The sequence below is a fragment of the Lysobacter panacisoli genome (genome assembly GCF_009765165.1).
Classification (GTDB): Bacteria; Pseudomonadota; Gammaproteobacteria; order Xanthomonadales; family Xanthomonadaceae; genus Lysobacter_J; species Lysobacter_J panacisoli.
Map to the genome: position 1 here is coordinate 2,206,472 of NZ_VLNU01000001.1, position 56,212 is coordinate 2,262,683.

Genomic DNA, 56,212 nt, shown 5'->3' on the forward strand with positions numbered 1-56,212 from the left:
CAGGCGCGCATCTTCGATCCGTTCTACACGACCAAGCCGATCGGTCGCGGCACCGGACTCGGTCTCGCCATCGCATACCGCATCGTCGCCAAGCACCACGGTCGCATCGATGTGAGCAGTCGTCCCGGCGCGGGCAGCACGTTCCGCGTGGTGCTGCCGATCGCGCAGCCGGTGTTGTCGCGACCGCGGAAGTAGTTCTTGTTCCCTTCTCCCATTGCGGGAGGTGGCCCTGTGTTCTTCCCTTCTCCCCTTGCGGGAGAAGGTGGCGCGAAGCGCCGGAAGAGGGGTAGGCGCGAAGCGCTCTGCACCCCTCTCCCCGGCTCGCTTTGCGAGCCTGTCCCTCTCAGCCCTGCACTCCCTGCGATCGCCGCAAGGGGAGAGGGAGGAGCCATAGGGGGAGCGGAACTCCATCGGCTAGAATGCGCGCCGCATGCTCCTGCCTCCCGCCCTCCAGCGCACCATGAACCAGCTGGCGCTCGTCGCCATGCTGCTCCTGCTGGCGTTGCCGACGGTCGGGCGCGTGCTGGATGCCGCGTCTCCCGACGCGAGTGGCGTGTGGGCGCAGATGTGCACGATGGCCGGCCTGAAGCTGGTGAAGATCGCGCCGGGCGACGCGACTCCAATCGATCCGCCTGCACCGAAGTCGCCAGCCGGCAGCATGCTGGCCGGCGAGGATTGCGCCTACTGTCCGATCCTCGGCGGCATGGCCGTGCTGGTGCTGTACGTGCTGTTCGGCGTGCCGGTCGCCTCGCACCTCGCGCCGATACCGTGGCGGCTGTTCGCGCCGCGCACGTTCGCGTATCCCTCCGGACTGGGTTCGCGCGGCCCGCCGATCGCGCTCTGAAAGCCTGATTCCCGATCCTGCGTGCGACGCATCGTCGCGCGCATCCACTGCTTTCGGAGTTCTCCAATGTCGATCCTCCCGATCGCGATGCCGCGTGCGTCGCGACTGGCCGTGGCCGTTGCCACGGTCCTCGTTTCCTCGTGCCCGGCGTTCGCCGCGCCGGCGCTGCCCGCCACCACGCTCGACGCAGTCGAAGTGCGCGGCGTGCGTCCCGACCTCACCACCGCGCCGCGCATCGAACAGGCACGCGAACGCCTCGACGAACGCGCCGGTGGCACCGCGCTCATCGATGGCGATGCGTATCGCGCCGGCCGCGTTTCCACGCTGACCGATGCGCTCGGCTTCGCGCCCGGCGTGTTCGTGCAATCGCGCTTCGGCGCGGAAGAGGCGCGCGTGTCGATCCGCGGCTCGGGTCTGCAGCGCACCTTCCACGGACGCGGCCTGGAAGTGCTGCAGGACGGCAGCCCGCTCAATCTCGCCGATGGCGCATTCGACATGCAGGCGATCGAACCGCTCGCCGCGCGCTACATCGAAGTGTGGCGCGGCGCGAACGCGCTCGAATACGGCGCGGCGACGCTCGGCGGCGCGATCAACTTCGTTTCGCCCAACGGTCATGACGCCGCGCCGATCGACGCACGCGTGGAAGGCGGCAGCTTCGGCTACCGCCGCGAACAGGTCGCGTTGGCCGGCGCCACGAACGATGCGGACGGCTTCCTGAGCGTCACCGGCTTCCAGCAGGACGGCTATCGCGAGCATGCGAAGCAGGAGACGTACCGGCTCTCCGGCAACGCCGGATACCGTTTCGGCGACACGCTCGACGGGCGCGTGTACCTCACGCACGTCGAAACGAATTCAGAACTGCCGGGCAACCTGACGCTGGCGCAGTCGCGCACCGATCCACGCGCCGCCAGCGCGGGCAACGTCGCGCTCGACCAGCGCCGCGATTTCCGCCTCGACCGCATCGGCGCGAAACTGGGCTGGGCACCGGACGAAGCGCAGACGCTCACGCTGTCGGCGTACTACGCCGACAAGTCGCTGCATCATCCGATCTACCAGGTGCTCGAACAGGATTCGCGCGATACCGGCGTCGATCTGCGCTGGCGTGGAGAAACGGAAATCGCCGGTCATCGTAACGTGCTCATCGCGGGCGTCGCCTACGCGCGTGGCGAGATCGACGACGACCGTTTCGTCAACGTGGCCGGTCGCGCGGGTGCGCGCACCAACGCGTTCGAACAGCGCGCCACCAATGCGAAGGCCTACATCGAGAACCAGACCTGGCTCGATCCGCAGTGGGCGTTGTCGCTGGGCGGGCAGGGCGTGCGTTCCACGCGACGCTCACGCGACCTGTTCGTCACCGGCGGTCGCGACGAGAGCTTCGACGTCGATTACACCGGCTTCAGCCCGAAGCTCGGCGTGCGCTATCTCATCGATCCGACATCGCAGCTGTTCGCCAACATCAGTCGCAGCCTTGAACCGCCGAGCTTCGGCGAACTCACTGGAGGCCCCGGCGTCACCCAGGTCGACGAACAGAAGGCGACCACCGCGGAGATCGGCCTGCGCGTGCAGCGCGACGCGCTGTCGCTGGATGTCGCGCTGTATCGCGCGCGTGTCGATGGCGAGCTGCTCGCGCTGACCGATGGAAACGGCAATCCGCTCGGCACGGTGAACGCGGATCGCACGATCCACCAGGGGCTCGAACTTGGGCTGGCGTGGCACTTCGCGCCGGCGTGGACACTGTCGGCGAACTACCTGTGGAACGACTTTCGCTTCGACCACGACGCGGTCTACGGCGACAACGAACTCGCCGGCGTTCCACCGCAGCAGCTGCGTGCATCGCTGCGCTGGTCGCCGGGCGATGCACTGTATGTCGCGCCGAACATCGAGTGGGTGCCGCAGGACTACTACATCGACCACGCCAACACGTTCAGTGCACCGGGCTACACGCTGGCGGGCCTGCGCGTCGGTGGCGCGATCGCATCGAACTGGTCGTGGTTCGTGGACGCGCGCAATCTTGCCGATCGCAGGTGGATCTCGAGCACCAACGTCGTTGCCAACGCGATGGGCCGCGACCAGGCCAGCTTCCTTCCCGGCGACGGGCGCTCGTTCTACGTCGGCGTGGAGTGGAAGATGTGATTCGGCAGCGATGCAGGCGCTTGCACATGGCGCCTGCATCGCGCCACGCGGTCACCAGTCAGCACGCAGTCCGATCTTGCCTTCCCACGACCGGCGATCGTCGTCGAAGCCCTGCGAGTAGCCGACGTTGCCGTAGAAGAGCACGTTGCGGTCGATCTCGCGGGTCAGCGCCAGCTCGGCTTCCCACCACGTGCCGCCAAGATCGGCGGCGAACGGGATGTAGCCCCGGTCCGAGGAAATCTCGGTGACGGGCTCGCCCTTGAACTCGTGCCAGATGCCAAGGCGCAGCCAGCCGGTGCTCTGCAGCGGGAAGTCGGGATCGTCGTGGTGGATCCAGTCGCGCGACAGACGCGCGCTGAGGCGACCGACGAGTGAATCGGTGTCGTCGAAGCGCACCGTCGCGGCGAGGTCGGAGGTGTCGTCGAAATCGAACCACTGGTAGATCAGCTGGCCCTGCGGTTCCAGCAGCCAGCCCTTGTCCAGCGCGAAGGGATAGCCGCCTTCGAGCGAAGCGGCGAAGCCCCAGCCTTCGGTCTTCATGCGCGGCAGGTCCACGGCGGGATTGGCGCGGACCTCGTACCAGGTCGCCTGCAGCACGGCATCGACGTACGGCTCCTCGCGATCTTCCGGATCGTCCTTGGCGTCGTAGCGGGTCCAGTACCCGCCGATGGTGTAGGCATCGACGCGATCGTCGCCCGCGCGCGTTCCGGTGTAGTGATCCACTTCTGTTTCCGCGTAGCCGACCGCGAGATAGAGACCTGCGTGATCGCGATGCTCGTCGGCCTCTTCATGGCGATACAGGTCGTGGCCGAGCTGCACCGCACCCAGTGTGTAGTCGTAGCTCGGGCCATCGCGGTAGATGCCGCGCGAGCTGTCGCGTTCGCCGTCGACGTAGATCAATCGACCCCACATGCCATCGAGGCGTCCGTCTTCATCGAGATCGCGACGGCCGCGCAGCTGCTCCTGTTCGCCAACGCGTTCGTGCAGCGTGTCGAGCAGCGAACGGCCGTAGTGGATCGCGGTCGGTATCGCCGCCGTGTACAGCGACACTTCGGCGCGGTAGTTCGGGACAGGTGGCGTCGGTGGTACGGGCGGCGTCGGTGGTTCCGGCGGTGGCGGAGTGGGCGGAGGCGGCGGGCACGGTGGGACGGGGGCGCTGGCTCCTGAACAGTCGATGGTCGAACGTAGGAACCAGCTTTCCGGCGCAGTGGCATCGACGCTCGCGCGGTGCAGCGTGTACTCGTACGGCCCGCCGACGACGCGGCCGCTGAGTGAGAACGCATTCGGCGTGGTGGTCGCGCCATTGATCGCGTCGACCACGAGGATGCCATTGGCGAGCGTCACCGCACCGGCGCCGCCTGCGGGCTTGATTGCGAGGAAGCCCGGCCCTGATGCGTTGCCTCCATCCACCACGAGCATGTCCGAAGGTGAGCTGTCGTCGCCGAGCACGGTGTTGAGCGCGATGGTGCCGTCGCCGCTGTAATTCACCACGGTAAGCGTCTTGAACACGCCTGCGGTCGGCGGCGAGAAATCGATCAGGCTGGGATCGTTGACCAGGGTGGTGAGGTTGGAGTTGCCGGTGAGATTCCACCGCGCATCCACCATCGTCACGTTGGACACGCTGCCGACGGCGGTGATCGCCGAACCCGTCACGGTGGAACGCGTCAGGGTGATGTCCGCCAGTCCGGGAACGATCGGCGGTGCGGACGGTGCAGGTGGCTGGCCGGACGGTGGCGGCGGATTGCCATCGTCGTCGGTGGGGTCGCCGGGCCCCAGGATCGGCGGACTTCCAAGCAGCGTCGGGAAGTCGGCTTGCGTGCCGACCAGCAGCCACTGGCCCGATCCACCAGCGGTGGAGTCGGTCATTGCGACGCTGCCGTTTCCGGCGACGCCGATGGTCGGGCCGCTGACGTTGGCGATGTCGCTGGAGGTGAAACTCGCGCTCGACACCGCGTCGGGATTTCCGCTGACGAACAACCCCGTGGCAGTCGTCCCACTGGCGCGCACGCTGGTACTGGCGCCGACGATGCGACCGCCGATCTCCGCGACCGCACCGTGCGCGCTCTGCCCAGTGGCAAGCACCGATCCGCCGTTGATCGTCACCGACGTCGGTGCATCGCGCGACAGTGCACCGTGCGCAAGTGTGCCTTCAGTACGGACCGTCGTGTTGTTGGCGACCACCCGCGCTTCGCCGCGTCCGCTCGGCGTGCTGCCGTAGTTGGCGAGCGTGGCGCGCAAGCCGGTCGCGCCGGTGCCGTGCGTGGTGATGCGCGCATCGGTGACGGTGAGGCTCGCGAGCGGGCCGGGAAGGTCGTTGCGCGCCTGCGCCGCCGCGCCGTGCGCGTTCAATCCGGAGGTTTCGATCGAGCCGCGCAGCGAGGTCAACGTCGCCGCGAACTGCGCGCCGTTCTGTTCGACCACCGAATAGAGCCCGAGACCGCGATCGCCCTGCGTCGTGATGGTGACGTCGGTCAGCGAGGCAGTGCCGCCGTCGTCCGCGACCGCGCCGATGGCAACGGTGCCGAACGTGTTGGCGACGGTGCCGCTCGCGCTCAGCCGACCGCCGGGATTGCGCGCGGTCATCGCATGCGGATTCGCCGCCGTGGCGATCTGGCTCCCGCGCGTGGTGATGCTGCCGCCGTTGAACGTCACCTGGCTGTTGATGTCGGCCAGGACGCCCATCGCGTTGTTGTTGCCGAGGGTGGTGATGACGACGTTGGTCGCATTGATTGTCGCGTTGCCCGCGACGATGCCGCTGCTGTAATCGCCGGCCGTGTCGATCGCGGTTCCGGTGAGGGTGGCGCTTCCGGCGATCGCCTGCAGCGCGTGGCTGCTGCCCGGCGTGGTGCTCAGTCGCCCGCCGGTCATGGTCAGCACGGATCCTGCGCCTTCGATGCGCGCCGCCGGTGCCCACGGGCCGGTCGGTGTGCCCTGCGTGACCGAGAACGTGGTGTTGGTGACGGTCGCATCGCCGCCGATTCGCAGCAGCAATCCCATCGATCGCGAACCGCTGACGCTCACGCTCGAATCGGAGACGAACGCGTGGGACCCATCGTCGTCGACGGTGATGCCGTGGCCGAACTGGCCGCTGGCAGTCAGCGTGCTGTTGGCGCTGACGCGGACGATACCGCCGCTCGTGGCGCGCGCGACGGCGGTGGGATTGAGTATGTTGCCGCTGCCGCGACTGCTGAGGATGGATCCGGAGGCCTGCACTTCACCGCCCGCATCGGCACGCAGCACGTTGGACAAGGTGCCGTTGACTTCGGCATTCACGCTGCTGGCGACCGCGAGGCTGCCCGGCCCGGACGCGACCACGCCGTGGCTGCCCTGGGTCCCGCTCGCCGCGCCGGTCGTGGTGACGAAGGCGCGGGTGATGTCGACGCGCCCACCCGCCAGCGCCACGGCCCCGAACGCACCTGGCGCACCGGTCACGATATCGCCCTGTTCGAAGACGATGCGACTGCCGCTGCCGATCGCCTGCAGGGCGTTGCCGCCGGTGCCGCCGTTGGACTGCGTGTGCGCGCCGGAATCGCGCAGCGTGATGAATCCGCCGTTCTCGGCGGACACCGCATGCAGGTTGGCCGATGTGCCGGTGATGGGATCGAGCAGCACGAACGTGTTGAATCCGGTGATCCGGCTGCCGGCACCGATCGCGCGCAGGCCGAACTGGTTCGCCGCTGCAGCGCCGATGGACGTCGTATCGACCGTGGAGTTGTCGATGGCGACCAGCGCGCCGGACTGCGACAACACGCCGGTCGCACCCGCGCCGGCGAGGTTCACCGTAAAGCTGTCGGCGGTTACCGATGTAGTCGTACCACTCGCGGATGCGCCGATACCGGACGCGGCGACGTTGACGGTCGTGCCGGACGTGACGGTGCATGTCGCATCGACGACGACGAGCGGCGCCGGACAGGTTTGCGCATGGGCGGGCAGGGCCGATGCAATGGCCAGGAACAACGTGCTGCGGATCAGTGCGCGCGACGCGCGCGAGGCTTCGTACGCCTTCATCGCACTGGCTTCCTGCGTGCGAACGAGTCGAGAGGTCTACTCCCGCATGCGTGAACTCGTTGTGTGCGGTGCCTTCACCATGCTGAACTTCGCTGGCATCGACGTGGGCGAACGTACGTCAGGCTTGGCGCGCGTAACGGGACGGCGACATGCCGACGTGCCGGCTGAAGGCCGTGCTGAAGGTGCTGGTCGAGCCGTAGCCGACGCGTTCGGCCGTGTCGGCGATGCTCGTTTCCGCATGGCGCAGCAGGTCCTTCGCCAACGCCATTCGCCAGGCGAGCAGGTATTCCATTGGCGCGATGCCGAGGGTGCGCGTGAACCTATCGAAGAATACCGATCGCGACAGTGCGGCGATGCCGGCCAGCTGCGCGACCGTCCACGCGTGCGCGGGTCGTGCGTGCATGCCGCGCAGCGCGGGTGCCAGGCGCGCATCGACGAGTCCGCGCAACAGGCCCGGCGGTGCATCGACACCGGGCGCCGCACGCAGCGTTTCCACCAGCAGCAGATCGATGAGGTGCGCGAGCACCACGTCGCGCCCGGGTCGATCGCCGCAGCATTCCTCGCGCAGCAGTTCGACGAGCAGCGACAGTCGCGGCACGCCGCGCACGTGAACGAGCGCGGGCAACAGCGAGGCGAGCAGCGTCGGATCCTGCGCGTCGAATTCGAACCAGCCGCCGAGCAGGCGCACGTCGGCCGCGCCGTCCTGGCGTCCGTGGCGCACTTCACCGGTGGGCGCTGGCATCGCCTTCGGATCGATCGTTACCGGCAACGCGCTGTGCTCGCCCGACAGAGTGAAGCCTGGCGTAGCCGGCAGCAGGACGAAATCGCCGGCTTCCAGCGCGATGGCGTCCTCGTCATCAACCGCGAGCGTGCAGTCTCCTTCCAGCACGACGCAGAAGCTGGGCTTGCCGAATTCGGAGTAGCGCACCGCCCATCGGCCAGCGCCGCTGATGCCCTTGGAAAACACCGCGCGCGGTCGGAGCAGGCGGACGACGTCGGAGAGGGGGTCGCTCATGTCAGGACGATGGCCAAATAAAACAGGACTGAGGCGCGTAGATCGTCCGGTTATGCTCGCCTATCGTCTGTTCCGGATCAACTACCCCGGAACCCCCTCATGAATACCGTCCTCATTACCGGCTGCTCCTCTGGCTACGGCCTGGAGACCGCCCGCCGCTTCCACGCGCAGGGATGGCGCGTGATCGCCACCATGCGCACGCCGCGCGCCGACCTGCTGCCCGTCGACGAGCGGATGGCGGTGGTCGCGCTCGACGTCACCCGACCCGACAGCATCACCGCTGCGCTGGAGCGCATCGGCCCACTCGACGTGCTGGTCAACAACGCCGGGATCGGATTGTTCGGCGCGTTCGAGGCCACGCCGATGACGACGGTGCGCGATGTGTTCGAGACCAACACTTTCGGCGTGATGGCGATGACGCAGGCGGTGATCCCGCAGTTCCGCGCGCGACGCGCGGGCACGATCGTCAACGTCACCTCCAGCGCGACGCTGGCGCCGATGCCGCTGGTGGCGGCGTACACCGCGAGCAAGACCGCGATTGAAGGCTTCACCGCCTCGCTCGCGCACGAGCTGGGCGCGTTCGGTGTCGCGGTCAAACTGGTCGAGCCCGGCTATGCGCCGAGCACGCGCTTCACCGCCAACGGCGAGGAGCGGATGCGCGGACTGGTGCCGCCGGCGTACGCGGATTTCGCCCAGCAGGTGTTCGGCACGCTGACGCAGCTGAAGGAAGTGACGCGCGAATCGGATGTTGCCGACACGGTATGGCGCGCGGCCAACGACACCAGCGATCGGCTGCATTACCCGGCCGGCGCGGATGCGGTGGCGTTGGCGTCGCTGGGTGCGCGCGCGATGCGGTGATCGCAATGCGCTCAGTACAGTGCTTCGCCCGCCGCGCGGCGTTCGTGCGCGCGGAATGCGTCGAGGATGTGCTGGCGCAGTTCCTCGTCGTTCCACGGCTTGGTCAGGAAGCGGTAGATCGCGCCGCGATTGATCGCTTCGGTGATCGTCGCCAGGTCGGTGTAGCCGGACAGCACCATGCGGATGGTGTCCGGGTAGAGATCGCGCACGCGGGTCAGGAACTCGGTGCCGCTCATGTCGGCCATGCGCTGGTCGGAGAGGATGACCTGCGCGGTGTTGCTGGCGAGCAGGTCGAAGGCTTCGCGCGTGCTGTTGGCGGTGAGGATCTGGTAGCCGTCGCGACGGAACAGGCGTACGAGTGAACGCAGCACGTTCTCCTCGTCGTCGAGCAGGAGCAGCGTGCGTTCCGGGCGCGTGGCGGCGAACGCGCCCGGCAGCAGGAAGCGTTTGCGCACCAGATCGCCGAGCTGGTCGGCCGGCTGCGAAGGACTGAACAGGTAGCCCTGGAAGAAATCGCAGTGGTTGCGGCGCAGGAAGCCGAGTTCGGCTTCGCTCTCCACGCCCTTGGCGATCACCTTCATGCCGAGCTGGTGGCCCATCGCGATGATGCCGCGCACGATCGCGGCGCTGCGCGGATCGCTGGCGACGTTGCGGATGAAGCTGCGATCGATCTTGATGCGATCGAGCGGGTACTGGCCGAGCGCGGCGAAGCTGAGCCCGCCGAGGCCGAAATCCTGCACGGTCAGCGTAGCGCCGAGCGCGCGCAGTCCGGTCAACGTGTCGTGCACGCGGTGGCTGTCGGTGACCAGCACGCTTTCGGGAATCTCGAACTCCAGCGCGCTGCCCGGCAGGCCGAAGCGATGGAGCAGGGCACCGATGCGGTCCAGGCAGTCGCGCTGCACCAGCAGCGGGCCCGACAAGTGCACCGACATCGACAGGTAATCGAGTCCTTCGTCTCGCCACTGCGCGAGCTGTTCCGTCGCCGATTCCACCACCCACGCACCGAGTCGCGCGGCGAGGCCGACGCGGTTGATCGGTTCGAGGAACTGGCTCGGGCGCAGCAGGCCACGGTCGGTCTGCCAGCGCAGCAGTGCGGCGAAACCGGTCACGCCGCCGTCGTGCGCGGCGACCTGCGGTTGGTAGTACAGGCGGAACTCGCCGCGATCGATCGCCTCGACGAAACGCTGCGCGAGGCCGTCGCTCGGCGCGGAGCGGTCGGACGCGGCCGAGTACAGGCCGACGTTGTTGAGGCCGTCCAGCTTGACCCGGCGCAACGCTTCCTCGGCCTTCGACAGCAACGTCGCGGCGTTCGGTGCGTGGTCGGGGAACACGGCGATGCCGATCGAGAGCGTCACCGGCAGCGTGTACGGCGGGATCGACAGCGGCGTCTCGAACGCGTCGCGCAGGCGTTCGGCCAGTCCCGCGCCGTCGAGTTCGCCTTCGCGATAACCGATGCCGACCACGAACTCATCGCTGGTCAGGCGCCAGATCCAACCGTCGCGCGGCACCGCGCGGCGGAGGCGCTGGGCGATCGCCGCCAGCGCCTGGTCGCCGGTGGCGGTGCCCATGTTGGTGTTGATCGACCGGAACATGTCCACGTCGATGTGCAGCAGCGCGATGCGACGCTTGGTCGCACCGGCGACCGCGAGGGCGGTCGCCAGGCTGGGGCCGTTGGCACCGAGACGGTGCAGGCCCGTGATGGGGTCTACCGCGGTATCGCCTGGATCGTCGTACCGCTGTGCCATGAAACCCTGGTGCTACTTGGTGCCGGTCGGGGGAGAGGCGGGCTGGCTGCCGAAATCGCCATCGGCCGACGCGGCGAGGTAGGCGAACACCGCGTAGGCCGCGACATTCTGCGCCAGCGCCTGCGGGTCGATTTTATCGAAGGTGTCGTCCGGGGTGTGGTGAAGATCGAAGTAATCGGTGCCGTCCTGGGCCAGTCGCGCCCACGCCACGCCGTTCTGGGCCGAAGGACCGACGTCCGGACCCGGGCCGCCCTGGCCCGGCGTGTAGGCGATGCCCAGCGGCTCCAGCACCTTGGCGATCTGCGCGTCGGCGGCCTTGGCGTGCTCCGGGGCGGAGCTGGAATAGGCGTAGATGCGGCCGGCGCCGAAGTCGCTCTCGGCGGCGATCTGGTGGCGGACCACCTGGTCGGCGTACTTCGCCGCGTAGGCCTTGCCGCCGTGCAGGCCCTGTTCCTCGTTGGAGAAGGCGACCACGCGGATGGTGCGCGCGGGGTGCTGCTTGAGGTCGCCGATGAGCTTGGCGGCGGCCATCGTCAGGCCAACGCCGGCGCCGTCGTCGATCGCGCCGGTGCCCAGGTCCCACGAATCGAGGTGCCCGCCGATCAGCACGACTTCCTCCGGCTTCTTCGAGCCGCGGATCTCGCCGACCACGTTCTGCGACGTGTAGGTGCCGTCCCAGCCGCAGTCCAGCGCGAGGCGCACCTTCACCGGGCCGCGTTCGAGCAGGCGGCGCAGCTGTTCGGCGTCCGGCACGGCCAGCGCGGCGGACGGAATCGGCGTCAGGCCTTCATCGAAACGGGTGATGCCGGTGTGCGGGTTGCGGTGCGAGTCCGTGCCGGCCGAGCGCATCAGGTAGGCGCTGGCGCCTGCGCGGATCGCAGCCGACGGGCCGCGGCTGCGCACGCGCGAGCCCGGGCCGTAGCCCGAACCGTCGCGGGCGCGTTCCATCTTGTAGTCGATGAAAGCGATCTTGCCGGCCAGCGAACCCGGGGCGGCCGCTTCGAGCGCGGCGAGGTCGGCGAAGCGCACGACTTCGGCTTCGACCGTACCGGCCGGGCTGCCGCCGAGTGCGGTCAGGTGCAGCGGCTGCATGTTCCTGCCGACCACCTGCGCCGACTCGCTGCGGCGTTCCCACTTCGGGAACGTGACCGGCTCGGTCCAGACCTTGTCGAAGCCCAGTTCCTTGAGCTTGGCCACGGCCCAGGCCACGGCGCGCGCATCGGCTTCGCTGCCTGCCAGGCGCGGGCCGACCTCGGTGGTCAGCGATTCGGTGATGCGATAGCCCAGGTCGCTGGCCAGCGCGGTTTCGCGCAGTTGCGCGGCGGTGGCGATGGCCTTGTCGGGAATGCGCGTCTCGCGTTGCGCGGCATCGGCAGGTGCGCCGATCGTGGCGGCGGTCAGGAGCGTGGCGATGGCCACCGACAGTGTTGCGCGCATTCCGGTGATTCCCCCAAGGACGAAACGTCGAGCGTAGCAATTCGCCCGCCATCAGCAGGGTGTCGGTAGTCACGCGACGGTATTTGCACGATCTGTCGTTTCGCGCGGCAGCGCCGGTGGCGTGCCGCGCGTGCGCTTACTTCTTCAGCAAGTCGCGGATCTCGCGCAGCAGCAGGACGTCTTCCGGCGTGGTCGGCGCGGCGGCAGGCGCGCGCACGCGGTTGTAGGCCTTGAGGAACAGGAAGATCACGAACGCGATCAGCACGAAATCGATGATCGTCTGGATGAAGATGCCGTACTTGATCGCCAGTTCCGCCGCGACTTCCTTGCCGGCCGAATCGAGCTGCGCCGACTTGATCACGTACTTCCAGTCGCTGACGCTCACGCCCTTGGTGAAGGCGCCGACCGCCGGCATGACGATGCCGTCCACCAGCGAGGTGACGATCTTGCCGAAGGCGGCGCCGATCACCACGCCGACCGCCAGGTCGACCACGTTGCCGCGCGAAACGAATTCCTTGAACTCGGTGATCAGGCCCATGTCGGCGCTCTCTCCTGCGATGACGGAAGGGTTCGGCGGATGCCGGGGCGACTATACCGCTGCGGCAACGATACGGCCCGAGTGCTCGGCGATGCCTTCCACGACGGCGTGGAAGCGGTCGCCCGGCTGCAGCGGGCCAACGCCGGCCGGCGTGCCCATGAAGATCAGGTCGCCCGCACGCAGCGCGTACAGGCGCGACAGCTCGTGCAGGATGTCCGGCACGGTCCAGATCAGGTCGGCCAGCGAACCCTGCTGCCGGGTCTCGCCATTGATCGCCAGACTGATGCGGCGATCGCCGAGTTCGCCGACCTGCGCCTTCGGCACGATCGCGCTGATCGGCGCGGCGTGGTCGAAGGATTTGCCGGTGTCCCAGGGCAATCCCTTGGCCTTGGCCGCGCCCTGCAGGTCGCGGCGGGTGAGGTCGAGTCCGACCGCGTAGCCGTAGATCAGGCGTTCGGCATCGGCCGGATCGAGCACGCCCGCGGGCGCGTCGTGGCCGAGCGCGACCACCAGCTCGACTTCGTGATGCAGGTCCTGCGTGCCCGGCGGATACGGCACGTCGGCCTGCAGCGCGATCGCATCGGCGGGCTTGAGGAAGAAGACGGGCGTGCCGCGTTCGGCGCGCGACGCGGGTGCGGTCGCGCCCATCTCGCGGGCGTGGTCGGCGAAGTTGCGGCCGACGCAGTAGATGCGGTGGACCGGGAATGTCTGGTCCGTGCCGCGGACGGGGACGCGCGGTTGCGGCGGGGCCGCGATGACGTCGCCCATGCGCTTACAGCGCGTTGGTGTGGCGTTCGCGGCGCTCGGCTTCCAGCACCGGCTGGCCGACCACGCGGAACTCGCCCTCGACCACGCGCGCATCGCGCGCGATCGGCTTGCCACGCTGCTTCCACAGCTTGTACACGATGCCCGCGGCGATCATGGCCGCACCGAGCACGACCGAGAACGCCACCAGCACCGCCAGCACGCCCAGGCCGACCACGCCGAGCGCGAACCGCAGCAGGCGATGACGCGGCTTGCGCGGCTCGAACGCCGAACGCACGCGCGAATGGAAGTGGGAAGTACCGAAGCGGAAGGTCTGGGCGAACATTGCAGTACGTCGTGACACAATGCGGCGCGAACGCCGGGGCAAGCGAGTATCGGGCCAGCCATGACCGAGGGTGTGAGAACTTCGTTAAGCAATTCGCACGCCACGGGGCCCGGAAGGACCCCGTTGCTGGGGCTGGAACGCTTGCCGGACGGGGCTTTCGCCGAGGTCGAGGTGGTCATCGACGGGGATGCGGAATCGCTGATTCTGTATCGTGACGGCGATCACGTGCGAGCGTGGCTCAACATCTGCCCGCACGCCGGCCGCCGCCTCGACTGGGCGCCGGGCCAGTTCCTCAAGAGCAAGGAAGGCCTGCTCGTCTGCGCCGCGCATGGCGCCAGTTTCGAACTCGCACAAGGCGAATGCGTCGCCGGGCCGTGCCGCGGCGAATCGCTGCGCACGGTGGTCGTGAACGTGCGCGACGGAGCGGTGTGGCTGGATTGATTCAAGCCGGCATGTGAGTCAGCGTGCCGCGGACGATCGCAACACCGCGATCAGAACATCAGATTGACCATCACCACGATCACCACCGTGTAGATCAGCGACAGCGGGCCGCCGATCTTCCATAGCTCCTTGCCGGTGTAGCCGGCGGGGCCGGTGATCATCGAGATGACCGGGTTGGATGCGGTCATGAAGTTGTTGGACGCCGACAGCGCGACGATCAGCGCGAACGAGGTCGGGTTGCCGCCCGCGGCGAGCGCGAGGTTCACCGCCAGCGGCACGGTGACGATGGTCGCGCCGACGTGGCTGATCACCAGTGAGAAGAGCGTGGTGAACAGTCCCAGCAGGATTTCCAGCAGCCACACCGGAGTGCCGGTGGGCAATCGTTCGATGGTGTGTCCGGCGACCCACGCCGCCGCGCCGCTGGAATCCATCGCCCATCCCAGCGGGATCAGGCACGCCATCAGGAAGACGGTCTTCCAGTTGATCGCCGCGTAGGCTTCGTCGATGTGGATCACGCCGGCGATGAGCATGCCGGCTACGCCGGTCATCAGCGCGATCGACACCGGCAGGCGCGAGGACAGCGCCAGCAACATGGCGACGGCGAAGATCGCCATCGCGATCTTGAACTTGTGCGGACGCTGCTCGCCCTTGGGGTAGTCGGTGACGACCACCAGGTCCTTGCTCTCCGCCGCCTCGCCAAGGTCGGTCCAGATGCTGTGGAAGACCAGCATGTCGCCGGCGCGCAGGCTCACGTCGCGCACGTTCTCGCGCAGCACGGTCTTGTCGCGGTTGATCGCCAGCAGGCTCAGGCCCATCTGCTTGCGCAGCTGCAGCGCGCGTCCGGTCTTGCCGATGAAGTTGGACGTCGCCGGCACCACTGCTTCGGAGATGCCGGCACGGCTGGGATTGAACAGGTCGCCGAAGTTGCGCAGGCGCGCGGACAGGCGCAGGAAATGATTCTGCGCGAAGTCGCTGATCTGCTGGCGCGGGCCCATCGCGCCGAGCACGCTGCCGACCCAGATACGCGTGTCGGCCGGCGGCGCCAGGCGCGATTCGTTGTCGCTCTTGAGCGCCAGGAACAGCGGCGCACCGCGCAGCGCTTCGGCTTCGCCGAGCGACATGCCGACCAGCGGGCTGTCGGCGGTGACGGTGAGTTCGTACACGTCGCCGTCGATGCCATAGGCCTTGGCGAAGTAACTCTGCGTGCGTGCAGGCGTCGCACCCTTGCCGTCGTCGGTGTCGTCCTTGCTCAGGCGTTTGTCGCCGAAGAAATGGAAGTACGCCAGCGACGCGGCCAACAGCGCCAGGCCGATCGGCAGCGGCGCGAACATCTTCAGCGGTTCCAGCGTCGCAGCGCCCGAGGGCAGGTTGCTGTTGGCCGCGAGCAGAAGGTCGTTGAGCAGGATCAGCGGCGAATTGCCGACCATCGTCAGCGCACCGCCCATGACGATGGCGGCGGCGATCGGCAACAGCAGGCGCGGCAGGCTCAGGCCGGTGCGCGAGGACAACCGCGCGGCGACGGGCATGTACAACGCCATCACCGACGGGTTCTGCATGATCGAGGAGTTGAGGCCGGCCACCGCGCTGGTGAGCAGCAGCAGTCGCTGTTCCATGCCCTTAGCGCGCCGCAGCAGCCAGCCAGCGAGGCGATTGAGTGCGCCGGTGCGATCCAGACCCGCGCCGAGGATCATCGTCGCGATGATGCTGATGACGGCGTTACCGGAGAAGCCGTTGAACAGTTCGTCGGGTTCGACCAGTCCCGACAGGCCCAGCAGGACCAGTACCACCAGGGCCACGACGTCGGCGCGGATGCGCTCGAACAGGAACATCACCATCGTGAAGCCCACCAGCCCGAGCACGAGCTTCATGTCGGTGGTGAGCGTCAGCGCAGTGTCCATGCCGGGGCGATCTGTCTCTCTCGTTCGTTCGTATCGTCAGCGACGGTCGTAGAGCAGGTCCCACACCCCGTGGCCGAGCTTCTGGCCGCGGGTTTCGAAGTGGGTCTGCGGTCGCCACGGCGGCCGCTCGACGCTTCCGCGCGGACCGGCGCGATTGACCAGGCCGGAAGTCGCGTCGAGCACGTCCCACATCTGCTCTGCATAGTCCTGCCAATCGGTGGCGAGGTGCAAGCGTCCGCCGATCGCCAGCTTGCTCGCCAGCAGGGCGGCGAACTCGGGCTGGACCAGCCGGCGCTTGTTGTGGCGCTTCTTGTGCCACGGATCGGGGAAGTAGATGCGGATCTCGTCGAGCGAGCCGTCGGCGATCTCGTTGCGCAGCACTTCGACCGCGTCGTGGTGGTAGACGCGCACGTTGCCGGCGTCGTCCTGCGCGAGCGCGTTGAGCAGCCGGCCCACGCCGGGCGCGTGGACTTCGATGCCGATGAGGTCGCGTTCGTGGTCGTTCTGCGCAGCGAAGCGCAGGGCCTCGCCGTTGCCGAAGCCGATCTCGAGCACGCGCTTCGCGCTGCGGCCGAAGGCGACGTCGAAATCACGCGGCTGGCCCGTGTAGTCGAGCCCGTAGCGCGGCCACAGCGTGTCGAACGCGCGCTGTTGTGCCTCGGTGAAACGGCCCTGGCGAAGCACGAAGCTGCGGACCTGGCGACGGCCTTCCTCGACGGTGAAGGGTTTCGGCGGGGCCTTGCTCTTCGGTGCGCTGGCGTCGCTGTCCGACATCAGCCGATCAGCCCATCGACCGGCGAGGACGCGCTGGCGAAACGCTTGCGCGGGATGCGGCCGGCCTTGAACGCGGCGCGTCCGGCCTCGACCGCGAGCTTCATCGCGTGGGCCATCAGCACCGGATCCTTCGCGCCGGCGATGGCGGTGTTCATCAGCACGCCGTCGCAACCCAGTTCCATCGCGATGGCGGCGTCGGAAGCGGTGCCCACGCCGGCGTCGACGATGATCGGCACCTTCGCGTTCTCGACGATCTCGAGCAGGTTGTACTTGTTCTGCACGCCCAGGCCCGAGCCGATCGGTGCAGCCAGCGGCATCACCGCGACGCAGCCGATCTCTTCCAGGCGCTTGGCCAGGATCGGATCGTCGGAGGTGTAGACCATCACGTCGAAACCGTCCTTCACCAGCAGCTCGGCCGCGGCCAGCGTCTGCACGACATCGGGATAGAGCGTCTTCTGGTCGCCGAGCACTTCCAGTTTCACCAGCGAATGGCCATCGAGCAGCTCGCGCGCGAGGCGGCAGGTGCGCACCGCGTCGTCGGCGGTGTAGCAGCCGGCGGTGTTGGGCAGGATCGTGTACTTGTCCGGCGGCAGCACGTCGAGCAGGTTCGGTTCGCCCGGGTTCTGGCCGATGTTGCTGCGGCGGATGGCGACGGTGACGATCTGCGCGGCGGCGGCCTCGGTGGCCAGCCGGGTCTGTTCGAGGTCGACGAACTTGCCCGTGCCGGTGAGCAGGCGCGAGCCATACGACTTGCCGGCGATGACGAGCGGATCGGTGGAGAGATGCGGGGGAAGCGGAGCGGTCATCGCGCTAGTTTAGCAGCGGTGGCGTGGGCTTCCTGGTGTGTTGGTGCGGTGCGCGCGACGCCGGAGTGTTGCTTCGAGGGTGATGTTGTTGCGATCCGTGGCTTCGGGCGACGGGCTTCGGGTTGCCCGGCTCGGCTCGTGGGCTTGGAATTCGGTGCAGGTGCCGGTTGCCATCCGTGGCGTCACGCGACTGGTTTCGGATCGCCCGGGCCGGCCATCCGTGGTCGGGCGTTCGGCAGGCCACGCGGCAGTGCCGCGTGAACTGAGGATTCGGTGTGGACTACGGTTGCCATCCGTGGCGTCGCGCGACCGGCTTCGGATCGCCCGGCCCGACCATCCTTGGTCGGGCGTTCGGCCGCGCGCGAGGCAGTGCCTCGCAAGCGCGCGGCCTCACCCGCCTCCGAGTGCATGCACGATCTCCACGCGATCGCCTTCCACGAGCGGGTGCTCGACGTGGCGGCTGCGCGGCACGATCTGGTTGTTGACCTCCACCGCGACGCGGCGCTCGCCGAGGCCTTCGGCCTGCAGCAGCTGGGCGACGGTGGTGTTCGCCGCGATCGCGCGCGGCTCGCCGTTCAGAACGATGTCCATGAGGCGTATTGTCGCCCCCTGTGCCGGTACCGGCCAGTCGGCACGGTTTTTGACGCAGTGCGGCGTGAGTGCCGCGTGACCGCATGGTTCGATTCGCCATCCGCGGGCGTATGTGCCCGGGATCCACGACAACGACGACAACGACCACCAGGAAACCCCGATGATCACACCCGTTCGATCCGTGCTGGCCGCCGCGCTGGCGCTGGCAGCCGCACCGGTCTTCGCGCAGACGTACTCGCAGACGATCTTCTTCGGCGACAGCCTGACCGACTCGGGCACGTTCCGGCCGGGGCTCATCCAGGCGGTCGGCCCGAGCGGTGCGCTGCTGGGCAAGTTCACCACCAACCCGAACCTGGTCTGGTCGGAGTACGTGGCCGACTACTACCACTCCAATGCGCGGCCCTCCAACACGGCGGGCCAAGGCGGCAACAACTACGCCGTCGGCGGCGCGCGCAACAACGTGAACGGTGCGAGCCCGTTCGGTGCGATCCCTTCGCTGTCCACGCAGATCACCACCCACCTCAACTCCCGTGGCGGCCGCGCCGATGCGGATGCGCTGTACACGGTGTGGGGCGGCGCCAACGATCTGTTCGCGATCCTGCCGACGATGACGCCGGCGCAGATCCAGACCGCGATCGGTGCGGCGGTGACCGCGCAGGTGACCAACGTCGCCACGCTCGAGAACGCCGGTGCGCGCTACGTGCTGGTGCCGACCGTGCCGGACCTGGGCCTGACGCCGCAGTACCGCGCCAACGGTGCGGCCGGCATGGCGTTCGGCACGACCCTGTCGACGGGTTACAACTCGGCGCTGTTCGGCGGCCTGGCCAGCGCGAACCTGCGCGTGATCCCGGTCGATACCTTCCACCTGCTGGGCGAGATCATCGCCAACCCGGCGCCGTATGGCATCCGCAACACGACCGGTGTGGCATGCCTCACGCAGCCGGCACCGGCGGGCGGCTCCTCGCTGTTCTGCAACCCGGGTTCGTACGCCGCGCCGGATGCGCCGGACGCTTACGTGTTCGCCGACGGTGTGCATCCCTCGGCCAAGGCGCACGCGATCCTCGCCGACTACGCGATTTCGCTTCTCGAAGCGCCGCGCCAGCTCGCCGTGCTGCCGCATTCGGCGGCGGTCGTCGGCCGCTCGCGCGCCGACCGCGTCGAAGCCCAGCTGGGTTCGCGTCCGGAAGGCGAGGGCATGCGCTGGTGGGCCGACGTGCGCGCCGACTCGCAGCGCTACGGCGACGGTGAGGACTACGACGGCATCGGTCCGACGGTCAGCGTCGGCATCGACTGGGCCAGCGGCGACCTGGTGTACGGCGGTTTCGCCGGTTACGGCCAGCAGAAGATGGACTGGGGCCTCAACCGCGGTCAGTTCGACCAGGACGACGCCACGCTCGGTGGCTACCTGGGCTGGACCAGTGGCGCGGCGTGGGTGAACGGCCAGGTCAGCTACAGCTGGCTGTCGTACGACGTGGATCGTCGCGTGAAGCTCGGCCCGACGGCCCGCGTGCACAGCGGTTCGCCGGACGGCAGCAATCTTTCCGCCGCGATCGGCGCGGGCTGGAACTTCGGCGAGGGCGCGCTCAAGCACGGCCCGCTGGTCCGCCTGCTGTCGCAGACGATCGAGGTCGACGGCTACGACGAGAACAGCACCGAGGCGACCGCACTGTCGTTCGGAAAGCAGGAATTCGACTCGATGATCGGCAGCGTCGGCTGGCAGGTGGATTACCGCCTGAACGAGCACCTGAGCCCGTACGCCCGCCTGACCTACGACCACGAGTTCGAGGACACCGAGGACGAAGTGAGCGCGTCGCTGCGCTCGATGCCGGGCACCGCCGCGTATTCGGTGCCGGGCGTCACCTACGACCAGGACTACGGCACGCTGCTGCTCGGCGCGCGCACGGAACTGTTCGGCCTGCAGACCGACATCGGCACCAGCCTCACTGTCGGCCAGCGCTACGGCAACGACGCCACGCTGTTCGTCAGCATCGGCGGCGGCTTCTGACAGGCGATGCCTGATCGACCGCTCCGTATCGGAGCGGTCGCACGATGAACCGGCACGCGGCGCCGCCTGGCGCCGCGTTGCCAAGCCTCCGACGGGAGGCATAGACTTCGCCGCACGCGGGTGTAGTTCAATGGTAGAACTGCAGCTTCCCAAGCTGCTAGCGTGGGTTCGATTCCCATCACCCGCTCCAAACATCTCCAGCGGCGGCCTGCTTTACAGTGGCCGCCGTTTTTGTCTTTCAGGTCGAATCCTGGAGGCGCGATGGCGACGAAGATCGTGCTCGGTTGGCGTGAATGGGTCGCACTGCCGGACCTCGGCATCGGCCGGTTGCGCGCCAAGATCGACAGTGGCGCCCGCAGCTCGGCGCTGCACGTGGATGCACAGTGGCACTTCCACGAAGGTGGCGCGCCTTGGGTCGGTTTCCGGCTGAGTCCGGGGCATGGCGCGGGCGTGATCGAGGGCGCCGCGCCGGTGTTCGACGTCCGCGAGGTGACCGACTCCGGCGGCCATTGCACCCGCCGGGTGTTCGTCCGCACCACGCTCTCGCTGGCCGGGTTGGACCGGGAGATTGAAATCAACCTGTCGGATCGTCGCGGCATGCTGTTCCCGATGCTGCTCGGCCGGACCGCGCTGGCCCGGCAGTTCACCGTCGATCCCGCCCGATCCTTCCTGCACGGCCGCCTGCCAACGGGCGCCGCGCGTGTCCACGCACTGAAGACGTACCGATGAAGCTGGCGATCCTCTCGCGCAACAGCAAGCTCTATTCGACCCGGCGCCTCGTCGAAGCCGCGCGCGAGCACGGCCACAGCGTGCGCGTGCTCGACCCGCTGCGCTGCTACATGCGCATCGCCAGCGACGGATTCAGCATGCGCTACAAGGGCAAGCCGATCGCGGGCTACCACGCGGTGATCCCCCGCATCGGCGCGTCCATCACGCGCTACGGCTCGGCGGTACTGCGCCAGTTCGAGCTGATGGACACCTTCACGCCGAATTCCTCCGACGCGATCCTGCGCGCGCGCGACAAGCTGCGCTGCCACCAGCTGCTGGCGGCCGAGCGCATCGGCCTGCCGACGACGGTGTTCGGCGACAACCCCGACGACACCCACGACCTGCTGTCGATGCTCGGCGCGCCGCCGCACGTGATCAAGCTCAACGAGGGCACGCAGGGCGCCGGCGTGATGCTGACCGAGAAGCTTTCGGCCTCGCAGGGCGTGATCGAGGCGCTACGCGGCCTGTACGCCAACTTCCTGGTGCAGGAGTACATCGAGGAAGCGCGCGGCGCCGACCTGCGCTGCTTCGTCGTCGGCGGTCGTGTCGTCGCGGCGATGAAGCGCCAGGCGCCGAAGGGCGACTTCCGCTCGAACCTGCATCGCGGCGGTACCGCCAAGGGCGTGCGCGCGAGCGTCGAGGAAGAAGATGTCGCAATCCGCGCAGCACGCGTGCTTGGACTCGGCGTCGCCGGTGTCGATCTGATCCGTTCGCGGCGTGGACCGCTCGTGCTCGAGGTCAACGCATCGCCGGGACTGGAAGGGATCGAGGAAGCCTCGGGCGTGGACGTGGCCGGAGAGGTCGTCGGCTACCTGGCTGAGCGGATCCGGCGCCGGGCCCAGAAACGAGCCGCCAGCCGGTAAAATCCGGTTGCATGGAATTCTTTGTTTTTCGCCGAAGATCGGCGAAGAATGCTCGGATACCCGGCGTCAGCCTGCCTGAACAACGAAAATTTAACGGTCGTTTTTAACGACGGTTTAATCGATTTCAGCGTAGCCTGTGCCTACCGCAGCACTGCCGCTTCCAAGTCAGCTTTCTGGTCGATGCAGGTTACGGTAATCGGGGCAATACCCTTTTTGGCCCAGGCACGGTGGCCCCGTGTCTGGGCCTTTGTTTGCCTGCGCAGCGCGCGTGCGCGTGCGGTGACCGTTGCACTGCGGTCTCTCTGGCAGAATCGTTAAGCTGCGACGACAAGCCGCACGATCGGCTTCATCGGCGCGCGTTCATCCTGTCAGGAACCTCGACAGCGTCCGCGGGTCGAATGCCCACCATCTAGGAAGGTCACATGCGCATTCTCGTCATCGAAGACAATCAGGACATCGCCGCCAACCTCGGCGACTTTCTCGAAGACCGCGGCCATACCGTGGACTTCGCCGCCGATGGCGTCACCGGCCTGCACCTGGCGGTGGTCCACGACTTCGATGCGATCGTCCTCGACCTCAACCTGCCGGGCCTCGATGGCCTGGAGGTGTGCCGCAAGCTGCGCAACGAAGCGCGCAAGCAGACGCCGGTGCTGATGCTGACCGCGCGCGACTCGCTGGAGAACAAGCTGGCCGGTTTCGATTCCGGCGCGGACGACTACCTGATCAAGCCGTTCGCGCTGCAGGAAGTCGAAGTGCGCCTGAACGCGCTTTCGCGTCGCGGCCGTGGCGTGCAGACGCGCGTGCTCAACGTCGCCGACCTGGAGTACAACCTGGATACGCTCGAAGTGCGTCGCCAGGGCAAGCTGCTGCAGCTCAATCCGACCGCGCTGAAGATCCTGCAGGCGCTGATGGAAGCCTCGCCGGCAGTGGTGACGCGCCAGGAACTGGAAACGCGCGTGTGGGGCGAGGAGCTGCCGGACTCCGACAGCCTGCGCGTGCACATCCACGGCCTGCGCGCCGTGGTCGACAAGCCCTTCGAGGTGCCGTTGATCCAGACCCGTCATGGCATCGGTTACCGCATCGCCGCGCCCGACAACGGCTGACCGGATGGCCGTCGCAGGGGAACCCGCGCCCGCGCCGCGCCGCACGCGCTTCCGGCGGCAGCTTCGCAGCCGCATCATCCTCGCGTTCGTCCTGCTCGGCTTCGGCCTGACGGGCCTGTTCGCATGGGCGACCAACTGGACGCGCAACCGCGTCGAGAACCAGCTGGTCGAAGACGTGATGAACCGGAACATCGAACAGGCCGCGCGCCAGTACGAGACCGATCCGGAGAATCCGGAATTCAGCGTCGACCAGATCCGCGCGTACGTCTATCCGATCGACAAGATCGACTCGGTGCGCGTCAACTGGCCCGAGTGGTATGAACTGAGCGACGGCATCTACGGCATGACCGGCGTCGCCAATGGCGAGCCGTTCGCTTACAAGCTGGCGGTGCGCAAGACGCCGAAAGCGTGGTTCTTCCTCGCTTACGACATGTCGCAGGCCACGCGCGGCGAAGCGCAGTTCCAGCGCGCCATCTGGGCGTCGGTGTTCCTGTTCACGCTGCTTTCGCTGCTGGTGGGCTGGTGGTCGGCCTCGCGCGTGATGAGCCCGGTGTCCGAACTCGCCAATCGCCTCAAGCTGTCCGGACGCAGTTCCGAGCCGGAGAACCTCGCCTCGCATTTCCCGGACGACGAAGTCGGCCAGCTCGCCGAAGCGCTGGACGATTACGCCGAACGCCTGACCGAAGTCGTGCAGCGCGACCGTGAGTTCAACGCCGACGTGAGCCACGAACTGCGCACGCCGCTGGCGGTGATCAAGGGCGCGGTCGAGCTGCTGCTGTCGCGGCCGGACGTGGACGACAAGACGCGCAACCGCCTGCTGCGCATCCAGCGCGCGGAGCAGCAGTGCACCGACCTGATCAGCGCGCTGCTGCTGCTTTCGCGCAACGAACGCGGCCACGGCGCGACCGACGTCGCCCGCGTCGGCGAGCAACTGCTCGATGTGCACCGCGCCCAGCTCGGTGGCAAGCCATTGGAGCTGCGCATGGCCGGCGAGCCGAGCCTGATCGTCGATGCGCCGGAAGCCGCCGTGTCGGTGGCGCTGGGCAACCTGGTCGGCAACGCGGTGAAGTACACGACCGAAGGCGAAGTCATCGTGCGCATCGGGAAGGGCTCGGTGGACGTGATCGACTCCGGTCCTGGCCTGAGCGAGGAGGATGCGGCGAAGCTGTTCCAGCGTGGCTATCGCGGCACGCACGCGGGGCATTCGCAGGGCGGCGGCATCGGCCTGTCGATCGTGCGCCGCCTGTGCGCGCTGTACGCGTGGGACGTGCGCGTGACGCCGGGCGGCGAGCGCGGCGTGATCGCGACGCTGACCTTCGATGCGCCGATGATCCCGGCCTCGCGGAACTGATCCGCGGTTATCCCATCGCATGAAAAAGGCGCCTCGCGGCGCCTTCTTCGTATCGCGCGATGCGATCGCTTACAGCGGTTCCAGCCAGCCGTACTTGTCGTGCGTGCGACCGTCGAACAGGCCGAAGAACAGGTCCTGGATGCGACGCGTCACCGGGCCCGGCTTGCCGGTGCCGACCTGGCGGCCGTCGACGGAGCGGATCGGTGTGATCTCGGCGGCGGTGCCGCACATGAACAGTTCGTCGCACAGGTACAGGTATTCGCGCGGCAGGTCGCGTTCGATCACGTCGATGCCGGCGTCGCGGGCGAGGGTGATGATCGTGTTGCGGGTGATGCCATTGAGCAGCGCCGCGCTGACCGGCGTGGTGTGCAGCGCGCCGTCGAACACGAGGAACAGGTTCTCGCCCGCGCCTTCGGACAGCAGGCCGGTGGACGCCAGTGCGATACCTTCGCCGAAGCCGAGGCGACGCGCCTCGCGCGCGACCAGCTGGCCGCTGAGGTAGTTGCCGCCGGCCTTGGCGCCAGCCGGGATGGTGTTCGGCGCGAAGCGCTGCCAGCTCGACACGCACGCATCGATGCCGGCCTCGAGCACGCTCGCGCCCAGGTACTGGCCCATCTTCCACGTCGCCACGGCGACGTCGGTCGGCGTGTCGGCGGAAAGACCGAAACCGCCGAGGCCGCGGTACGCGACCGGGCGCAGGTAATCGGTGGTGTTGTCGTTGGCGCGGATGACTTCGCGGCAGGCTGCGTTGAGCTGTTCCAGCGAGTACGGCATCGCCATGTCGTAGATCTTGGCCGACGCGAACAGGCGGGTGTTGTGGTCGGTCAGGCGGAAGATCGCCGGACCGTTTGGCGTCTGGTAGCAGCGGATGCCTTCGAACACCGACGAGCCGTAGTGCAGCGCGTGCGACATCACGTGGGTGGTGGCTTCGGCCCAGCGCTTGATCGCGCCGTTGTGCCAGATCCAGTCGGGGTATTGCATCGCCGGCGTCCGTCAGGGGGAAAGGCGATATTGTGCCCTGCATGACCGGTCCGGCCCACTGTCGGCTTGTGCCGGGGCGGGCTGCTCAGCCCTTGATCCACCAGCAGCCGAAGTGCTTCTGCAGCCCGAACACCGTCCGCGACGGCGTGATGCTGTTGCCCAGGGTCTGTTCGATCCGCAGCGCTACTGGTGCGCGCGGGCGCGGTGGCGGGGCGGGTTCGGCGTCGCTGTCGTCGAAGGCGGGGAAGGGCGGGGCGGGCTCGGCCGGTTCCGGCTCTTCCGGCATCACCCGGACGATGTCGAGCAGCGGGCGCTGCACCAGCGCGTCAAGGCGCGCCATCACGTCGTAGGCGCCGGTGCCGGACATGCCTGTCCAGTGGTAGACCCCGGCCAGGCGGTTGGCGTCGTGCGCGTCGAAGGCGCCGGTCATCTCGAACACCAGGTCGTCCACGCTGCGTGCGCAGCCGCCGCCGGGCTTGTTCTGCGCGGCCGCCGCCGCGCGTGGCGGCGCCCGCTCGGTGCCTCCCACTTCGGCGCAGGAACGGTCGGTGAAGATCTGCTGCCCCTCGGGCGTCACGCACTGCTTCACCTGCGCGGGCGCCGCGGGCGCCCAGCTGAGCGCACACAGCGCGAGGGCGACGAGGACGAAGCGGACGACGACGGCAGGAAGCATCGGAGCAGACTACTGCGTGGCGCGCGGCCGGACTGTGCGTGCATCGCAGTCCGCGCACGCGCGGTCTCAGAAGCGGACGAAATAGCAGCCCGCGTAGCGCTCCACACCCAGTTCCATCACCTGCTGCGGCTGCGCGAACGTGAGCTGCATCGCACCCGACGCGCCGTCGCTGCCGACCAGTCCTGGCCAGAAGCTCGCGTCGATCAGCGAGTGGCGCACCAGCTGCTGCAGGCGCTGCATTACCACGTGCGCCTGGCGATGGCGCAAGCCGGGCCAGTGCACGCTCTCGGCGATGCGGTTGACGTCGCCCATCGCAAATGCGCCGAGCAGGTCCAGCGAAAGCTGGCGCGTGCTGCGCGCACAGCCTTCCTGCGGCGCACGGCGCGTGCGGATCGCGTTGGTCATTGCCGAATCACGCAGCGAGTCCATGCCGAAGGACTCGCCGTCCATCGCCAGGCGCGTGATCAGCTCGGTCGGCATCGGCGCAGGGCGTGCGTCGAGCGCACGGCACGCGCCGTCGGTGTAGACGGACATGCCGTCCGAAGTCTCGCAGCGGTGGAGGCCACCGGCGGCCTGCGCGGGGGCGATCGCGCAGATGCAGGCCAACAGCAGGCTCCATGCCGCCGCCAGGTGCGGCGTCTTCATGTTGCGACCCGGGGGGAGCGGGAGCGGTCATCGTCTCCCCGGTCGCGTCAATGCCGCGTGTGAGTTGCCGTGTCCTCAGCGGATCCGCGACAGCACGGACAGGGTCGGTTTGGTCAGATTCAGCGTGTAGAAGTGCAGACCGGGCGCGCCGCCCTCGAGCAGCCGGCGGCACATGTCGGCGACGAAGTCCGCGGCGAACTCGCGGATCGAATCCACGTCGTCGCCGTAGGCCTGCATGCGCTTGCCGATCCAGCGCGGGATTTCCGCGCCGCAGGCGTCGGAGAAGCGGCGCAGCTGGCTGAAATTGGAGATCGGCATGATTCCCGGCACGATCGGCACGTCCACGCCCATCCGCCGTGTTTCATCGACGAAACGGAAATACGCGTCGGCGTTGTAGAAGTACTGGGTGATCGCCCCGTCGGCGCCGGCGTCGATCTTGGCCTTGAAGTGGCGCAGGTCGGCGAGCGCGTCGTCGGCCTGCGGATGGCACTCGGGATAGCAGCCCACTTCGATGTGGAAGTAGCCGTCGTGTTCGCGGCGGATGAATTCGACCAGTTCGCTTGCGTAGCGGAAGTCGCCGGTATGGCCCATGCCCGAGGGCAGGTCGCCGCGCAGCGCGACGATGCGGCGGCAGCCCATCGCCTTGTAGCGTTCGATCAATTCCGACAGCTCCGCGCGCGTGCCGCCGACGCAGGACAGATGCGGCGCGGCATCGAGGCCGTGTTCGCGGTTGAGGCGCTCAACGGTTTCGGGCGTGTAGCTCAACGTCGAGCCACCCGCACCGAACGTGCACGACACGTAGTCCGGCTTCTCCGCCTTGAGCTTCGCGGCGGTCTTGTCCAGCTGCGCGCGCTGTTCGTCGGTCTTGGGTGGGTAGAACTCGAAGCTGATCGGGGGCGTGGGCATGCCGGACGCTCGCGGAAAGGTGGCGATAGTCTATCGCTTCATCGCGATGAAGAAAAACGCCATCTGCATGCAATATCTCCGCGCAAAGAAAAACGGGCGCCGAAGCGCCCGTTTCTCGTTGCATCGCGAAACCGCCGCGGATCAGTAGCGGTAGTGGTCCGGCTTGTACGGACCTTCCACCGGCACGCCGAGGTAGCCGGCCTGGTCGGCGGTGAGCGTGGTCAGCTTCACGCCGATCTTCTCCAGGTGAAGGCGCGCGACTTCTTCGTCGAGCTTCTTCGGCAGGATGTAGACCTTCGGCTCGTACGCGTCCTTGTTCGCCCACAGGTCGATCTGCGCGAGCGTCTGGTTCGAGAACGAGTTGGACATCACGAAGCTCGGGTGGCCCGTGGCGCAGCCCAGGTTCACCAGGCGGCCTTCGGCCAGCAGGAAGATCGAGTTGCCACCCTTGAAGGTGTACTTGTCGACCTGCGGCTTGATGTTGAGGCGGACCGCGCCGGACGCGGCGAGCTTGTCGACCTGGATCTCGTTGTCGAAGTGGCCGATGTTGCAGACGATGGCCTGGTCCTTCATCTGCGACATGTGCTCGAGCGTCAGCACGTCCTTGTTGCCGGTGGTGGTGACGTAGATGTCGCCACGGCCCAGCGTCGATTCGACGGTGTTGACCTCGAAGCCTTCCATCGCCGCCTGCAGGGCGTTGATCGGATCGATCTCGGTGACGACCACGCGTGCGCCGTAGGCGCGCAGCGAGTGCGCCGAACCCTTGCCGACGTCGCCGTAACCGCACACGACAGCGACCTTGCCGGCCAGCATCACGTCCATCGCGCGCTTGAGGCCGTCGGCCAGCGACTCGCGGCAACCGTAGAGGTTGTCGAACTTGCTCTTGGTGACCGAGTCGTTGACGTTGATCGCCGGCACCAGCAGCGAGCCGGCTTCGGCCAGCTGGTACAGGCGATGCACGCCGGTGGTGGTCTCTTCCGAGACGCCCTTCCAGTCGCGCACGACGGTGTGCCAGAAGCCCGGACGCTCGGCGTGCACCTTCTTGAGCAGGTCCTTGATGACCTGTTCCTCATGGTTGCCCGACGGCGTGTTGACCCAGTCGCTGCCGTTCTCGAGCTCGTAGCCCTTGTGGATCAGCAGGGTGACGTCGCCGCCATCGTCCACGACCAGCTGCGGGCCGAGGAACTTGTCGGCGCCGCTGCCCGGGAAGGTCAGCGCGGCGAGCGTGCAGTCCCAGTACTCCTCCAGCGACTCGCCCTTCCAGGCGAAGACCGGGGTGCCGGACTTGGCGATGGCGGCGGCGGCGTGGTCCTGCGTCGAGAAGATGTTGCACGAAGCCCAGCGCACGTCGGCGCCGAGGTCGCGCAGCGTCTCGATCAGCACCGCGGTCTGGATGGTCATGTGCAGCGAACCGGTCACGCGCACGCCCTTGAGCGACTGCGCGGCGGCGTACTTCTTGCGGATGGACATCAGGCCCGGCATCTCGTGCTCGGCGATGTCGATCTCCTTGCGGCCCCAATCGGCCAGGGAGATGTCGGCGACCTTGTAGTCGCCTTCGGTGGAGAAGGTCTTGATTTGCGCGTTCATGTGCTGCTCCGTTGTTGGAAGCCGATGCGTGGGGCATGGCTTGCATTAACGGGCGCCGTTGATACGTATAGCCTCTCGCCGAGCCTGGCCGTGGTCGGGAGCGGAGTAACTCCGCGCAAGCCGCCGGTCGCAGCGCCCCTCGGCGGGGCAGACGGCAATTCTATCGTTTCTCCGGCCGGGCCGGCCAACAGAACAGATGAATGAACGGGGCATCCTGCGCGCCAGAATGCCCCGTGCTCCATGTGAAGCCGCAGCCCGATCGATACGCGATGCCGATAGCCTGCGCTCGGCGTGTCCGTCGCATGGCCGGACACACCGCAGGCCGCCTCAGCGCGGCTTGACCGCCACCTTGAGGACGCCATCGCGCTGGTTGGCGAACAGGTCGTAGGCGGCCACGATGTCGTCGAGCTTGTAGTGGTGCGTGACCAGCGGGCCCAGATCGACGCGCCCGGATTCGACGATGTTCAACAGCCGGCGCATGCGCTCCTTGCCGCCGGGACAAAGCGCGGTGTTGATCCTGTGATCGCCAAGGCCGGCGGCGAACGCCGACAGCGGAATCTTCAGGTCGCTGGAGTACACGCCCAGGCTGGACAGCGTGCCGCCGGGCTTGAGGATGCGCAGTGCCGATTCGAATGTGCCCTGGGTGCCGAGGGCTTCGATCGACGCGTCCACGCCGCGTCCTCCGGTGAGCTTCATGATCTCGTCGACCACATCGCAGTTCTTGAAGTTGAGCGTGACGTCGGCGCCCATCTTCTTCGACACCGTCAATCGCTGGTCGTTACCGTCGATGGCGATGATGGTCGACGCGCCCATCAGGCGTGCGCCGGCCGTGGCGCACAGGCCGATGGGCCCCTGCGCGAACACCGCGACGACATCGCCGATCCGGATGTTGGCGTTCTCCGCACCCTTGAAGCCGGTGGACATGATGTCGGGACACATCAACACCTGCTCGTCGGTGAGGCCATCGGGGATCGGCGCAAGGTTGGCCTGAGCGTCGGGAACCAGCACGTACTCGGCCTGGGTGCCGTCGATCATGTTGCCGAAGCGCCAGCCGGCGGTGGCCTTGTAGCCGTGGCAGCCGCAGCGACCACTCGGGATCAGGTAGCTGCCGTCCTGCGAAGGAAACCCGTCCATCGCCGCATAGGAATTGAAGTTGGGGCAGATGGCGCCGGCGATCACGCGCTGGCCTTCCGTGTAGCCCACCACCGCGCTGCCCAGCTTCTCGATCACGCCGACCGGCTCGTGTCCGATCGTGAGGCCTTTGGCGACCGGATACTCGCCTTTCAGGATGTGGATGTCTGTGCCGCAGATCGTCGTGGTGGTGATGCGGATCAGCGCATCGTTGGGGCCCACATCGGGGATCGGTTTGTCGATCAGTTCGATGCGGCCGGGTTCGACGAACACGGCGGCTTTCATCATGGCGGGCATGGTGGGTTCCTGCGAAGGGGGAACCTGATGCTACGCGCGGGTGCAGGTGGGACGGCTTGCGTCGGCGCCCGCATCTGCTTTGCAAATCCGAGTGTTCTTGCGTGCAGATGTTGCATGGAAGCGTTGCCGCAGCACAGGTGCCTGGCAATCCCTGTGATCCACGCTGCCAGCGCAGTCGCGCGGCCAAGGTCCCAAAAGAAAACGGGCCGCATCGCGGCCCGTTCTCATCTGCATCGAGCGCCCCGCAAGAGGCGTCGCGCTTTACTTCAGCTTCGCGTCGGCGCGCAGCTGCTCGGCCTTGTCGGTCTTTTCCCACGAGAAGGCGGTGGCGGTGTGCTTCTTGCCAGCGGCGTCGACGTAGGTGACTTCCTTCGGCTTGCGGCCGAAGTGACCGTAGGCAGCCGTTTCCTGGTAGACCGGGTGGATCAGGTCGAGCATCTTCACGATGCCGTACGGACGCAGGTCGAAGTGCTTGCGGATCAGCTTCTCGATCTTCTCGTCCGGGATCTTGCCGGTGCCGAAGGTGGTGACCGAGATCGAGGTCGGCTCGGCCACGCCGATGGCGTAGGAGACCTGCACTTCGCACTTGTCGGCCAGGCCGGCGGCGACGATGTTCTTGGCGACGTAGCGCGCGGCGTACGCAGCCGAACGATCGACCTTCGACGGATCCTTGCCCGAGAACGCACCACCGCCGTGGCGGGCCATGCCGCCGTAGCTGTCGACGATGATCTTGCGGCCGGTCAGGCCGCAGTCGCCCACCGGGCCGCCGATCACGAAGATGCCGGTCGGGTTGATGTGGATCTTGTTCTTCGGCAGCGACTCGAGCCACTTCTTCGGCAGCACCGGCTTGAGGACGTGCTCGTACACGCCTTCGACCAGGTCCTTCTGCTTGATGCCCGGATCGTGCTGCGTCGACAGCACGACGGCGTCGAGGCCGGCGACGTTGTGGTTGGCGTCGTAGCGCAGCGTGACCTGCGACTTCGCGTCCGGACGCAGCCACGGCAGCGGCGAGTTCTTTTTCTTGCGGATCTTGGCCTGCTGCTCGACCAGGCGGTGCGAGTAGTAGATCGGGGCCGGCATGAATTCCGGCGCCTCGTTGCAGGCGTAGCCGAACATCAGGCCCTGGTCGCCAGCGCCCTGTTCTTCCGGCTTCTTGCGATCGACGCCCGCGGCGATGTCCGGCGACTGCTTGCCGAGCATGTTGATGATCGCGCAGGTGTGGCCGTCGAAGCCGACGTCGGAATTGTTGTAACCGATCTCGTTGATGACGCGGCGCGCCAGCGACTCGATGTCGACCCAGGCGGACGTGGTCACTTCGCCGGCGACGATCGCCGCGCCGGTCTTCACCATCGTCTCGCAGGCCACGCGCGCGCGCTTGTCCTGCGCCAGGATGGCGTCGAGAACGGCGTCGGAGATCTGGTCGGCGATCTTGTCCGGATGGCCTTCGGACACGGATTCGGAGGTGAACAGGTAGCTGGACATCGAGGTCAATATCCCTTGATTCGGATGAAAGGATGGCCGCGCATGATACAGGCTCGTGGCGGTCGGCGCATTGTGCGTCATTCAGGTGTTGTCGCCGAGTTAAGTAGCCCCCTCTCCCGACGCGCTTGCGCGCGTCGACCTCTCCCACAAGGGGAGAGGTAAAGGCCCATCGCGGTAGTGCCACCGCTTGTACCCTCTCCCCTCGCGGGAGAGGGTCGGCCGCCGCAGGAGGCCGGGGAGAGGGCGCTGTCACCGTCCTGACCCGAAATCGCCATCGCGGTGTCGCGGCCCGGTCCCAGCCTTGCCCGGCGAGACGCCCCGCCGGGGTGAAGCGTCCCGCCGCATGCCACTCGAACGCCGCCTGCAAGAACGCTTCCCGCACTGGTTCCGGGGCCGCCGGGCCAGCGTGGCCCAGCCGCTGCTGCGGACCATCGGCCGATGGTCGCGCTTCGACCAGGTCGAGGCGTTCCTGCAGGCCAACGGCCACCTGCGCGATTTCGATTTCGTCGCCGCCGGGCTGGACCACCTGCAGGTGCGCTACGTCGCCGACGCCGACGAGATCACCCGGATTCCCGCGCAGGGTCGGCTGCTGATCGTCGCCAATCATCCTTCCGGCGCGATCGACGCGCTGGCGCTGCTGGACGTGGTCGGGCGCGTGCGCAGGGACGTGAAGATCGTCGCCAACGACCTGCTGTCCGCGCTGGACCCGCTGTCCGGCCTGCTGCTGCCTGTGCGCGTGCTCGGTGGCAGGCCCGGCGCGCAGAGCCTGCAGGCGATCGAGGCGGCGCTGCACGCGGAGCAGTGCGTGATCGTGTTTCCCGCTGGCGAAGTCGCGCGGCTGGGCCTGCGCGGCGTCACTGACGGACGCTGGCGGCGCGGCTTCCTGCGCTTTGCGCGCTCGTGCGATGCGCCGGTGTTGCCGGTGCGGATCGAGGCGCGCAATTCCGCGCTGTTCTACGGTGCCTCGGCGCTGTTCAAGCCGGCCGGCACCGCGCTCCTCGCGCGCGAGATGTTCGCCCGCCGCGCGCACCGCGTCGCCCTGCGCATCGGCCGCCCGCTCGCGCTGCCGGCCGATGGCGATCCGCAACAGTTGCTGCGTGAAGTGCGCCGCGAACTGTTCTCGCTCGGCCGTCGCCGCAACGATGCCCCCACGGTGGCCGCGCCGACCGGGCCCGCGCCGCTGATCGACGCGCTCGACACCGGCGCCGTGCGCGAGGGCGTCGAAGCGATGGCGCTGCTCGGCCGGACCTTCGACGGCAAGGAAATCCGCGCCGGACGCCTCGCGGCAGGCGCGCCGCTGCTGCAGGAAATCGGCCGTCTGCGCGAGCTGACGTTCCGCGCGGTGGGCGAGGGCACCGGCCAGCGCCTCGATGTCGATCTCTACGACAGCTGGTACGAACACATCGTGCTGTGGGACGCGCAGGTGGCGAAGATCGCCGGCGCGTACCGGCTCGCGCGCGGTGCAGCCATGCTCGCCGAGCGCGGACTCGCGGGGCTCTACACCGCCTCGCTGTTCCGTTACGCGGACGACGCGGTCGTGCGCCTGGCGCAGGGCATGGAACTGGGACGCAGTTTCGTCGCGCCGGACTACTGGGGCAGCCGCAGCATCGATTACCTGTGGCAAGGCATCGGCGCGTACCTCGCGCGGCATCCGTCGGTGCGCTACCTGTTCGGGCCGGTTTCGATCAGCGCCGTGCTGCCGGAACCCGCGCGCGAGCAGATCGTCGCCTACTACGCGCGCTACTACGGTACCGAACAGACCTGCGCGGTATCGCGCCAGCCGTTCGTCTACCGCGAAGCGCCGCCGCAGTTCGGTGAGGTCGATGCCGTCACCGCGTTCGGCGTGCTGCGCAACAACCTCGATGCGCTCGGCGCCACGCTGCCGATGCTCTACAAGCAGTACACGGAACTGTGCGAACCCGGCGGCGCGCGTTTCCTCGCCTTCGGCGTGGACCCGGCCTTCAGCGATGCGGTCGACGGGCTCATCGAAGTCGACCTGCACCGATTGCGTCCGAAGAAGCGCGACCGCTACCTCGGCGCGTCGGTCGCCGCGGCGGGTTCCGCATGACGTCGCTGCCGGCACCGCTGCCGCGCCATCGTGCGGTATTCGTGTCCGACGTCCATCTGGGTTCCAAGCATTGCCACGCGGCGGAGTTCGCCGATTTCCTGGGCGGGCTGCGCTGCGATCGCCTGTACCTGGTCGGCGACATCGTCGACCTGTGGTGGATGGCACAACGTCGCGCGCGATGGAACGCCGCGCACAACCGCGTGATCGAAGCGCTGCACACTCTGCGCCGCGCCGGCACCGAGATTGTCTACGTGCCCGGCAACCACGACCGTCCGATCCGCCAGTTCTGTGGCCTGTCGCTGCCGCGCATGCGCGTGCGCCGACGCGCGGTGCATGTCACCGCCGACGGCCGCCGCCTGCTGGTGATCCACGGCGACGACTACGACGGCATCACCCATTTCGGCGGCCTGCAGGAGCGCTTCGGCGACTGGCTGTACTACCGCATCCTCACGGGTAACCAGTGGCTCAATCGCGCGCGCCGCCTGCTCGGTCGTCGCTACTGGTCGCTGGCGGAGTTCCTCAAACGCCAAAGCGGCGCGGCTGAACGCTACATCGAACGCTTCGTGCAGGCCGGCTTGGACGATGCGGTACGACGCGGCCTCGACGGGGTGGTCTGCGGCCACATCCATCGCGCGACCCTGCTGCAGCGCGACGGCCGGATCTATGCCAACGACGGCGACTGGGTCGAAAGCCTCACCGCGCTGGCCGAGGACGTGGACGGCACGCTGCGTCTGCTCGCACATACCGGCGAGACGCTCGCGATCGTGCCGCCGCGTGCGCAGTTAGGCATGCAGGCGGCACTGCTCGACGCCGCCTGAGCGTCGCGTGCCGATGCGCGGGCCGGCCGCGTAGCATGCGTGCATGGACTCGCTGACCCAGATCCTGCTCGGCGCCGCGGTCGCCGCCGCGATCGCGCCGCCCCGGCATCGCCGCGCCGCGCTGCTCGCCGGCGCGGCCCTGGGTACCTTGCCCGACCTGGACGTGCTGCCGGTGAACCTCATCACCGCCGATCCCGTCGAACGCATGACCTGGCACCGCAGCGCGAGTCATTCGCTACTGGTCCTGCCGTTCGTCGCGTGGGCGATCTGGGCGTGGTGCCGGAATCGCGGTGGCCGTGTCGCGCAGGATCCGCGACGCTGGTTCTGGGCGATCCAGGCGGCGCTGCTCACCCATCCGGTGCTCGATGCCTTCACCGTCTACGGCACGCAGCTGTTCTGGCCGCTGCCGATGCGCCCGGTGATGTGGTCGAGCGTGTTCATCATCGATCCGCTCTATACGGTCTGGCTGCTGATCGCCTGCGTGTTCGCGTGGTTCGCGCGCGAACGCGCGTCTGCGCGGCCGGTGTTGTTCGCGGGGCTGGCGCTGAGCTCGCTGTACCTGGGCGCGTCGTTGTGGGCCAAGGCACAGGTCGAACGCGAGGCCGAGCGCGCGCTGGCGCGCTTGAACCTGCAGGACGCACCGCGATTCTCGGTGCCGATGCCGTTCAACATCCTGCTGTGGCGCGTTGTGGCGATGACGCCGGATGGCTTCGTGGAAGGGGAGCGTTCGCTGGTGGCCGACCGTGGGCCAATGCGCTTGCGCGAGTACCGTTCCGACGTGATTGCGCTGTCGCAGGTGTTCGATTATCCCGCCGTGCAGCGGCTGGACTGGTTCAACCGGGGATTCATGAAAGCGGAAGTGCGCGAGGATCGGCTCGTGCTGTCGGACCTGCGCATGGGGGTCGAGCCGGACTACAGCTTCCGTTTCGCGGTCGCGCGTCGCGACGGCGAAGGTTGGCGCGAGATCGCGCCCGAGCAGCTGCAATGGCCGTGGAATGCGAGCCGGCGCCTGGGCTCGATGTGGGAGCGGATCTGGCGTGAGCCAGAGGATGCATCCGCGGGTGGCGATGCGATCGCGCGGCCACCATATCCGACGGCGAACGACGCCGACGCATCGCGCTGATCCTGCCGCCGGGCCGCGCGAATCCACGCGGCCCGGGATGGCCTCAGGCCTGGGTCAGGCCTGCTGCCACGCCCGCGTGCGGCATCACAGCGCCTGGTCTTCGGAAGTCACGGTGCGACGGATCTGCACGATGTACTCGTGGCCGTCCTTGTCGCGCAGTGCCACCGACTCGCCATTCATCAGGCGCTCGTAGTTGTCCTTGCCGACGGCACGGATGAACTTGTCGTACGCACGATCGTAGGTATACACGTACTCAGCGAATGCGGTACGCGCGCCTAGAACCATCTGCACCTTGCGCTCGGTGAGCCCGGTGACCTTGGACAGATCGCCGATCGGGTCTTCGGCGGCCCATGCCGGGGCCGATGCGGCCATCGCCAGGGCGATGAATGCAATCTTGGCTTTCATGACATGCCTCCTGGGGTCGCCGAGGCGCTGCGGTGGATCCGCAGTGGGGGAACGCCCCGACGCTGTCAGGTTGTCGTGTGGCGTGTCGAAAAACATCTACCAAAGGGGCCTGTTACTAATGGCCTGCACCGCTCGTCGCGATGCGCATGCATGCATACGCGCGTCATGCATGCGATGTCCGCGTGATGGTTTCATGCGCAATCTTCGCGTCGCGCGAACGAAGGCGAAGCGTTGCATCCGTGCGATCAATAGACCGTCGCGCGCGCCTGTATGAAGGCGTAGAAGAACACCGCGTTCGGGTCGTTCTGTACCTGGTGCATTTCACGACGCATGCCATCGACGACGTCCTGCGTGACGCGTCCGGCAGCGAGCAGTTGATCCGCCGCCGAGAGCAGCAACTCCTCCCAGAACGCGATCATCGTCTTGCGTCGCGCCGGTTCGCGATTGTCGAAGTAGAACGTCTTGACCTGCGTGGTCACGTCGCGGAAACCACCGGCGAGCAGCATGTTGCCGAGCTTCGCACCGATGAAGGGATCGCCGCCGCTCTCGTACTGGAAGTCGTTGAACGCCATCCAGTAGCGCCACACGTTGGGCGAGTACGGATCGAGCAGGAACGAGGAGTTCATCACCTCGGTGATGTACACCGGCGATCCCGGCGCGAGCACGCGGCGCACTTCGTTGAGTACCCGCGTCGGCGAGGGTACGTGTTCCAGCACCCAGCACAGGAACGCGGCGTCGAAGCTGCGCGGTTCGAAGGGAAGGTTGGTCGCGTCGGCGCTGTGCAGTTCGTAGCGGTCCTTCAGCCACGGCATCGCGCCGAGGTTGGCGCGCGCGGCGGCGAGTTGCGCTTCGTTGAGGTCGACGCAGCTCACATGCACGTCGGGGAAACGGCGCAGCAGGATCTCGGTCTGCGCGCCGACGCCGCTGCCGACCTCGAGCAGACGCCGCGCGCCGCTGTAGTCGATGTCGTGGAAGACGGTCGTCTCGGCCAGTCGCGCCTGCTTCATCAGGCGAGCCTGTTCGGTCGGCGAGAAGCCGTGCAGGTACGGGAAGTCGGAGCAGGACGAAGTGGACATGGCGCGCATCCGGCAGAGGACGTGCCGATGCTGGCACATCGCGACTTCAGGACGTGTGTGCGCCGATCAGGCCGCGGCGGGCAGCGACGGCACCACGCCGGCGATGAGCGCGTCGAAGTAGTCGCGGGTCAGTCGCAGCTGGTCTTCGGCGGACTCGGCGCGATTGGCCACGCTGCGGAAGGCGGCGTTCTCAGGGCGGTCCTTCGCGTACCAGCCCAGGTGCTTGCGCGCGATGCGCACGCCGGAGGTCTCGCCGTAAAACGCGTGAAGGTGCTCGAGATGGCCGAGCAGCACGTCGCGCACGTCGGCCAGTGTCGGTTCGGCCAGCGTCTCGCCGGTGGCGAGGTAGTGCGCGATCTCGCGGAAGATCCACGGCCGGCCCTGCGCGGCGCGACCGACCAGTACGGCGTCGCATCCAGTGCGTGCGAGCACCTGCGCCGCCTTGTGCGGGGAGTCGATGTCGCCATTAGCGAACACCGGGATCGACAGCGTCGACTTCACTTCGGCGATGGTGTCGTACTCGGCCATGCCGGTGTACTGCTGGTCGCGCGTGCGGCCATGCACCGCGAGCGCTGCGATGCCGGCGCTTTCGGCGATGCGGGCAATGTCGAGTGCGTTGCGCTGGTCGGCTGCCCAGCCGGTGCGGATCTTCAGCGTGACCGGCACGTCCACGGCCTTCACCACCGCATCGAGGATGCGCGCGACCAGTGCCGGCTCGCGCATCAGCGCCGAGCCCGCCCAGGCGTTGCACACCTTCTTCGCGGGGCAGCCCATGTTGATGTCGACGATCTGCGCGCCGTGGTCGACGTTGTAGCGCGCGGCATCGGCCATCACCTCCGGCACGGTACCGGCGATCTGCACGCTGATCGGCGCGGGCTCGCCGTCGTGGTCCATGCGATGGCGCGACTTGGCGGTGTTCCAGAAGCGCGGGTCGGAAGTGGTCATCTCCGACACGCACAGGCCGGCACCAAGGCGCTTGCACAGCACGCGGAAGGGTTTGTCGGTCACGCCGGCCATCGGCGCGAGGATCACGCGTGGAGCGATCTCGTAGGGCCCGATGCGGAAGGAGGCGTTCGACATGGGCCCATTGTAGCGGCGGCGTGGTGGCGGCCCCTCGGACGGCGGTCAGCGCCCGCGCCGGCGGCGCCAGAACAGGAAGCCGGTGACCAGCAGGAACGCGGGCAGCAGGCCGGTGAAGGCGGTGATCCATTTCATCGTGGTTCCGCCGACCGCGCCGATGTGCAGCGGATAGAACGCCTGGCTCATGCGCATGCCGAGCCGGTGCGACGTCGCGTCGAACGCCTGCACCACGCGGCCGTCGCGCGACAGCGATACGGTGCTTCGACCGACCGGGTGCCACTCACCGTTCGCCTGCGCGCGGAAGCCGACCACGCCTTCGTCGGGATCGGGCACCGACACGCGCGCGAGGCGAGCGTCGGGCAGGGCAGTGCCGGCGTGGGCGATCGCGTTCGTCCAGTCGATCGGCGTACTGCTTGCGGGCAGTTCCGGTTCCTTGACGTTCTTGCCGCCGAAGGTCGCGACCAGCACTTTCTGGAACCCGCGCGAATAGACCATGCCGACGCCGGTGAATGTCGTCAGCAGCAACAGCGGCAGCAGCACCACGCCGATCGTGCGATGCCAGGTGAGCCATCGACGCACCGGTGGCCCCGCGTGCATCTTCAGCTGCGACAGCATGCGACCGCGACGCGGCCACCACAGGTACAGGCCGATCAGGATCAGCGCGAGCGAGATCCAGCCGAAGATGCCCAGCATTTCCTTGCCGGCCTTGCCGCCGAGCAGTTCGACATGCCATTCGTGCAGGAACAGCAGCACGTCGTCGTGGTGGCTGCGATACAGCAGCAGCGTGCCGTCCTCCGGCGCGAAGTACTGGCGATGGCCATCCTCGAAATACGCCTGCCACACGGGAAGTTCCGCGCGCGGCAGGTCGAGCGAGCGCATGCCTTCCGGGGCCCATCGCGCGATCAGTGCATCAAGTACGCGACCGTCGGCGACGGGCTCATGCTGCGCGAGCTGCGGATGCTGCAGCTTGAGCAGGTCGACATGGAACACCAGCACCGTGCCGGCCAGCGACACCAGTGCGAAGGCGAGGCCGACCGTCAGGCCCGTCCACAGGTGCAGCCACGACAGCACTGCACGCACGCGCCGTTTCGTCGGCGCGCGCGTGGGTGCGATGGTCGTGGCCATGTCCATCGGAACGGTGTATCAGAACCGGTGCGACCAGCCTACCGTCAGCACGCGGCCGCGACCGGCGGTGTAGGTGTCGTTGCGCGGCGTGGTCTGCGAGTAGTAGGTCACGTACTGCTCGCCGGTCAGGTTCTCGATGCCCACGTTCAGCGCACCGACCGGCAGCTGGAAGCGCGCCTGCAGGTCGAGCGTGGTGTAGCCCTCGAAATCGTTCTGCGGCTGCGGCACGCCGCGCAGGTCGAATTCGCGGTCGAACGAGTGGCTGGCCTGCAGGCGGCTGGAGATGCCCGGCGTCCAGACCTGGTCCCAGAACGCGGTCACGCGGTCCGGGCTCACGTTGATGCCCGGCAGGTCGCTGTCGACGCGGTCGTCGCCGTTGCTGTCGTAGCGACCGTCGGTCTGCGCGTAGGCCAGGCCGATACGGGTGGCGTCGGTGAACTGGTAGGCCACGTTGGCTTCGTAACCGTCGATCTCGGTGCGTTCGCGCACGACGTTGTAGGTCTGCGTGGCGTTGTCGAAGGCCAGGCGCGAACCGAGGTCGGAGTCGGACCAGTACGCGGCCACGTGCACCAGCCAGCGGCCGTTGTCGTAGTCCAGGCCGATTTCCTGGTTATCGGCGATTACCGGCTGCAGGTCGACGAGGTTGTCGACGCTCTGGTTCGGCTGGGTGATCGCGCGCAGTACGCGGCCGATGTCGGCCACGGTGTAGCCCTCGGAGTACGAGGCGTACAGCTTCAGCGTATCGGTGACTTCCCACACGGCACCGAAGTTCGGCAGCGTCTCGCTGGTCTCCGGCGAACCGCCTTCGACGAAGTAGCGCGTGCCGTGGATACCCGGGGTGAGGCGCTGGTCTGGAATGGTCAGGTAATCGTCCACGTCGAGCTTGCCGCGCTCATGGCGCACGCCGCCGGTCAGCATCACCGAATCGGTGATCCACCATTCCAGCTGCACGAACGGCGACACGGATTCGTACGTCGTCTCTGGCACCCAGTCCATGTTGGCCAGGACGAGTTCCTGCGAGGTCGTATCGCGCGCGAGATCGAGGCCAAGGGTGGCGCGCAGGCGCAGGCCGAACAGATCGCCGCGCGACCAGCTGAACTTGCCGCCCAGCTTCTCCGACACGTTCTGCGACTGGTCGAACCAGTTCGGATCGCGGTTGTCGCCCCAGAAATCGCCCCAGTAGCTGCCACCGTAGAGCGCTTCGAAATCGACCCAGTACAGCTGCGCCTGGAAGTAACCGCCGGCGAGCGCCTTGTCGGTGTAGTCCAGCGTGAACGAGGTCGAACGGTTGCGCGGGCCTTCGCCCTCGCTGCCGCCCGGCGCGGACGTCGCGAGCTGGCCGGTGGCGATGTTGCCGTTGACTGCGTGGTAGTCGTTGTTGCCCTGCAGCTCGTAACGGTTCGCGCTGGCCTGCAGGCGGCGGTCTTCGTCGATGTTCCAGCCGGCCTTGGCGAAGAGGTTGTAGGTTTCCGAATCCATCAGGTCGCCCTGCACGTCGTTGACCGCGATCGAATCGCCGTCGCCGTCGTAGTACAGGCCTTCGCTGGCGTAGGACGCGCCGCCGACGAAGTCGAACGCGCCCTTGCGCGTGCCGAACAGGTACGAGGCGCGATAGCCCGTGCTGTCGCTCTCGTGCGGCAGCGCGGTGCTGGCGGCGACGCTGACGTCCTGGAACGTATCGCCGTCCTGGCGCGGTGCGCGCTTGGTGATGATGTTGATGATGCCGCCCGACGCGCCCAGGCCCTGCAGCGCATTGGCGCCGTGGATGACCTCGATGCGCTCGATCATCGACGGATCGATGGTGTGGCCATCGCGACCACCGTCGCGCAGCGGCGTGGATTGCGGCACGCCGTCCACCAGGTACAGCGGCTTGCGGCCACGCAGCGTCTCGCCGCTGTTGGTCAGCTTCTGGCGCGACGGCGCGAACGACGGGATCAGGTTCGCCAACACCTGCGAGATGTCCTGGGTCAGCGCGAGCTGCTGCTGCAGCTGCTTCTGGTCGATCACGGTGATGGTGTTGGGCAGCGCGGCTTCCGAATCCGGAATGCGGCTGGTGCTGGCCGAGACGGTGACGCGGTCGATGTCGACGGCATCCTCTGCGTGGGCGACGGGTGCGACGAGGACGGCCAGCAGGGCGCTGGCAAGCAGGTGGCGACGGGGCATGGGGAGGTCTGGCGGAGGATTCAGTCCGCCATGTTAATGCGAAGCATTCTCGTTTGATAGCCCGAGACATCCCACAGGCCACGAAAACGCCACTTTCCTGACGAAGATCAAGCCGCCATGCGGCCCTCAGTCGAACCGGGCGCGCACTTCCGCGTCGTGCGGCATCGAGGCTGCGGCGCCAGCGCGCTCGGTCGAGAGCCCGGCGTAACGGCTGGCGTAGTGCAGGTGTTCGGCGAACGCCGCGTCCGGATGGCGGGCCCACGACGCCGCGAACGCGCCGTTGAACGCATCGCCTGCGCCGGTGGTGTCCTGCGGCTGCACCTGTGCGGCGGCGACTCGGTAGTGCGCGCGTGCATCGCGATGCAGGTTGGCGTCCGCATGCGAGACGAAACAACCCGCGGCGCCGAGTGTCACCACCACGGTGCCGTGCGGCAGCAGGCGCCGGCACAGCGCGTGGAGCGCATCGTCGGACTGCATGGCGACGGTGGCGGCATCGACGCGTTCGCCGACGTGCTGCTGCAGCTGGGCGCAGAACTCCGTCTCGTTCGGCGTGATCACGTCCGCCAGCGCCAGCAGTGCCGCGGAGGCGAGTGCATCGGCCGGTGCGGGATTCAGCACGGTCCGCACGCCGGCCTCGCGCGCGATGGAAAACGCGGCCTGCACCGCATCCGACGGCGATTCGAGCTGCGCGAGCACGACGCCCGCGCCTTCAATCTCGTTGCGCTGCGCCAGGACGAACTCCGCCGACAGCTCGGCGTTGGCGCCGGGGCCGATCACGATCGAGTTGCGTCCGTCGTGATCGACGTAGATGCCGGCCGTGCCGGTCGGCGCGGCGCTGGCGAGGTCGTGCAGCGCGATGTCGTCCGCGACGGCGAGCGCACGTGCGAGCTGGCCGCCAAGGTCGTCGCCGAGCGCGCACACGAAGGTCGTGCGCGCGCCCGCACGCGCGGCGGCGGTGGCCTGGTTGAAGCCTTTGCCGCCGGGGCCGGTGTGGTAGTGGCCGCTCAGCGTCTCGCCCGGTCGCGGCAGCGAGGCCACCGTCCACACGTGGTCGACGTTGAAGGAACCGACGACGACGACGCGTGCCTTCATGTCAGCTGCCGAACCAGGTCAGCACGCCGGCGATGGTGGCGGTCATGAAGGTCGCGATCGAGCCGCCCAGCACCGCGCGCAAGCCGAAGCGCGCCAGGTCCTGGCGGCGTTCCGGCGCGAGGCCGCCGATGCCGCCGATCTGGATCGCGATCGAGCTGAAGTTGGCGAAGCCGCACAGCGCGTAGGTGGCGATCAGACGGCCCTGCTCGGTCAGCGTCACGCCCGCGACCTTGCCGTTGACGATGTCGGCCAGCTGCAGGTACGCGACGAATTCGTTGATGACGACCTTCTGGCCGATCAGGCTGCCGACGATGGAGGCGTCCTGCCACGGCGTGCCGATCACCCACGCCAGCGGCGCGAGCACGTAGCCGAAGATGGTGGCCAGGTCGGTCGGCTTGCCGATGGCGGCGGCGATGCCGGTGACTTCGCCGAACCACGTCAGCGGCCAGTTGAGCAGCGCGATCAGCGCGATGAAGGCCAGCAGCATCGCGCCGATGTTCAGCGCCAGGCGCAGGCCGTCGCCGGCGCCGGCAGCGGCCGCGTCGATGACGTTGGCGGTGTTCTTCTCGACCTCCATCTTCACCGTGCCGCGGGTGAGCGGTTCGCCGGTCTCGGGCACGAGGATCTTGGCGATCACCAGCGTCGCCGGCGCGGCCATGATCGACGCTGCCAGCAGGTGCTTGGCGTAGAACGCCTGCTGTTCCGGATCGCCGCCGCCGAGCATGCCCACGTAGGCGGCGAGCACGCCGCCGGCGATGTGTGCCATGCCACCGATCATCATCGTGATCAGCTCGGATTCGGTCATCTTCGGGATGTAGGGGCGTACGGTCAGCGGCGCCTCGGTCTGGCCGATGAACACACTGGCGCAGACGCTGGTGGTTTCCGCACCGGACACGCGCATCACCTTGGTGATCACCCACGCCATGCCGCGCACGATCGCCTGCATCACGCCGAGGTGGTACAGCACGCCCATCAGTGCGGCGAAGAAGATGATGGTCGGCAACACCTGGAAGGCGAAGATGAAGCCGTAGGTGGAGGTGTCCATCAGGTTGCCGAAGATGAACTTGCTGCCTTCGCCGACGAAGCTGAGCACCTTCACGAAACCGTGGCCGATTGCGTCGAACGCGTCCTTGCCGCCCGGCACCAGCAACACCAGCGCGGCGAACGCGATCTGCAGGCTCACGCCGGTGGCGACGAGCTTCCAGTCGACGCGGCGCTTGTTGTTCGAAAACAGCCACGCGATGCCGATCAGCACCGCCAGACCAAACAGGCCAAAGGCCACCCGGGTAATGGCTTCCACTCAGTTCTCCCCTGCAACCGGCGGCCGGCAGCGAGTTCGTTGTCGTTCGAAAAGGATGCGGCCGTGGTCCCTGCGGGGGCGGGTCATGGCGCGGCGGCGGTAGTTTACGCTGCGCGCACGGGGCCGCGGCGCGACCCCGCGGATCGGGGGCCAAGGTTGCGGATGGCCCGGGGATTCGCGCAGGAGGGCATCAGCCGTCGCGCGCGACGACCCGGTTGCGCCCCTGCAGCTTGGCCTGCTGCAGGCGGCCGTCGGCACGGCGCAGCAGGCGCGACAGGTCCGTTCCTTCGTGCGGGAAGCCCGCCAGCCCGGCGCTGAAGCTCAGCGGCACGCTGTCGGCGCCGCGCTCGGGCTCGAACGGGCGCTCGCCCAGCGCACGGCGGATCGCATCGACCCGCTCCCACGCGGTGCCGATGGGCTTGCGCAGCAGCAGCACGAATTCCTCGCCGCCGATGCGCACCAGCCATTCGCCCGGCTCGGCGAGTTCGCGCAGCACCGCGACCACGTGGCGCAACGCGCGGTCGCCGGCGTGATGGCCGTGGCTTTCGTTGATGCGACGGAAGTGGTCCAGGTCGATCAGCGCCAGCGTGAGGCTGTCGCCGTCGTGGCGCACGCTGTCGAACAGGCGCGGCACGCGGTACATCAGCCAGGTGCGGTTGGGCAGGCGGGTCAGGCCGTCGGTGCCGGACATCTCGACCAGCCGCTGCATGCGGTAGACCACCATCGCGGTGATCAGGGTGAATACCATCAGCAGCAGGACGCGCTGGGCCTGGCTGCCCCAGGTGATCGCGCCGTAGTCGCTGGAAATCAGCTGTTCCGGCGACGTGGCCGAGGCGAACACCGCCAGCACCAGCAGTGCGTACTGGCCGATCGCGAGCGCGCCGGCGAACAGCGCGATGCGTCCGTCGCTGCGCGGCGCGGTCAGCACGATGGCGATCACATAGCCGCACCACGCGGTGAGGTTGTTGAGGCCGGCGGGCAGGTGATCGGTGGCGAGCAGGATCAGCAGCACCGTCGTCGCGGTCACATCGAACGCGGACGAGGCGAACGGCAGCCAGCGGAACAGCCGTCGCCGGCGCGCCAGCGTCAGCCACAGGTGGGCGAAGATGTTGATGACGATCGCGCCGCTCAGGCCGATCATCGTGTCTTTCACGCTGCCGCCGCCGAGTGCGTTCGCCACCGGCAGCACCAGCAGCATCGCGGCGATCACCACGCGCAGGCGCGCGACCATCAGCTCGCCGCCGGCGCCGATCTCCAGCATGATTTCGTCCGGCCTCGCCAGCAATGCGGCGATGACGTCGCGGACCCTTCCGCCGGTACCGAGCATCCCGTCCCCCGTGATGGCCTTCGACGGCCGCGCCGAGCATAGCGCGGCCGTGGAGGAGCGGGCAGCCGGGCGTCAGCCGATGCCGCGTACCGCAGCCCAGGCGGCCAGCGCAAGGAACACCACCGCCGCCGTGTAGCGCGCCGCCTTCAGCGGCAGGCGATCGGCCAGCTTGCTGCCCAGCAGCACTACCGGCACATTCGCCAGCAGCATGCCGACGGTGGTACCGACCACGACTTCCCACAGCGGCGAATACTTGGCCGCGAGCAACACGGTCGCGACCTGGGTCTTGTCGCCGATCTCGGCCAGGAAGAACGCGAACGTCGTCGCCACGAACGCGCCATGCGCGGGGATGCCGCTGTCGGCGTCGTCGAGCTTGTCCGGCTTGAGCGTCCACAGCGCGACCGCGAGGAAGCTGCCGGCCACCACCCAGCGCAGTACATCGGGCTGCAGCCACTGTGCGACGAGCGTGCCGAACCAGCCGGCCAGCGCATGGTTGAGCAGGGTCGCGACGAGGATGCCGGCCACGATCGGCCACGGCTTGCGGAAGCGCGCCGCCAGCAGCAGCGCGAGCAGCTGCGTCTTGTCGCCGATCTCGGCGAGCGCCACGGTGCCGGTGGAAACGGCGGCGGTCATCAGAGGGAAGTGTTCCATTGCGACTCCGGGGCCGGGCTTTCGCGTGGACGCGAAAGGCAAACGCCACGCGGCCCGACCCGGCTCATGCCAGTTGCTCGCGCGACGCCTGCCTTCGGTCTTGCCCGTGGTCGCTGGCGACGCACCTTGGTGCGTGGCTGGCTGCCGCTCCCGCGCCATGACCGGCTGGTCAAGTGTGTTGACGCGGATCTCCGCGGACGGGCCGTTCGGGCCGGGCGGCGGAGGGGCTACTCCCCGGAGGAGGAAGTGCGCGCATTGTACAGGCCGGGCGACGCTTGGGGGCGGGGCTAAACTGAACCAAACCGTCCCAGGAGCGTCCCCATGCAATACCGCCGCCTCGGCTCGTCCGGCCTGCAGCTTTCGGCCCTCTCGTTCGGCGCCTGGCTGACCTTCGGGGCCCAGATCGGCCGATCCACGGCCCGCGACCTGATCGCCGCCGCCTGGGACAACGGCATCAACTTCTTCGACAACGCCGAGGGCTATGCCAATGGCGAGGCGGAGAAGGTCATGGGCGACGTGATCGCCGACCTGCGCCTGCCGCGCGACGGCTTCTGCGTGTCGAGCAAGGTGTTCTTCGGCTCTGCGGCAGAGCCGGGCCCGACCCAGCGCGGCCTGTCGCGCAAGCACGTCACCGATGCCTGCCACGCCGCGCTCAAGCGCCTGCGCGTGGATTGCCTCGACCTGTACTACTGCCACCGTCCGGATCCGGACACGCCGATCGAGGAAACCGTCGGCGCGATGGACGCGCTGATCCGCCAGGGCAAGGTGCTGTACTGGGGAACGTCGGAATGGACCGCGGCGCAGATCCGCGAGGCGCACAAGGTCGCCCGCGCGCGCAACTGGTACGCGCCGACGATGGAGCAGCCGCAGTACAACCTGCTGCACCGCGAACGGGTGGAACTCGAATACGCGCCGCTCTACGCCGAGCTCGGCCTGGGCACCACGATCTGGTCGCCGCTGGCCTCGGGCCTGCTCACCGGCAAGTACAACGCCGGCGTGCCGACCGAAGCGCGCCTCGGGCGCGAAGGCCTGGGCTGGCTGCAGCGCACCGTGCTGGGCGGCGAAGGCGAGCGGGTGGAGCGTGCGCGTCGCTTCGTCGCGCTCGCGGGTGAGCTCGACATCGCACCGGCACCGCTGGCGCTCGCCTGGTGCCTGCGCAATCCGCATGTGTCGAGCGTGATCCTCGGCGCGAGCCGGCCGGAACAGCTGCTCCAGAACCTGCAGGCACTGGAGCTGGCCGAGCGCCTCGGCGAGGCCGAATGGCAGCGTGTGGAGGCTGCCGTTGGGTGACGTAGCTCGATCGCGGGGATGTGTTGACACATAAATGAGAATCATTATCATCCGTCGTGAACTCCCGAGCGAGCCACGACCATGTCCCTGCGTCCCACGCTGTTGCAGCTCAAGCCCCGTTCCGACCGCCCGGCGCCGACCCTCGCCGCCGTCGCTGCTCCCGGCCTGCCGCTCGGCGGCGCCCTGGTCGACAGCGACGATCTGCTGCGCGGCAGCCGTGAAGTGCTGATCCGCCACGGCGGCGAGGTCTACCGCCTGCGCCACACGCGCAACGACAAGCTGATCCTCACCAAGTAATCCGTTCCCCGGGCGTGCCGGTCCCGACCGGCGCCCCGCTTTCCGTTCCGCGCGCGTCGACCTTGGGGAAGGGCGGCGTGCGCCGGCCGCACGCCGGTCGCATTCCTTCCATTCCATCTCTCTCCCAGGCCCGCAAGCCCGCCGCGTTCCGGCTGCCAGCACGCCTCGGTCCTTCGACCCGAGTACGCGCATGCATCCCGTTCCCAGCACCCTTGCCCTTGCCCTTCTGCTCGCCATTCCGGCGGTGAGCGCTGCCGCCGACACCGCACCGGATGGCGCAGCCGATCCGCAGTCCCTCGTCGCCGCCGCCGCGGCCGCCGGTGCGGCCAACGAGTTCGACCGCATCGTCGTCACCGCCACGCGCACCGAGCGCGCGCTGGACGACGTGCCGAACGTGGTCACCGCGATCGACCGCGAACAGATGGATCGCGAGCTCGTCCGCGACCTCAAGGATCTGTTCCGCTACGAGCCCGGCATCACGGTGACTGGCGGTGCGGGTCGCTTCGGTGGCATCGGCGACATCCGCATCCGTGGCCTCGGCGGCAATCGCGTGCGCATCGAGACCGACGGCATCGCGGTGCCGGATGCGTTCTCGATCGGCAGCTTCTCCAACGCCAACCGCAACTTCGTCGATCTCGACACGCTCAAGGCGGTGGAAGTCGTGCGCGGTCCCGGCAGCGCGCTTTACGGTTCGGACGCGCTGGGCGGCGTGGTCTCGTTCGTCACGAAGGATCCGTTCGATTATCTGGGCGAGGGCAAGGACGCCTACTTCGGTCTCAAGCTCGGCTACCTGGGCGAGGACGACAGCCTGTTCGGCAGCGCCACCGCCGCGTTTGGCGGCGAGCGCTGGTCGGGCCTGGTCGCGGTCGGCCACCACCAGGGCCAGGAGCGCGAGAACATGGGCGAGAACCGCAGCCGCAACAGCTCGCGCACCGCCCCGAATCCGCAGGACAGCGACGGCCGCAGCCTGCTGACCAAGCTGGTGTTCGCACCGAGCGGGAACCAGCGCTTCAAGCTCACCGTCGAAGGCAACGAGGATAGCGTCGATACCGACGTGCTCAGCGCGCTCGGCGACAGCTCGACGATCCCGAACACACCGCCGTCGGTGCGCGTGGCCTCGCAGACCGGCGACGACCACCAGACCCGCGCACGCGTCGCGTTCGCGCATGAGGTCGACGCGCTCGACACCGCGTTCGCCGACTCGCTGCAGTGGCAGATCTACCGCCAGGACAGCGAGACCACGCAACGCACGCGCGAGGAACGCGCCACGCTGCGCAACGGCGTCGCGATCAATCCGGTGCTGCGCGAGCGCGAGTTCAACTTCGACCAGCGCCTGTACGGTGCCGATGCGGTGCTGCACAAGGATTTCCGCACGGGCTCCGTCGATCATGCGCTGACCTATGGTGTCGAATTCACGCGTACCGATTTCAAGCAGAAGCGCGATGGCCGCGCGACCAACCTGCTCACCGGCACGGTGACCAACGTGATCTCGCCCGACACATTCCCGGTGCGCGACTTCCCCGTCAGTGAGACCTCGCAGGCGGCCTTGTACGTGCAGGACGAGATTTCGTTCGCCGGCGGCGAATTCCGCCTGATCCCGGCGGTGCGCGTGGATTACTACAAGCTCGATCCGGAACTCGATCCGATCTTCGCGCAGGACAATCCCGGCGTGGCCGTGGCCGATCTCAGCGAGACCAGCGTGTCGCCGAAGCTCGGCGCGGTGTGGCACTTCACCCAGGACTGGTCGCTGTTCGGCGGATACCAGCACGGTTTCCGCGCGCCGCCCTATGGCGACGTCAACCTGGGCTTCACCAATCTGCAGTTCGGCTACACGGCCATCCCGAATCCGGACCTCAAGCCCGAGACCAGCGATGGTGTCGAGCTGGGTCTGCGCTTCTCCAATGAAGCCGTGTATGCGGAAGTGTCCGGCTACTACAACCGCTACGACGACTTCATCGAGTCGGCGTCGCAGGTGAGCCAGCCGCCGCAGACGCCGCTGATCGTGTTCCAGTCGCGCAACATCGCCGATGCGGAGATCTACGGCATCGAGGCGCGCGCCGGCGTGGACCTGGGCGCGTACAGCGAAGCGCTCGCGGGCTGGTCGATCAAGGGCGCCGCCGCGTGGTCGAAGGGCGAGGACCGCACCACGAACGTGCCGCTGTCGTCGATCGACCCGCTGCGCGCCACGCTCGGCGTCGCGTACGACCGCGACACCTGGGGCGTGGAACTCGCCGGCCGGTTCGCCGCGCGCAAGGACGAACTTCCGGCCGCGAACCAGTTCGAGATCCCCGGTTACGGCGTGCTCGACCTGCTCGCGCACTGGAACTTCGCGCCGGGCGCGACCTTCGACGTCGGCGTATTCAACCTCGGCGACCGCAAGTACTGGGACGCCGGCGACGTGCCGGCCGGCACGCTCGCTGCCAGCACCGTCCTCGACCGCTACACCAGCCCGGGCCGCAACGTCGGCGTGAGCCTGGCGGTGAGCTGGTGACTGCAGCGATGCGTGCCACCGCCCGAACCCTCCAACTGTCCACCCTGATCGAGCCAGCCATGAACACCAGCCTGCTCTACGCTCCGTTGCTTGCCCTCCTGCTTCCCGTCGCCGCGCATGCGGCGACCACCGACACCGCGCGCGACCGCGCTTCGATCCTGGCGATGCAGGGCGAGTACATCGTCGACTTCGCCTTCGACGAAACCGTGCTGCTGCAGCCGGGCTACGAGCGCCATCCGGCGATGCGCAGCGGCGGCAACGAAGTGGTGATCGTGGTGGAGGACTCGCCGGCGAAGATCGTGCTGCAGCACCTGCTGGTAGACGAGAAGAGCGGCCATGTGACCAAGCACTGGCGCCAGGACTGGACCTACGAAGCGCCCTCGCGCTTCGAGTTCAGCGCGGACCAGACCTGGCAGGTGCGCGCGATCCCGGCGGCGACGACGCAGGGCGCGTGGACGCAGTGCGTGTTCGAGGTCAGCGACGCGCCGCGTTACTGCGGCACCGGCAAGTGGACTTACGACAACGGCGTGGCGATGTGGACCAGCGACCTGAGCTGGCGTCCGCTGCCGCGTCGCGAGTACACCAAGCGCAGCGACTACAACGCGATCAGCGCGGTCAATCGCCACACGCTCACGCCGGGCGGCTGGACGCACGAGCAGTTCAACACCAAGGTCCTGCGCAAACCGGATGGCACGCAGGTCGAACTGGCGCGCGAGTTCGGTTTCAACGACTACCAGAAGACCACCGAGGTCGATTTCAAGCCGGCCTACAGCTACTGGAACGGCACGAAGGACTACTGGGCGAAAGTGCGCGCGCGCTGGGAGCGCTTCCTCGGCAAGTCGCCGGGGGTGCACCTGAAGACCAAGATCGACGGCATGGCGATGATCATCCCGCTGTTCGAGCAGGCCGGCGAAGTGGAGAAGGGCAAGAAGGTCGCCGACGGCAAGATCGACGCCGTGTTCGCCAAGTGGGTCGAGCCGGCGACGGACAGCGTCGCGACGAAGTAGGCGGGAGCCCGGATCCGTCGCCCGGCGGCGGATCCCGGCCTGTTTCGACAACGCAGGTGCGTCGCGACGACGTCGCGCGCAGGGAGAGGGAAATGAAAGCCTGGATGATGGCCGCGCTCGCGGCGGCGGCACTGTCGGCGCCGGCCCATGCGAAGGATGCGAACGACTTCGGCGTGCTGGTGATGGCGCACGGTGGCGGTCCGCAGTGGAATCGTGAAGTCGGTGACGCACTGGCTCCGCTGGCGCGGGAGCAGCCGCTGGAGATCGCGTTCGGCATGGCTGATGCGGCCAGCCTGCAGGAAGGCGTCGAGCGCCTGCAGGCGCAGGGCGTGAAACGCATCGGCGTGGTGCGCCTGTTCGTCAGCGGCGAGAGCTGGTACGAACGAACGGCGCAGATCGTCGGGCTCGCGCCAGGCGCGCCGCCGCGTCCTGCCGTGGGCCATTCGCAGCACTCCGGGCATGGCGAGCATGGTGGGCATCGCATGGAGTTCTGGCGACTCGACAGCAAGGCCGAGTTCGCGATGAGCCACGAGGGCCTGATGGACGCGCCGGAAATGGGCGAAGTGCTCGCCGAGCGCGCGCGTGGACTGAGCCGCGATGCGGCGAAGGAAGACGTCCTGATCCTCGCCCACGGACCGGCCGACGACGCCGAGGATGCGCGCTGGAAGGCGCAGCTCGATGGACGTGCCGAGCGCGTGCGCGCGGCGTTGCCGTTCCGTCGCGTGCAGGTCGAAACCCTGCGCGAGGACTGGCCGGACAAACGCGAAGCGGCCGAAGCGCGCATTCGCGCCTACGTCGAGCGCGCGAATCGCGAAGGCGGACGCGCGCTCGTGGTTCCGTTCCGCGTGCAGGGGTTCGGTCCGTACGCGAAGGTGCTCGCGGGCCTGGACTACGCGTCCGACGGTCGCGGCCTGGTGCCGTCGCCGCAACTGACGCAGTGGGTGCAGCGCCAGGCATCGCAGCTGCGCACGCAGTTTCCGGCCGCTGCCGGATCGGCTGCCGCCGCGCCCTGAGCGGCGCGGCGACTGCCTGCAGGTGAAGCGAGTCGTTAAAGGACGACGTCCGCCGCGATGACCATCGACAGCGCGTGTGTCGGCGGCGCGGGGGGCGCGGGCGGCGCCGGAAGCGCGCTCGGCGGCGAAGGCGGTGCCGGCGTCGCGGGCGGCGCCTTCGGAGCGGCCGGAGGCGCGGGCGGTGCGGGCGGCGCCGGGGGCACCGGCAGGCGCGCCATCTTCGGCACCGTGATCTGCGTGTTCGCGCTCTTGCGATCGCGCAGATAGGTCACGCCGACGCGGCTGCTCTCCGGCTTGCCGCGCAGTGCGGCCATCGCCTCGCGCGGCGAGTTCACCGGCTTGCCGTCGATGTCCTGGATCACGTCGCCCGATTCCAGGCCGGCCAGTTCCGGACCGGTGCTGAGCACGAGCACGCCACGGTTCGCGCCGAAGTAGCGGCCGAGCTTCGCATCCACCGTCGCCAGGTTCAGGCCGTTCCAGCGGAACGCATCAGCGAGCAACGGCAGGTGGCAGTCCTCGCCATCGCAGTCGCCGAGCGGGCCAAGGCGGATGAGTTCGGTGCGCACCTGCGGCGAGATCAGCGGCAGCGGGCGCTCGACCGGCCTGCCGTCGACGTCGCGGAACATCAGCACGCGTTCGCCGAGTTGCGGCGTGGCACGCACGGTCGCGGCGCGTCCGTCGCGCGTGTAGGCGAGGGCGACGGCCGAGTCGGTGTCGAGCTTGCCCAGCTGTTCGCGCGCCTGCGCGAGGCGTGCCTCGGACGTGGCACCGTCGAGCTTGCCGCCGTTGATCGAAGTGAGTACGTCGCCCGTGCGCAGGCCGGCCTTCGACGCGGCGCTGTCCGGCGTGACCGCGGCGATGCGCACGCCGGCCTTCGCCTCCGGTGCGAGCACGACGCCGAGCACTGGGCGCTGCACGAAACGACGTTCGAATTCGCGCTCGAACACGGCACGGTCGAAGTTCGCGTTGCCGCGCGTGAGTTCGGCGTAGCGCTTGGCGGCGCGGTTGAGCTCGGCGCGCGCGGCTTCGACTTCCTTGGTGTCGGCGGCGTCCTTGCCGGTGGTCTGTGCACTGGCGGCGCAGGCGAGGAGCAATCCCAGCGAGGCGGCCAGCAGGGTCGGCTTGGAACGGAACGGGATCATGGGTGCAGGGTCCTGCGGCGGGTGGAAGGTGAGGAATCAGTCGACGCTGACGAGCGCGCCGTCGTAGCGCTCGCCGTGGGTGGTGAGCCAGCGCTGGGTGGTTTCGACGCCGGCCAGTTCGCGCAGCGTCGCCACGCGTTCCTGCCACAGCAGCGTGCGATCGGTGTCGGCCAGGCCCGGCTGCGAGAGCGAGGCATCGATGCGGCCGATGCGTTCGTCCAGTCCAGCCGCGAGCGAGGCGGCATTCGCGGACGCGACGCGGTCGTCGCGCGCCAGCGCCACGAGCGCTTCGAGCTGCGCGGATTCGGACTGCAGCGACTGCACGTCGGCGAACGTGTCGGTCTTCGACGTCGCGGCGGTATCGGACGAAGGCGTCGCGTCTGCGACCAGGCGGCGTGGTTCGACAGTGTGCGGCGGCGCGGTCGGTGACGGGCGCCGCTTGCGCGGCGTGGCGGCCGGCTGGTGCGCGACCGCTTCGTCGACCTTCGGCGCGACCGTCGTCGTCGCGACGGCGGGCGTCGTGTCGATGGTGCTGGCGGAGGCGGGCGAAGGCGTCGTGGCGATCGGAGCCGCCGTGTGTGCGACGGTCGGCGCCGGCGCGTCCGGCGATGCAGGTTCGCGCATCAGCATCGGCACCAGCGCGACCGCCGACACCGCGGCGGCGGTCGCCAGCCACAGCGGCCAGCGCGCACGTCGCGCCTGCGCCGTGCGTGTGTTGCCGCCGCGCGCATCGAGTGCGCGCGACATGCGGTTCCAGCCGTCGGCCGGCGGCGCTTCCATCGGCAACGCGGCGAACGCGGTGCCCCAATCGGAAGGCGTGGGCTTCAGGGTGTTTTCGGCGTCAGGCATGGGCCTTCTCCGGTTTTAGGAGCCTGTCTACGGCCTTTCCGAGGCATCGCGTTGCCCCGAGGAGGCAGCCAGGTGGTGTTGCGCGCCGCCGCGCCTTGCTGATTGCAAGGTCAAGGCGTGCGGCGCCGCATGGCTGCCTCATCGGGGCAACCCACAGGGCCGGGGCTGCGGGCCTGCAGCGCTGCGTCATCACTCGGTCGTGTATCGACATACGCTTCCTCGTTCTTCCTTGCTCTGCAGGCCCGCAGTCCCGGCGCGAGCCTCGGAAAGGTCGTAGACAGGCTCCAACAGTTCGCGCAGGCGGCGACCGCCGCGCGCGAGCTGGGATTTGGAAAAACTCGGCGTGCGCTGCATCAGCGAGGCGATCTCGTCGTGGGTGTAGCCCTCGGCGTGGTACAGCCACAGCACGCTGCGGGTCGAAGCAGGCAACTGCGCGAGCGCGCGCGTGAGCGCGGCGGCATCGGCGGCTGCGGCGGGCAGCGGACCGGGATCGACCGCCAGCTCGTCGCCGTCCAGCGGCACGTCGGCAACGTGGCGACGCTGGCTGCGCATTCGCATCAGCGCCTCGTTCACGGCGATCTGGCGCACCCAGCCCCAGAACGGGCTGCCGCCGCTGCCGCGGAAATCGCCGAGCTTGGCGTGCACCTTGATCATCGTTTCCTGCAGCACTTCGGCCGCCTCCTCGCGATCGCCGCCGTACGCGCCCCCCAGCATCCGCAGCGCGAGGTTGAACACGGGGCGCTCGAACCAGCGGTAGAGCTGCTCGAACGCCGCCCGTTCGCCGCCGCGCGCACGCGCCAGCAGGGCGTCGGGCACGTCGATGGCGAAGCTGCTCCGGGGCGCGGACGTCTCGGCTGGCAGGGGCACGGGATCTGGGGTCGGCGGCATGTCATTCCCCTAGATGCGGAAAGCTCCCGGACCGTCGCAACGGCGGTTCGGCCTATACTCGATCCCACTTACAAGGAGGGGATCATGGACCTGGGTGTAGTGCTGAGCGTCGTCCTGCTGTTCGCTGGCGTGGTCCTGGTTCTGAAGGCGGTGCGGATGGTGCCGCAGGGGTATGAATGGACCGTGGAGCGCTTCGGGCGCTACACCCATACGATGGACCCGGGTCTGCACTTCCTGATCCCGATCGTCTACGGCGTCGGCCGCAAGATCAACATGATGGAACAGGTGATGGACGTCCCCAGCCAGGACGTGATCACCAAGGACAACGCCGTGGTGAAGGTGGACGGCGTGGTGTACTTCCAGGTGCTCGACGCCGCCAAGGCGGCCTACGAGGTCGCCCAGCTCGAGATCGCCATCCTCAACCTGGTGATGACCAACATCCGCACGTCCATCGGCTCGATGGACCTGGACGAATCGCTGTCCAAGCGCGACGAGATCAACGCCAAGGTGCTGGTGGCCGTCGACGCGGCGACCCATCCGTGGGGCCTGAAGGTCAACCGCATCGAGCTCAAGGACATCCAGCCGCCGCGCGACCTGGTCGATTCGATGGCGCGGCAGATGAAGGCCGAGCGCGAGAAGCGCGCCAACATCCTGGAGGCCGAAGGCCATCGCCAGGCGGAGATCCTGCGCGCCGAGGGCGAGAAGCAGGCCGCGATCCTGGAAGCCGAAGGCAAGCGCGAGGCCGCGTTCCGCGAAGCCGAAGCGCGCGAGCGCCTGGCCGAGGCCGAGGCCAAGGCGACGCAGCTGGTGTCGGATGCGATCGCCAACGGCAACGTCAACGCCATCAACTATTTCGTCGCGCAGAAGTACATCGAGGCGTTCAAGGCGCTCGCGGAAGCGCCGAACCAGAAGTTCGTGATGATGCCGATGGAGTCCGCCGGCGTGATCGGCTCGCTGGCCGGCATCGCCGAGCTGGCGAAGGAAGCGTTGGATCGGCAACCGCCGCGCGCGGTGCCGCCGCCGCGCGCGGGAGGCTG

49 protein-coding genes, 1 tRNA gene and 1 riboswitch (2 of these 51 cut by a window edge) are annotated in these 56,212 nt (G+C 68.1%); of the genes, 20 read left to right on the top strand and 30 right to left on the bottom strand.

The features are described from left to right. From FOF45_RS10370 to FOF45_RS10380, 3 genes are all read left to right on the top strand, one after another. Positions 1-195, top strand: partial view of an ATP-binding protein gene (locus FOF45_RS10370; protein ID WP_233264122.1) — the 3' end only. The gene continues 1,050 nt to the left of window position 1, outside the view; 195 of the gene's 1,245 nt are visible here — the last part of the coding sequence; the start codon falls outside the window, past its left edge; the stop codon is at positions 193-195. 235 nt (positions 196-430) lie between these two features. Then, positions 431-844 (top strand): DUF2946 family protein, encoded by a 414-nt coding sequence (locus FOF45_RS10375; protein ID WP_158984567.1) that lies wholly within the window; start codon positions 431-433, stop codon positions 842-844. 66 nt (positions 845-910) lie between these two features. Further along, positions 911-2,977 carry a TonB-dependent receptor family protein gene (locus FOF45_RS10380; protein ID WP_199244468.1) on the top strand — a complete coding sequence of 689 codons (2,067 nt, stop codon included), beginning with the start codon at positions 911-913 and terminating at the stop codon, positions 2,975-2,977. 51 nt (positions 2,978-3,028) lie between these two features. Here FOF45_RS10380 and FOF45_RS10385 read toward each other — a convergent pair whose 3' ends face one another. Both FOF45_RS10385 and FOF45_RS10390 read right to left on the bottom strand, forming a co-directional pair. Continuing rightward, a complete protein-coding gene (locus FOF45_RS10385; RefSeq protein ID WP_158984569.1) occupies positions 3,029-6,985 on the bottom strand; it encodes an autotransporter outer membrane beta-barrel domain-containing protein in 3,957 nt (1,318 codons plus the stop codon). A gap of 118 nt (positions 6,986-7,103) precedes the next feature. Continuing rightward, complete coding sequence (locus FOF45_RS10390; protein WP_158984571.1) at positions 7,104-8,000, bottom strand: AraC family transcriptional regulator; 897 nt, start codon at positions 7,998-8,000, stop codon at positions 7,104-7,106. Positions 8,001-8,099: 99 nt separating this feature from the next. Here FOF45_RS10390 and FOF45_RS10395 point away from each other — a divergent pair, with 99 nt between their 5' ends. After that, positions 8,100-8,858 carry an SDR family oxidoreductase gene (locus tag FOF45_RS10395; protein WP_158984573.1) on the top strand — a complete coding sequence of 253 codons (759 nt, stop codon included), beginning with the start codon at positions 8,100-8,102 and terminating at the stop codon, positions 8,856-8,858. Positions 8,859-8,869: 11 nt separating this feature from the next. On the opposite strand, the gene FOF45_RS10400 is transcribed toward FOF45_RS10395, so the two are convergent. The 5 genes from FOF45_RS10400 to FOF45_RS10420 all read right to left on the bottom strand — a co-directional run bounded on the left by FOF45_RS10400 (position 8,870) and on the right by FOF45_RS10420 (position 13,668). Further along, complete coding sequence (locus FOF45_RS10400) at positions 8,870-10,603, bottom strand: EAL domain-containing protein (protein WP_158984575.1); 1,734 nt, start codon at positions 10,601-10,603, stop codon at positions 8,870-8,872. Between the two features lie 12 nt (positions 10,604-10,615). Beyond that, entirely contained in the window at positions 10,616-12,040 is a 1,425-nt protein-coding gene (locus tag FOF45_RS10405) for a M28 family peptidase (RefSeq protein ID WP_158984577.1), read from the bottom strand. 136 nt (positions 12,041-12,176) lie between these two features. After that, complete coding sequence (mscL, locus tag FOF45_RS10410; RefSeq protein ID WP_158984580.1) at positions 12,177-12,578, bottom strand: large-conductance mechanosensitive channel protein MscL; 402 nt, start codon at positions 12,576-12,578, stop codon at positions 12,177-12,179. Positions 12,579-12,629: 51 nt separating this feature from the next. Further along, positions 12,630-13,346 (bottom strand): fumarylacetoacetate hydrolase family protein, encoded by a 717-nt coding sequence (locus tag FOF45_RS10415; RefSeq protein WP_158984582.1) that lies wholly within the window; start codon positions 13,344-13,346, stop codon positions 12,630-12,632. Between the two features lie 4 nt (positions 13,347-13,350). Next, positions 13,351-13,668 (bottom strand): hypothetical protein, encoded by a 318-nt coding sequence (locus FOF45_RS10420; RefSeq protein WP_158984584.1) that lies wholly within the window; start codon positions 13,666-13,668, stop codon positions 13,351-13,353. Between the two features lie 60 nt (positions 13,669-13,728). On the opposite strand from FOF45_RS10420, the gene FOF45_RS10425 reads away from it, so the two are divergent. Further along, positions 13,729-14,109 carry a Rieske (2Fe-2S) protein gene (locus FOF45_RS10425; protein ID WP_158984586.1) on the top strand — a complete coding sequence of 127 codons (381 nt, stop codon included), beginning with the start codon at positions 13,729-13,731 and terminating at the stop codon, positions 14,107-14,109. Positions 14,110-14,159: 50 nt separating this feature from the next. On the opposite strand, the gene FOF45_RS10430 is transcribed toward FOF45_RS10425, so the two are convergent. From FOF45_RS10430 to thiS, 4 genes are all read right to left on the bottom strand, one after another. Then, the gene (locus FOF45_RS10430) at positions 14,160-16,007 is read right to left on the bottom strand and encodes an SLC13 family permease (RefSeq protein ID WP_158984588.1); all 1,848 of its coding nucleotides are present in this window, start codon (positions 16,005-16,007) and stop codon (positions 14,160-14,162) included. A 36-nt stretch (positions 16,008-16,043) separates the two neighbouring features. After that, positions 16,044-16,781, bottom strand: a complete 738-nt coding sequence (gene trmB / locus FOF45_RS10435; protein ID WP_158984590.1) for a tRNA (guanosine(46)-N7)-methyltransferase TrmB — start codon at positions 16,779-16,781, stop codon at positions 16,044-16,046. Further along, complete coding sequence (locus FOF45_RS10440; protein WP_158984592.1) at positions 16,781-17,587, bottom strand: thiazole synthase; 807 nt, start codon at positions 17,585-17,587, stop codon at positions 16,781-16,783. The genes trmB and FOF45_RS10440 overlap by 1 nt, the downstream gene beginning before the upstream one ends. Before the next feature lie 390 nt (positions 17,588-17,977). Then, complete coding sequence (gene thiS / locus FOF45_RS10445) at positions 17,978-18,178, bottom strand: sulfur carrier protein ThiS (protein WP_158984594.1); 201 nt, start codon at positions 18,176-18,178, stop codon at positions 17,978-17,980. 184 nt (positions 18,179-18,362) lie between these two features. Between thiS and FOF45_RS10450 the strand changes: the two genes are divergently transcribed. From FOF45_RS10450 to FOF45_RS10475, 6 genes are all read left to right on the top strand, one after another. Next, on the top strand, positions 18,363-20,183 hold the full coding sequence (locus FOF45_RS10450; RefSeq protein ID WP_199244561.1) for an autotransporter domain-containing protein: 1,821 nt from the start codon (positions 18,363-18,365) through the stop codon (positions 20,181-20,183). Between the two features lie 116 nt (positions 20,184-20,299). Beyond that, positions 20,300-20,373, top strand: a tRNA-Gly gene (locus tag FOF45_RS10455). Positions 20,374-20,444: 71 nt separating this feature from the next. Beyond that, complete coding sequence (locus FOF45_RS10460) at positions 20,445-20,912, top strand: ATP-dependent zinc protease family protein (protein ID WP_158984598.1); 468 nt, start codon at positions 20,445-20,447, stop codon at positions 20,910-20,912. Further along, positions 20,909-21,814, top strand: coding sequence for a 30S ribosomal protein S6--L-glutamate ligase (gene rimK, locus FOF45_RS10465; protein ID WP_158984600.1), 906 nt, complete (start codon positions 20,909-20,911; stop codon positions 21,812-21,814). Before FOF45_RS10460 ends, rimK begins: the two co-directional genes overlap by 4 nt. Positions 21,815-22,236: 422 nt before the next feature. Beyond that, positions 22,237-22,917, top strand: coding sequence for a response regulator transcription factor (locus tag FOF45_RS10470; RefSeq protein WP_158984602.1), 681 nt, complete (start codon positions 22,237-22,239; stop codon positions 22,915-22,917). 4 nt (positions 22,918-22,921) lie between these two features. Next, positions 22,922-24,268: a sensor histidine kinase gene (locus tag FOF45_RS10475; protein WP_233264123.1), complete on the top strand. Its 1,347-nt coding sequence runs from the start codon at positions 22,922-22,924 to the stop codon at positions 24,266-24,268. Positions 24,269-24,337: 69 nt separating this feature from the next. Here the strand turns inward: FOF45_RS10475 and FOF45_RS10480 are convergent, their stop codons facing one another. The 7 genes from FOF45_RS10480 to metK form a co-directional block, all read right to left on the bottom strand. Then, complete coding sequence (locus FOF45_RS10480) at positions 24,338-25,249, bottom strand: branched-chain amino acid transaminase (protein WP_158984606.1); 912 nt, start codon at positions 25,247-25,249, stop codon at positions 24,338-24,340. A gap of 85 nt (positions 25,250-25,334) precedes the next feature. Then, positions 25,335-25,922, bottom strand: coding sequence for a hypothetical protein (locus tag FOF45_RS10485; protein ID WP_158984608.1), 588 nt, complete (start codon positions 25,920-25,922; stop codon positions 25,335-25,337). A 66-nt stretch (positions 25,923-25,988) separates the two neighbouring features. Continuing rightward, on the bottom strand, positions 25,989-26,567 hold the full coding sequence (locus tag FOF45_RS10490; protein WP_158984610.1) for a hypothetical protein: 579 nt from the start codon (positions 26,565-26,567) through the stop codon (positions 25,989-25,991). Between the two features lie 75 nt (positions 26,568-26,642). Then, positions 26,643-27,473: a methylenetetrahydrofolate reductase [NAD(P)H] gene (metF, locus tag FOF45_RS10495; RefSeq protein WP_158984612.1), complete on the bottom strand. Its 831-nt coding sequence runs from the start codon at positions 27,471-27,473 to the stop codon at positions 26,643-26,645. A 141-nt stretch (positions 27,474-27,614) separates the two neighbouring features. Beyond that, complete coding sequence (ahcY, locus tag FOF45_RS10500; protein ID WP_158984614.1) at positions 27,615-29,060, bottom strand: adenosylhomocysteinase; 1,446 nt, start codon at positions 29,058-29,060, stop codon at positions 27,615-27,617. Between the two features lie 43 nt (positions 29,061-29,103). Continuing rightward, a riboswitch (S-adenosyl-L-homocysteine riboswitch) is annotated at positions 29,104-29,207 on the bottom strand. A gap of 180 nt (positions 29,208-29,387) precedes the next feature. Continuing rightward, entirely contained in the window at positions 29,388-30,488 is a 1,101-nt protein-coding gene (locus FOF45_RS10505) for an NAD(P)-dependent alcohol dehydrogenase (RefSeq protein WP_158984616.1), read from the bottom strand. A 261-nt stretch (positions 30,489-30,749) separates the two neighbouring features. Then, positions 30,750-31,970, bottom strand: a complete 1,221-nt coding sequence (gene metK / locus FOF45_RS10510) for a methionine adenosyltransferase (protein WP_158984618.1) — start codon at positions 31,968-31,970, stop codon at positions 30,750-30,752. Between the two features lie 343 nt (positions 31,971-32,313). On the opposite strand from metK, the gene olsF reads away from it, so the two are divergent. The 3 genes from olsF to FOF45_RS10525 are packed head-to-tail and all read left to right on the top strand — an operon-like array spanning position 32,314 to position 35,979. Beyond that, on the top strand, positions 32,314-34,038 hold the full coding sequence (olsF, locus tag FOF45_RS10515; protein WP_199244469.1) for a bifunctional ornithine lipid synthase OlsF: 1,725 nt from the start codon (positions 32,314-32,316) through the stop codon (positions 34,036-34,038). Then, positions 34,035-34,856, top strand: a complete 822-nt coding sequence (locus FOF45_RS10520) for a UDP-2,3-diacylglucosamine diphosphatase (protein WP_158984620.1) — start codon at positions 34,035-34,037, stop codon at positions 34,854-34,856. The genes olsF and FOF45_RS10520 overlap by 4 nt, the downstream gene beginning before the upstream one ends. 43 nt (positions 34,857-34,899) lie before the next feature. Further along, positions 34,900-35,979, top strand: a complete 1,080-nt coding sequence (locus tag FOF45_RS10525; RefSeq protein WP_158984622.1) for a metal-dependent hydrolase — start codon at positions 34,900-34,902, stop codon at positions 35,977-35,979. Positions 35,980-36,063: 84 nt separating this feature from the next. Here FOF45_RS10525 and FOF45_RS10530 read toward each other — a convergent pair whose 3' ends face one another. From FOF45_RS10530 to FOF45_RS10570, 9 genes are all read right to left on the bottom strand, one after another. After that, a complete protein-coding gene (locus tag FOF45_RS10530; protein ID WP_158984624.1) occupies positions 36,064-36,384 on the bottom strand; it encodes a hypothetical protein in 321 nt (106 codons plus the stop codon). Between the two features lie 245 nt (positions 36,385-36,629). Further along, positions 36,630-37,460 (bottom strand): class I SAM-dependent methyltransferase, encoded by an 831-nt coding sequence (locus FOF45_RS10535; RefSeq protein ID WP_158984626.1) that lies wholly within the window; start codon positions 37,458-37,460, stop codon positions 36,630-36,632. Positions 37,461-37,526: 66 nt separating this feature from the next. Then, the gene (dusB, locus tag FOF45_RS10540) at positions 37,527-38,540 is read right to left on the bottom strand and encodes a tRNA dihydrouridine synthase DusB (protein WP_158984628.1); all 1,014 of its coding nucleotides are present in this window, start codon (positions 38,538-38,540) and stop codon (positions 37,527-37,529) included. Positions 38,541-38,585: 45 nt separating this feature from the next. Further along, a complete protein-coding gene (locus FOF45_RS10545) occupies positions 38,586-39,665 on the bottom strand; it encodes a PepSY-associated TM helix domain-containing protein (RefSeq protein WP_158984630.1) in 1,080 nt (359 codons plus the stop codon). Between the two features lie 18 nt (positions 39,666-39,683). Beyond that, complete coding sequence (locus FOF45_RS10550) at positions 39,684-41,828, bottom strand: TonB-dependent receptor (protein WP_158984632.1); 2,145 nt, start codon at positions 41,826-41,828, stop codon at positions 39,684-39,686. Between the two features lie 126 nt (positions 41,829-41,954). Beyond that, entirely contained in the window at positions 41,955-42,920 is a 966-nt protein-coding gene (locus FOF45_RS10555; RefSeq protein ID WP_158984634.1) for a ribokinase, read from the bottom strand. A 1-nt stretch (position 42,921) separates the two neighbouring features. Continuing rightward, positions 42,922-44,220: a NupC/NupG family nucleoside CNT transporter gene (locus FOF45_RS10560; protein ID WP_158984636.1), complete on the bottom strand. Its 1,299-nt coding sequence runs from the start codon at positions 44,218-44,220 to the stop codon at positions 42,922-42,924. Between the two features lie 190 nt (positions 44,221-44,410). Then, positions 44,411-45,481, bottom strand: coding sequence for a GGDEF domain-containing protein (locus FOF45_RS10565; protein WP_158984638.1), 1,071 nt, complete (start codon positions 45,479-45,481; stop codon positions 44,411-44,413). Positions 45,482-45,619: 138 nt separating this feature from the next. Next, entirely contained in the window at positions 45,620-46,198 is a 579-nt protein-coding gene (locus FOF45_RS10570) for a TMEM165/GDT1 family protein (protein WP_199244470.1), read from the bottom strand. 321 nt (positions 46,199-46,519) lie between these two features. Between FOF45_RS10570 and FOF45_RS10575 the strand changes: the two genes are divergently transcribed. From FOF45_RS10575 to FOF45_RS10595, 5 genes are all read left to right on the top strand, one after another. Then, positions 46,520-47,488, top strand: a complete 969-nt coding sequence (locus tag FOF45_RS10575; RefSeq protein WP_158984640.1) for an aldo/keto reductase — start codon at positions 46,520-46,522, stop codon at positions 47,486-47,488. An 81-nt stretch (positions 47,489-47,569) separates the two neighbouring features. Beyond that, positions 47,570-47,785, top strand: a complete 216-nt coding sequence (gene hemP, locus FOF45_RS10580; protein ID WP_158984642.1) for a hemin uptake protein HemP — start codon at positions 47,570-47,572, stop codon at positions 47,783-47,785. Between the two features lie 190 nt (positions 47,786-47,975). After that, positions 47,976-50,276, top strand: a complete 2,301-nt coding sequence (locus FOF45_RS10585; RefSeq protein WP_158984644.1) for a TonB-dependent hemoglobin/transferrin/lactoferrin family receptor — start codon at positions 47,976-47,978, stop codon at positions 50,274-50,276. Between the two features lie 59 nt (positions 50,277-50,335). Further along, positions 50,336-51,283, top strand: a complete 948-nt coding sequence (locus tag FOF45_RS10590) for a DUF6607 family protein (RefSeq protein ID WP_158984646.1) — start codon at positions 50,336-50,338, stop codon at positions 51,281-51,283. Between the two features lie 92 nt (positions 51,284-51,375). After that, on the top strand, positions 51,376-52,296 hold the full coding sequence (locus FOF45_RS10595; protein ID WP_158984648.1) for a CbiX/SirB N-terminal domain-containing protein: 921 nt from the start codon (positions 51,376-51,378) through the stop codon (positions 52,294-52,296). A 35-nt stretch (positions 52,297-52,331) separates the two neighbouring features. On the opposite strand, the gene FOF45_RS10600 is transcribed toward FOF45_RS10595, so the two are convergent. The 3 genes from FOF45_RS10600 to FOF45_RS10610 all read right to left on the bottom strand — a co-directional run bounded on the left by FOF45_RS10600 (position 52,332) and on the right by FOF45_RS10610 (position 55,175). Continuing rightward, positions 52,332-53,438 (bottom strand): PDZ domain-containing protein, encoded by a 1,107-nt coding sequence (locus FOF45_RS10600; RefSeq protein WP_158984650.1) that lies wholly within the window; start codon positions 53,436-53,438, stop codon positions 52,332-52,334. 36 nt (positions 53,439-53,474) lie between these two features. Continuing rightward, complete coding sequence (locus FOF45_RS10605; RefSeq protein WP_158984652.1) at positions 53,475-54,287, bottom strand: hypothetical protein; 813 nt, start codon at positions 54,285-54,287, stop codon at positions 53,475-53,477. Between the two features lie 189 nt (positions 54,288-54,476). Continuing rightward, positions 54,477-55,175 carry an RNA polymerase sigma factor gene (locus FOF45_RS10610; RefSeq protein WP_158984654.1) on the bottom strand — a complete coding sequence of 233 codons (699 nt, stop codon included), beginning with the start codon at positions 55,173-55,175 and terminating at the stop codon, positions 54,477-54,479. Positions 55,176-55,259: 84 nt separating this feature from the next. Here FOF45_RS10610 and FOF45_RS10615 point away from each other — a divergent pair, with 84 nt between their 5' ends. Continuing rightward, positions 55,260-56,212, top strand: partial view of an SPFH domain-containing protein gene (locus tag FOF45_RS10615; protein WP_158984656.1) — the 5' portion only. It continues 1 nt past the right edge of the window; only the first 953 of its 954 coding nucleotides appear in the window; its start codon is at positions 55,260-55,262; only part of the stop codon is in view: it crosses the right edge, with 2 bases visible at positions 56,211-56,212.

What these genes read in the sequence shown, in the direction of transcription:
- FOF45_RS10375 (WP_158984567.1), top strand. Translation starts at nt 431, where the DNA reads ATGCTCCTGCCTCCCGCCCTCCAGCGCACCATGAACCAGCTGGCGCTC.
- FOF45_RS10380 (WP_199244468.1), top strand. Translation starts at nt 911, where the DNA reads ATGTCGATCCTCCCGATCGCGATGCCGCGTGCGTCGCGACTGGCCGTG.
- FOF45_RS10385 (WP_158984569.1), bottom strand. Translation starts at nt 6,985, where the DNA reads ATGAAGGCGTACGAAGCCTCGCGCGCGTCGCGCGCACTGATCCGCAGC.
- FOF45_RS10390 (WP_158984571.1), bottom strand. Translation starts at nt 8,000, where the DNA reads ATGAGCGACCCCCTCTCCGACGTCGTCCGCCTGCTCCGACCGCGCGCG.
- FOF45_RS10395 (WP_158984573.1), top strand. Translation starts at nt 8,100, where the DNA reads ATGAATACCGTCCTCATTACCGGCTGCTCCTCTGGCTACGGCCTGGAG.
- FOF45_RS10400 (WP_158984575.1), bottom strand. Translation starts at nt 10,603, where the DNA reads ATGGCACAGCGGTACGACGATCCAGGCGATACCGCGGTAGACCCCATC.
- FOF45_RS10405 (WP_158984577.1), bottom strand. Translation starts at nt 12,040, where the DNA reads ATGCGCGCAACACTGTCGGTGGCCATCGCCACGCTCCTGACCGCCGCC.
- mscL (WP_158984580.1), bottom strand. Translation starts at nt 12,578, where the DNA reads ATGGGCCTGATCACCGAGTTCAAGGAATTCGTTTCGCGCGGCAACGTG.
- FOF45_RS10415 (WP_158984582.1), bottom strand. Translation starts at nt 13,346, where the DNA reads ATGGGCGACGTCATCGCGGCCCCGCCGCAACCGCGCGTCCCCGTCCGC.
- FOF45_RS10420 (WP_158984584.1), bottom strand. Translation starts at nt 13,668, where the DNA reads ATGTTCGCCCAGACCTTCCGCTTCGGTACTTCCCACTTCCATTCGCGC.
- FOF45_RS10425 (WP_158984586.1), top strand. Translation starts at nt 13,729, where the DNA reads ATGACCGAGGGTGTGAGAACTTCGTTAAGCAATTCGCACGCCACGGGG.
- FOF45_RS10430 (WP_158984588.1), bottom strand. Translation starts at nt 16,007, where the DNA reads ATGGACACTGCGCTGACGCTCACCACCGACATGAAGCTCGTGCTCGGG.
- trmB (WP_158984590.1), bottom strand. Translation starts at nt 16,781, where the DNA reads ATGTCGGACAGCGACGCCAGCGCACCGAAGAGCAAGGCCCCGCCGAAA.
- FOF45_RS10440 (WP_158984592.1), bottom strand. Translation starts at nt 17,587, where the DNA reads ATGACCGCTCCGCTTCCCCCGCATCTCTCCACCGATCCGCTCGTCATC.
- thiS (WP_158984594.1), bottom strand. Translation starts at nt 18,178, where the DNA reads ATGGACATCGTTCTGAACGGCGAGCCGCGCGCGATCGCGGCGAACACC.
- FOF45_RS10460 (WP_158984598.1), top strand. Translation starts at nt 20,445, where the DNA reads ATGGCGACGAAGATCGTGCTCGGTTGGCGTGAATGGGTCGCACTGCCG.
- rimK (WP_158984600.1), top strand. Translation starts at nt 20,909, where the DNA reads ATGAAGCTGGCGATCCTCTCGCGCAACAGCAAGCTCTATTCGACCCGG.
- FOF45_RS10470 (WP_158984602.1), top strand. Translation starts at nt 22,237, where the DNA reads ATGCGCATTCTCGTCATCGAAGACAATCAGGACATCGCCGCCAACCTC.
- FOF45_RS10475 (WP_233264123.1), top strand. Translation starts at nt 22,922, where the DNA reads ATGGCCGTCGCAGGGGAACCCGCGCCCGCGCCGCGCCGCACGCGCTTC.
- FOF45_RS10480 (WP_158984606.1), bottom strand. Translation starts at nt 25,249, where the DNA reads ATGCAATACCCCGACTGGATCTGGCACAACGGCGCGATCAAGCGCTGG.
- FOF45_RS10485 (WP_158984608.1), bottom strand. Translation starts at nt 25,922, where the DNA reads ATGCTTCCTGCCGTCGTCGTCCGCTTCGTCCTCGTCGCCCTCGCGCTG.
- FOF45_RS10490 (WP_158984610.1), bottom strand. Translation starts at nt 26,567, where the DNA reads ATGAAGACGCCGCACCTGGCGGCGGCATGGAGCCTGCTGTTGGCCTGC.
- metF (WP_158984612.1), bottom strand. Translation starts at nt 27,473, where the DNA reads ATGCCCACGCCCCCGATCAGCTTCGAGTTCTACCCACCCAAGACCGAC.
- ahcY (WP_158984614.1), bottom strand. Translation starts at nt 29,060, where the DNA reads ATGAACGCGCAAATCAAGACCTTCTCCACCGAAGGCGACTACAAGGTC.
- FOF45_RS10505 (WP_158984616.1), bottom strand. Translation starts at nt 30,488, where the DNA reads ATGCCCGCCATGATGAAAGCCGCCGTGTTCGTCGAACCCGGCCGCATC.
- metK (WP_158984618.1), bottom strand. Translation starts at nt 31,970, where the DNA reads ATGTCCAGCTACCTGTTCACCTCCGAATCCGTGTCCGAAGGCCATCCG.
- olsF (WP_199244469.1), top strand. Translation starts at nt 32,314, where the DNA reads ATGCCACTCGAACGCCGCCTGCAAGAACGCTTCCCGCACTGGTTCCGG.
- FOF45_RS10520 (WP_158984620.1), top strand. Translation starts at nt 34,035, where the DNA reads ATGACGTCGCTGCCGGCACCGCTGCCGCGCCATCGTGCGGTATTCGTG.
- FOF45_RS10525 (WP_158984622.1), top strand. Translation starts at nt 34,900, where the DNA reads ATGGACTCGCTGACCCAGATCCTGCTCGGCGCCGCGGTCGCCGCCGCG.
- FOF45_RS10530 (WP_158984624.1), bottom strand. Translation starts at nt 36,384, where the DNA reads ATGAAAGCCAAGATTGCATTCATCGCCCTGGCGATGGCCGCATCGGCC.
- FOF45_RS10535 (WP_158984626.1), bottom strand. Translation starts at nt 37,460, where the DNA reads ATGTCCACTTCGTCCTGCTCCGACTTCCCGTACCTGCACGGCTTCTCG.
- dusB (WP_158984628.1), bottom strand. Translation starts at nt 38,540, where the DNA reads ATGTCGAACGCCTCCTTCCGCATCGGGCCCTACGAGATCGCTCCACGC.
- FOF45_RS10545 (WP_158984630.1), bottom strand. Translation starts at nt 39,665, where the DNA reads ATGGCCACGACCATCGCACCCACGCGCGCGCCGACGAAACGGCGCGTG.
- FOF45_RS10550 (WP_158984632.1), bottom strand. Translation starts at nt 41,828, where the DNA reads ATGCCCCGTCGCCACCTGCTTGCCAGCGCCCTGCTGGCCGTCCTCGTC.
- FOF45_RS10555 (WP_158984634.1), bottom strand. Translation starts at nt 42,920, where the DNA reads ATGAAGGCACGCGTCGTCGTCGTCGGTTCCTTCAACGTCGACCACGTG.
- FOF45_RS10565 (WP_158984638.1), bottom strand. Translation starts at nt 45,481, where the DNA reads ATGCTGGAGATCGGCGCCGGCGGCGAGCTGATGGTCGCGCGCCTGCGC.
- FOF45_RS10570 (WP_199244470.1), bottom strand. Translation starts at nt 46,198, where the DNA reads ATGGAACACTTCCCTCTGATGACCGCCGCCGTTTCCACCGGCACCGTG.
- FOF45_RS10575 (WP_158984640.1), top strand. Translation starts at nt 46,520, where the DNA reads ATGCAATACCGCCGCCTCGGCTCGTCCGGCCTGCAGCTTTCGGCCCTC.
- hemP (WP_158984642.1), top strand. Translation starts at nt 47,570, where the DNA reads ATGTCCCTGCGTCCCACGCTGTTGCAGCTCAAGCCCCGTTCCGACCGC.
- FOF45_RS10585 (WP_158984644.1), top strand. Translation starts at nt 47,976, where the DNA reads ATGCATCCCGTTCCCAGCACCCTTGCCCTTGCCCTTCTGCTCGCCATT.
- FOF45_RS10590 (WP_158984646.1), top strand. Translation starts at nt 50,336, where the DNA reads ATGAACACCAGCCTGCTCTACGCTCCGTTGCTTGCCCTCCTGCTTCCC.
- FOF45_RS10595 (WP_158984648.1), top strand. Translation starts at nt 51,376, where the DNA reads ATGAAAGCCTGGATGATGGCCGCGCTCGCGGCGGCGGCACTGTCGGCG.
- FOF45_RS10600 (WP_158984650.1), bottom strand. Translation starts at nt 53,438, where the DNA reads ATGATCCCGTTCCGTTCCAAGCCGACCCTGCTGGCCGCCTCGCTGGGA.
- FOF45_RS10605 (WP_158984652.1), bottom strand. Translation starts at nt 54,287, where the DNA reads ATGCCTGACGCCGAAAACACCCTGAAGCCCACGCCTTCCGATTGGGGC.
- FOF45_RS10610 (WP_158984654.1), bottom strand. Translation starts at nt 55,175, where the DNA reads ATGCCGCCGACCCCAGATCCCGTGCCCCTGCCAGCCGAGACGTCCGCG.